Below are 55,829 nucleotides of genomic sequence, written 5' to 3' on the forward strand. Positions count from 1 at the left end.
TTCGACTAGCAAATGGTCAGGGCTTTTTCACGCTTTTCCCCGCCTGGCTGTTGGCTTCCTGCACGACTCCTGTTAAAACGTTTCTTTGCACTCTTTTATGACAAAAACGGCAGGAAATAATGAGCAGCAGCCAGACCCTGGTGGTGAAACTGGGGACCAGCGTACTGACCGGCGGATCGCGTCGGCTGAATCGGGCCCATATCGTTGAGCTGGTGCGTCAGTGCGCACAGCAACATGCGGCTGGCCACCGGATTGTTATTGTTACCTCGGGCGCGATGGCGGCCGGGCGTGAACATCTGGGCTACCCCGAACTGCCGCCCACCATCGCCTCAAAGCAGCTGCTGGCTGCGGTGGGGCAGAGTCGTCTGATCCAGCTGTGGGAACAGTTGTTTTCCATCTATGGCATCCATATTGGTCAGATGCTGCTGACGCGTGCCGACCTGGAAGATCGTGAGCGTTTTCTTAACGCCCGCGACACCATGCGCGCGCTGCTCGATAACCATATCGTCCCGGTGATTAACGAAAACGACGCGGTGGCTACCGCCGAAATCAAAGTGGGCGATAACGACAACCTGTCGGCGCTGGCGGCGATTCTGGCCGGTGCCGATAAGCTGCTGCTGCTGACCGATCAGCAGGGCCTGTTTACCGCCGATCCGCGCAATAATCCGGAAGCGGAGCTGATTAGCGACGTTCATGCGATTGATGACGCGCTGCGTGCGCTGGCCGGAGACAGCGTTTCCGGTCTGGGCACCGGCGGCATGACGACCAAACTGCAGGCGGCGGATGTGGCCTGCCGCGCGGGCATCGACACCATCATTGCCGCAGGCAGCCGTCCGGGTGTGATCGGCGATGTGATCGCCGCAACGCCGGTTGGCACGCGCTTTCATGCCTTTGCCACCCCGCTGGAGAACCGCAAGCGCTGGATCTTTGGTGCGCCGCCAGCCGGTGAGCTGGTGGTGGATGACGGTGCGCTTGCCGCCATTCTGGAGCGCGGTAGTTCGCTGCTGCCGAAGGGGATTCGCGAGATTAGCGGCAACTTCTCCCGTGGTGAAGTGATCCGCATTCGCAGCCTGCAGGGGCGCGATGTCGCCCATGGCGTGTCGCGCTATAACAGCGATGCCATGCGAATGATTGCAGGGCATCACTCCCAGCAGATTGGCGATATTTTAGGTTATGAATATGGTCCGGTTGCCGTGCACCGCGACGATATGATTGTCAGCTAAGGAATACCAATGCTTGAGCAAATGGGTAAAGCGGCCAAGGCCGCGTCATATCAGCTTTCGGTGCTGTCTACCGAACAAAAAAATCAGGTGCTGTTGACGATCGCCGACAGCCTGGAAGCACAGAGCGCGGAGATTCTGGCCGCTAACGAACTGGATCTGGCCGATGCACGTCAGAACGGCATGAGCGCCGCGCTGCTGGACCGCCTGATGCTGAATCAGGCGCGCCTGAAAGGCATTGCCGACGATGTACGCCAGGTTTGTCATTTGGCCGATCCGGTTGGCGTGGTGATTGACGGCGGCAAGCTGGACAGCGGTCTGCGCATTGAGCGCCGCCGCGTGCCGCTCGGCGTGGTGGGCGTGATTTATGAAGCGCGCCCGAACGTCACCGTTGACGTTGCCAGCCTGTGCCTGAAAACCGGTAACGCGGTGATCCTGCGCGGCGGCAAAGAAACCTATCGTACCAACGCCGCTACCGTGCGGGTGATCCAGAATGCTCTGCAGCAGCACGGCCTGCCTGCGGGCGCAGTTCAGGCGATTGAAAGCCCCGATCGCGAGCTGGTAAACCAGCTGCTGAAGCTGGATCGCTACGTGGATATGCTGATCCCTCGTGGCGGGGCCGGTTTACATAAGCTGTGCCGCGAGAATTCAACCATCCCGGTGATCACCGGCGGCATCGGCGTCTGCCATATCTATGTCGATCGCAGCATCGAGCAGGAAGCGGCGCTGAAGGTGATCGTTAACGCCAAGAAGCAGCGTCCAAGCGCGTGTAACTCGGTGGAAACGCTGCTGATTGATGCCGCCATTGCCGACAGTTTCCTGCCTGTGCTGAGCGCACGGATGGCCGAAGAGGGGATTACGCTGCACGCCGATCCGCGTTCGCTGCCGCTGTTGGAAAGCGGCCCGGCAAGCGTCAGCGCGGTGACCGATGCGCAGTACCGCGACGAGTGGCTGGCGCTGGATTTGAACGTGAAGCTGGTGGACGATCTGGATGAGGGCATCGCTCATATTCGCGAGTACGGTACCCAGCATTCCGATGCGATTCTGACGCGCACCATTCAGCATGCCGATCGTTTCGTTAACGAGGTGGATTCTTCAGCGGTCTATGTGAATGCCAGCACTCGTTTTACCGACGGAGGCCAGTTTGGTCTGGGAGCCGAGGTGGCGGTGAGCACGCAGAAGCTGCACGCGCGTGGACCGATGGGGCTGGAAGCGTTGACCACGTATAAGTGGGTGGCGTTTGGGGATGATACGATCCGCGGGTGATTGGCTGATTGCCCGGAGCCTGTGCCAGCCAGCACTTTAGCTGGCTGTTTAATGCCGTTTTGGAAACGATCGGAGTCTGCGCAGGCTGGCGGCTCCTCCGTCGGGCGGGTCCTCGCGCCGCTTTGCGGTGCCTTCTCTCCGTTCGTCAGCCGGCCGGACCGCCACAGACGCGCGTCCTGCGCGGCTGTGGCTTTCGCCCACGTCCGTGTGGGCGAATCCTGGCTTCCTCGCTGCGTTCAGCGCTGTGGATTGCCCGATCGTAGGAGCCGCCAGCCCACTCTTTGGCTATCGTGTTGCCTGACTGATTAATCCTGAACTGGTGATGGTTGAACTTTCAGCCTGTGCTTCAGCTTTGTGTTGTCTGACGGTTTGATTCCGTGTTGGCTGTGTTCGGAGCCTACGCAGGCTGGCGGCTCTTCCGTCGGGCGGGTCCTCGCGCCGCTTTGCGGTGCCTTCACTTCGCTCGTCAGCCAGCCGGACCGCCACAGACGCGCGTCCTGCGCGGCTGTGACTTTCACCCACGTCCGTGTGGGCGAATCCTGGCTTCCTCGCTGCGTTCAGCGCTGTGGATTGCCCGATCGTAGAAGCCGCCAGCCCGCTCTTTGGCTATCGTGTTGCCTGACTGTTTATTCCTGCGTTAGTGATGGTTGAAACTGCCTGCCTGAGCTTTGAGCTTTGAGCTTTGAGCTTTGAGCTTTGAGCTTTGAGCTTTGAGCTTTCGTGTTTCCTGGTAGTTTATCTCGCGTCAATGATGGTCGAAAATTGTCAGCCAGTGCTGTAGATTTTATCTGTCTGGTGTTTAAAGTTGTCCTAAAGCAGCAATGCTATAGCTTGAAGGGGATCGACCTCTGCGGCTGACGGGTAATCCGCAGCGCTGAGGTGCAGGCTGCGGGGCCGGAGATGGCCGCATGGACGCGGACATCAGGCCTGGCGCGGGCAGGACGCCCGCTCCAGGCCGATCCGTAAGGCCCGCAGCCGGAACCGAGGGTACCGCGCAGGGCGCGGCGCGAGGACCGCCCGGCAGCCGCAGAGGTCGAAACCCGATCTCCGAGCGATGCCGAGCTTGGGCCTATTTGCAGAAGGCGATCCCCGCTCCCCGGGAAATGCCGAAATCAGGCCTATTCGCAGAGGTCGAAACCTGATCTCCTGCCAATGCAGAACCCTGAACGTAGCCGATACAAGGACCCGAACTCATGATGACACTCAGCCAGATCCTGCCGTTTGCCGCCGTCTCTCTCGGCATGGTACTCACGCCCGGCCCCAACATGATCTATCTGATCTCCCGATCGCTGTGCCAGGGCCGACGGGCGGGATTCACCTCACTCACTGGCGTGGCGCTGGGCTTTATGTTTTACATGCTCTGTGCCGCGCTGGGTATCACCGCACTGGTGATGGCGGTACCGCTGGCGTATGACGCGCTGCGTTTTGCCGGGGCCGCTTATCTGCTGTGGATGGCGTGGCAGGCGATTTTTGGCGGCAAATCCCCCTTTGAGGTGCGTGAACTCCAGCCCGACAGCCCGCGAAAATTGTTTACCATGGGACTGCTGACCAACCTGCTGAATCCCAAAGCGGCGGTGCTGTACCTCACGCTGCTGCCTCAATTTATTCGCCCCGAGTCGGGCAATGTCCTCGGGCAGTCGATGACGCTGGGCTTTACCCAGATTGCGATCAGTATGCTGATCAACGGCCTGATTATTTTTGCTGCTGGCTCGATTGCCGCATTCCTCGCCCAGCGCCCAGGCTGGCAAAGAGCACAGCGCTGGCTGATGGGGATGGTGCTGGCGGGTTTAGCGGTGAGAATGGTCGTGGATAGCAAACGCTGAGTGTTTTCACGCATCAGTCCGGCATTTTTTGTTAATTTAGGAAATGGACATATCCACTATACTCCGCGGGTTTTTCGTTTGTATTTTTTCGGGAAAAATCACCTGAATTTTATTTCTCCCGGATTGTAAGATTTTTGCTCTTAGGGAATAAGAGTGTATTTAATTCAATAGAGGGATCTATGCTGTCAGTTTGTCTGCTTACCTGTAATTCAGAACGTCTGCTAAATGACGTAGTGAAATCCTTAATTCCTGTTGCCGATGAGTTTATTGTGATTGATTCCGGCAGTAACGATCGTACGCTGGAAATTCTCGAAAACTTTGGCATCACCAGCCACTATCATGTCTACACCACTCACGCACAACAGATGAATTATGCCGTCTCGCTGGCTAAAAATGACTGGGTGCTTTGCATGGACAGCGATGAAATTCTCAATGACGACACTATCGCCGACATCAGAAGGATCAAAGAAGAAGGTTTGAATAATAAAGGTGTTGCTTACTGCCTTCCTCGCTACTGGTACGTGCTGGGTCAGCCGGTGCGCACAATCTACCCGGTTTCCTCTCCTGATTTTCCCGTCCGGCTCTATCATCGGCAGCGCGTGAAGTTTAACGATCGCCCGGTTGACGATGCGGCAGAAGGGGATGTGCAGCGGCAAGTACTAGCGGGCCGCGTCAGGCACGATACATTTTATTCCCTGCATGAGGTGTTTAATAAACTGAATGTTTATACCTCTCGCGCAGTGAAATATACAACCATCAGGCCGTCATTGAGCCGGGGAGCATTAAGCGCGTTTGGTGCCATGTTTAAATGGTATTTTCTGAACGGATCGTGGAAAGACGGAAGGGTGGGACTTGTGACCGGCGTGTATGCCGTTTCTTACAGCTTTCTTAAATATTTTAAAGCCTGGTTTTATGCTGCGAAAAATAAGCAGTAAGCGCGATGACTGCTATTAGTTAAATAACGATGAAACGACAGTAGCCGGTATACCATCATTGATAAAGCTGTTTCGGCACGGGTATCGGTATTTACACGGCGCTTGTACAGGCATTTCAACCACCGATTTGACTGGAGACTAAACTGCCTGTACGGCAGTAAACTACTCAACAGCGCCGTCACTATCACAGCAACGTTTCTAAGCTGCCTGTACGGCAGTGAACTGCTCATACATCTATCCTGCCGACCGCAGTCATTTTTAAGCTACCTGTTCGGCACCCCAATCAATTTCTTTAGTCGGCCAGAAGCTAAACCAGAATCACCTTCTTACCTTTTTTCTTCAGGCTGTTAACCGTGTCTTCCGGTGCTTCGCGGTCGCTGATAACGGTATCGATTTTCTCCACCGGCAGCACGATGTTGTAGCCCTTACGGCCAAACTTCGTCGAGTCGGTCAGCACGATCACCTGCTGCGCCGCTGCAGCCATTACGCCGCTGATGGCATAGCCTTCGTTAAAGGTAGTGATGCCGTTCTCATCATCCAGTCCGTCCGCGCCGACAAACATCAGGTTGGCCGACACGTCACGCAGCGCGTATTCGGCAATATTACCGTGTAGCGAAACGGTTTTATGCCGCAGGGTGCCGCCGCAGATTACCAGGGTGATGTCTTTATTTTCAAAAAGAATATTCGCCGCGGGCAGGCTGTTGGTGATCACCGTAATGCTGCTCATCGCCACCAGTTCTTCAGCCAGCAGTTTAGTGGTGCTGCCGCTGTCGAGGATCACGGTATCTCCTTCCCGCACCAGCTTTGCTGCCTCAATGGCGATACGCCGTTTCGGATCGGCAGCCAGCTGGTAGCGATCGGTCAGGCTGATCTCGCGGGTTTCCACTGTGGTTTCGGCTGGAGCCGAACCTTCTTTGCGCGCGGCACCGCCATGAAAACGGCTGAGCAGCCCGCGTTCTTCCAGCAGTCGCAAATCGGCCCTGACGGTCACTTCCGTCACTCCCAGCCTGGCGGAGATATCGTTCACCAGCACGCTGCCGGTGCGGTTCACCATTTCGATTATTTTGTTTCTGCGTTCGAAGGTATTCATCAACACTCCTTTGAGCTGGTCGAAGAATCCTAAAACGAAAGGAATAGAAAGTAAAACAAAAATCTCAGGATTGTGAGCATGCACCGAAGCTGTAGAGGTTCGCGACAACGCCCCTGTCGCTAACTTACTGTTTTGGCGATATAAAAATCAATTCGTACATCAATTCTTCGGTATATTAACCAAAAGAAAGAAAACGAAAGATAAAGAATGGTTTCGAAAATAAATAGATCACGATCACACAACGAAAGGAAAGAGATTGTGCCGTTTGCGAAAATTAACGATTGTTTACGCATACTTTCGGAGGACGTGATGAAAACGATAATTCAGCAACATAAAGACGGTCTGGACTGCGGTATCTGCTCCGTGTGTTCTGCTCATCCCCTGGTGATTGAAGCCGCACTGCGCTTCGATCTCGACAGCCAGCGGCAGGTTTTGATCGAGGCTACCTCAAATCAGGTTAACCAGTTCGGCGGCTACACCGGCATGCGTCCGGCTGCCTTCCGCGATTACGTGCTGGCGATTGCCCGGCGCGTCGGCTTCCCTGAACAGCGGCTGATCCTCGGTGGCGATCACCTCGGACCCAACTGCTGGCAGCATGAGCCAGCGGAACAGGCGATGGAAAAATCCCGGGTGCTGATTGCGGAATACGTACAGGCCGGCTTCAGCAAGATCCATCTGGATGCCTCGATGTCCTGCGCAGAAGATCCGGTGCCATTGCTGCCGGAGACCGTCGCGCAGCGCGCCGCCGAACTCTGCCGTATTGCCGAAGAAACGGCAACGCCACAGCAAAAAGCGTTACTGACCTACGTAATCGGCACCGAAGTGCCTGTACCGGGCGGTGAAGCCTCGGCCATCCATGAGGTCCACGTTACCCGCCCGGAAGATGCGGCACACACGCTGGCGTTGCATCATCAGGCCTTCCGTGAAGCCGGTCTTGAACAGGCCATTCCGCGCATTATCGGCCTGGTGGTCCAGCCGGGCGTGGAGTTTGACCACAGCAGCGTGATCCATTACCAGCCGTCGCAGGCACGGGCGCTGAGCGAGTTTATTGACTCGACGCCAGTGGTGTATGAAGCACACTCCACCGACTATCAGACCCGCAGCGCCTATCGTGCACTGGTGAAAGATCACTTTGCCATTCTGAAAGTCGGCCCGGCGCTGACCTTCGCGCTGCGCGAAGCGATTTTTGCCCTGGCCAATATCGAAAAAGCGCTGGTTGCACCTGAGAAACAGAGCCAGATCCTTGCTGTAATCGACCAGGTGATGCTGGACGAGCCGGGCTACTGGAAAAAATACTATCGCCCGGCGTTCAGCCAGTCGCTGGTGGATATCCACTACAGCCTGTCGGATCGCATTCGCTACTACTGGCCGAATGGCCGTATCAGCGATGCGCTGAGCGCGTTGACTGAAAATCTTAACCAGCAGGCAATCCCGCTGGGGCTGCTGAGCCAGTATCTGCCCAAGCAGTTCGACCGCGTGCTGACGGGCTCCCTTGCCGCAGATCCGCACTCGCTGATTATCGACAAAATCCAGGACGTACTGCGCGACTACGCGTGGGGCTGTAACCCTGAAGTCACCCAACCAAAAGAGGTAAGCCATGCATGACTACCGTCTGATCGTCTCTTCGGCGATGAATTTTTCCAGCGCCACCGATGCCCTGCGGCATATCGGTGAGCGCATGGTGCAGGAGGGGCTGTGCCGCGCCAGCTATCCTGCCGCGCTGCTGGAACGAGAAGCCACGTATCCCACCGGGATTGCGCTTGATGGCCATGCGGTAGCGATCCCCCACTGCGATGCTTCGCACGCCATTGCACCGGCTATCTATCTGATCCGCCCGGAAAAAACGGTGGCGTTTCAGCAGGCGGATGATGACGGCAGTATCAACGCCGAGCTGATTATTGCCCTGGTGGTGACCCACCCGCAGGAGCAGCTCAAGCTACTGCGGGCGCTGTTTGGCCAGCTGCAGCAGCCGGAGTTTATCAGCAGCCTGCTTAACGCGGCGGAAGATGATGTCGCGCACTGTTTTAGCGAACGAATCCTGGCTGCTGCGGCATAACGTTATCCCTGACCCTGCAAACGGAGAATAAAAAAAATGAAACGCAAAATCATTGTTGCCTGCGGCGGTGCCGTTGCTACTTCGACGATGGCCGCTGAAGAAATTAAAGAGCTGTGCGATGAGAACCACATTGAAGCCGAGCTGGTTCAGTGTCGGGTGAACGAAATCGAAACCTACATGGACGGCGTCCACCTGATCTGTACGACGGCGCGCGTCGATCGGCAGTTTGGAGATATTCCCGTGGTACACGGCATGCCGTTTATCTCCGGCGTGGGTATCGACGCGCTGCGGGATAAAATCCTGACCATTCTGCAGGGGTGATCTCATGTTTACGGAAATAATGCGTTATATCCTCGACCTCGGACCAACGGTGATGCTGCCTTTTGTGATTATCATTTTCTCCGTCAGCCTGGGGATGAAGGTGGGGGATGCGTTTAAGTCGGGCCTGCATATTGGTATTGGCTTCGTCGGTATCGGGCTGGTGATTGGGCTGATGCTTGATTCCATTGGTCCTGCCGCCAAAGCGATGGCGGCCAACTTCGAAATCGGTCTTGAGGTGGTGGATGTCGGCTGGCCGGGGTCGTCACCGATGACCTGGGCGTCGCAGATTGCGCTGATTGCCATTCCTGTCGCCATTGGCGTCAACATCCTGATGCTGGTGACCCGCATGACGCGGGTGGTGAATGTCGATATCTGGAATATCTGGCATATGACCTTCACCGGCGCGATGGTGCACATTGCCACCGGCTCCTACTGGCTGGGCATGCTCGGCGTGGTGGTTCACGCGGCGTTTGCCTACAAGCTCGGTGACTGGTTTGCCCGCGACACGAAAAACTTCTTCGATCTCGACGGCATTGCCGTGCCGCACGGCACCTCCGCCTATATGGGGCCGATTGCGGTGCTGGTGGATACCTTGATCGATAAGGTGCCGGGTCTGCGCCGTATTCACTTCAGCGCCGACGATGTGCAAAAGCGCTTTGGCGCCTTCGGTGAGCCGGTGACGGTCGGTTTTATCATGGGGATCATTATCGGCCTGCTGGCGCATTACGATGCGAAAGACGTGCTGCAGCTGGCGGTAAAAACCGCCGCGGTGATGCTGCTGATGCCGCGAGTGATTAAGCCGATTATGGATGGCCTCAATCCGATTGCGAAGCATGCCCGCAAACGTCTACAAGCACGTTTTGGCGGCCAGGAGTTTCTTATCGGACTCGACCCTGCGCTGCTGCTGGGACAGACCTCGGTGGTTTCTGCCAGCCTGATTTTTATCCCGCTTACTATCCTGATTGCGGTGGTGCTGCCGGGGAATAAGGTCCTGCCGTTCGGTGACCTGGCGACCATCGGCTTCTTTGTGGCGATGGCAGTGGCGGTGCATCAGGGCAACCTGTTCCGCACGCTGATTTCCGGTACGGTGATCATGAGCATCACTCTGTGGATCGCCACCCAGACCATCGGGCTGCATACCCAGCTGGCGGCCAACGCCGGTGCGCTGAAGGCGGGCGGGCAGGTGGCTTCGATGGACCAGGGCGGTTCACCGATCACTTACCTTCTGATCCAGCTGCTGACCTGGCAAAACGTCACGGCGTTGGTGGTGATTAGCCTGATCTACCTTGCCGGTGTGTTGCTGACGTGGCGCCGCGCCCGCAGCTTCAGCACCCCGCCGGAACCCACGCTTTCCAGCTCTAAAACCCTGTCTGAATAAACTGCGGGGGGAGATCCCCCGCCATTCTGGAGTTCACTCATGAAATCTGTCGTGATACACGCCGGAGGCAGCGTTACGGTTGAAGAAAGACCGTTGCCTCAGATTGAAGCCGCTAATGATGTGCTGGTTGAGGTGATCAGCTCGGGGCTGTGCGGCTCCGACATCCCGCGTATTTTTCACCACGGTGCGCATTTCTATCCGATTACCCTCGGCCACGAATTTTGCGGACGAGTAAGGCAGACCGGCGGCGAGGTCGATGATTTACAGCCCGGCAATCTGGTTGCCTGCGTGCCGCTGCAGCCCTGCTTTCAGTGCGAAGAATGCCAGCGCCAGCTGTGGTCCCAGTGCCGCCACTACCGGTTTATCGGTTCCCGCAGCGACGGCGGCAATCGTGAATTTATCGTGGTGCCGCGCAGCAATCTGTTCCTGCTGCCGGAGAACACCACGCCGACCGAAGGCGCCTTCTTCGAGCCGATGACCGTCAGCCTGCATACAATGCAGCTGGCCGGCGGCTGCGAAGGCAAAGAGGTGATTATCGTTGGTGCGGGTACGATCGGCCTGCTGGCGATGCAGTGCGCGAAGGCGCTGGGCGCACGTTCGGTCACGGCGATTGATATCAACCCTGAGCGGCTGGCGCTGTCGCAGAAGCTGGGCGCGGACTACACCTTTAACAGCGCGGAAATGAGCGCCGCAGAAATCCGCACCGCGCTGGACTCACGCCGTTTCGATCAGCTGATACTGGAAACCGCCGGCAGCCCGCAAACCGTGGAGCTGAGCATTCAGATCGCCGGGCCGCAGGCGCAGATCGGCCTGATCGGTACGCTGCATCGCGATCTGCCGCTGAGCAGCGGCACCTTCGGCCTGATCCTGCGCAAGGAGCTGCGGATTCTCGGCAGCTGGATGAACTATTCGGGCCAGTGGCCCGGCGTGGAGTGGCAGCAGGCCGTGCGGCTGTTTGAGCAGGGGTCGATCGACCTCTCTTCGCTGATTGCGGTCCAGGCCGCGCCGCAGGATTACGCCGAGGCGGTCAGCGCGCTGGCGGGCAAACCGATGAGCGGAAAAATCATGCTCGATTTCTCAGTCACGGATAAGGAGCAGGCATAATGTATCTGGTTTCTAATCGTACGATGCTGCTCAACGCGCAGCGTGAGGGCTATGCCGTACCGGCATTTAACGTTCATAACCTGGAGACCGTGCAGGCGATTGCCGAAACGGCAGCGGAGCTGCGTTCGCCGGTGATTATGGCGGGCACTACCGGTACCTGGAACTACGCCGGACTGGAGTATCTGGTGGCCATCTGCCAGCAGGCGGCGAAAAAGTACGATCTGCCGATCGCGCTGCACCTCGATCATCATGAGGATCTCAACGATATCAGCCGTAAAGTGCATGCCGGAGTGCGATCGGTAATGATCGATGCCTCGCATTATCCCTTCGCGCAGAATATTGAAAAAGTCCGCGATGTGGTGCGCCTGTGCCATCGTTACGATGTCAGTGTCGAGGCCGAGCTGGGGCGCCTGGGCGGGCAGGAAGATGACGTGATCGTCGACGAAAGCGAAAGCTTTTTCACCGATCCGGCCAAAGCGCAGGAATACGTCAGCCGCACCGGGATCGACTCGCTGGCGGTGGCGATCGGATCGGCACATGGGCTGTATCAGGGGGAGCCAAAGCTGGATTTTGATCGGCTGGCGAAGATCCGCGAACAGGTGGATATTCCGCTGGTGCTGCATGGGGCGTCGGGGATCCCGGAAGCGATGCTCAGGCGATCCATTTCTCTCGGCATCTGCAAGGTGAACGTGGCCACCGAGCTGAAAATCGCCTTCTCCGGCGCGGTAAAGGCCCACTTCAACGCGCATCCCGGGGCCAGCGATCCGCGCGAATATATGGAGCCGGGCAAGCAGGCGATGAAGCAGGTAGTGGCGGAAAAAATCAGAATCTGCGGCAGCGAAGGGCGCATTTAGCCTGGCCGACCGACTACCCGCGTAACGAGCGTAAGGCAGAGTACCCTGGCTGCCTCTAATGAGTGTTACTGCCGGGAGTAAGCCGCAGCTTCCCTGAACAGCGCATCGTCGGGACGGATGCCGGTATACAGGGCAAACTGCTCCACCGCCTGGATGGCAAACACCGCCGCGCCGGTAATCACGGTTTTATCTTTCTCCCGCGCGTAGTGCACCAGCGGGGTGATTTCCGGCAGCGCCACGACTTCAAAAATGACTTTGGCCGCGTCAACCTGGCGCGGTGTGAACGACATCAGTTCTGCTTCCGCGCTGCCGCTCATGCCGGTCGGCGTGGCGTTAATCAGCAGGTCGGGCTGGAGGTCGCCCAGATCTTCACGCCATTCAAAGCCGTACAGTGCCGCCAGCTCGCGTCCGCTTTTCTCATTGCGGGCAATAATATAGCCCTGATTAAATCCGGCATCCTTCAGCGCTGCCGCCACGGCTTTGGCCATGCCACCGCTGCCGCGCAGGGCGAAGGTCAGCCCGGGATCGACCTGATGCTGCTTCAGCAGGCTGGCAATAGCGATGTAGTCGGTATTGTAAGCCTTCAGATAGCCGTTGGTGTTCACGATGGTATTCACCGAATCAATCGCCTTCGCCGACGGATCCAGCTCATCGACCAGCGCAATGACGTCCTCTTTAAACGGCATGGAAATCGCACAGCCGCGAATGCCCAGCGCCCGTACGCCGCCGATAGCAGCGGGTAGATCGGTGGTGGTGAAGGCTTTATACAGGTAGTTGAGATCCAGCGCGTCGTAGAGATAGTTATGGAAGCGGGTGCCAAAATTTCCCGGGCGGGATGCCAGCGACATGCATACCGTCGTGTCTTTGTTCAGCTGTCGGGTCATGGATGCGGTCCTGTGATCGATGAAGGAGGATTGCCGTTCGGTGCAGAATGGACTAAAAAGGTGAGATTAAAAACAGCTGGATTTTCTCGCTCAAGGTTCCTCTTTTATGTACGGTCAACGACTTGAACACCACTACCTGCGGCTGCTGACGCTGTTTCCCGCTCGCGAAGCCGTGACAACCCTGCAGGCGCTGGCAGATTCGCTGTGCTGCAGTAAGCGCCATATGCGGGCACTGCTGGTAAAAATGCAGAGTGAGGGCTGGCTGAACTGGCAGGCTGCGCCGGGGCGCGGTCGGCAGGCACAGCTGAAGCTGCTGCGCGATGAGCAGCAGCTTAAAGTGGAAAAAGCGGATCGTTTACTGGAAACGGGGAACCTTGCCGCCGCCGTTGAGCTGCTGGGCGAGGAAAAAAGCCGCCTCGCCAGCCTGCTTCGTACCCGGCTGGGCTATCGCATTGATGATGACTATCAGTCGCTGCGTATTCCTTATTACCGCGAAATGCTGAACCTCTGCCCCGGCACGCCGCTAAGGCGCTCGGAGAACCATCTGGTGCGGCAAATTTTTAGCGGACTGACGCGCATCGATCCGCAAAGCGGCGAAGTTGAAAGCGATCTGGCCCACCGCTGGCGTCGGCTGGATGCGCTGCGCTGGCGTTTTTTTCTCCGCCGCGGCGTGCGCTTTCACGATGGCCGTGAGATGACCAGTGAAGATGTGGTTGCCTCGCTCTCCCGCAGCGCGGCGCTGCCGTTATTTTCACATATTAAACGGGTGATGGCGGAGGGCACGCTGAGCGTGATCGTCGAACTGCACCACGCCGACGATCGGCTGCCGCTGCTGCTGAGCGATCCCGCCGCGCTGATCCTGCCCGCCGATCGCGAGCGGAACGATGATTTTGCCGCGCACCCGGTCGGTACCGGCCCTTACCGGGTGATCGAAAACGATCGCTGGCACCTGAAGATGCAGGCATTCGAGCACTATTTTGGCCTGCGCGGGCTGCTGGATGAAGTCGAACTCATCGTCTGGCCGGATGTCGCTCATGCGGCGGCCAGCGAACAGTTTATACCCGCTGGCCAGCCCGCCGCGTGGCTCAGTTCCAGCATCAGCGATATCGCCTATGTTTCCGGCGAGGCCGAAAAGTTTACCGGTAAGCCCTCCGAGCCGCTGGCGGAGATGTTTCTGGAGCAGGGCGGCTATTTTCTGCTGTGCGACAGCCGTTCGCGCCACTGGCAGGCCATCGAACGGCGGCGCTGGCTGCGCGAAATTCTCAGCCCGTGGCAGCTGGCATCGCAGCTGGTGGAATCTATCAGGCCGCTGTGGGTGCCAACGGGCAGCCTGCTTCCCGCCTGGTTTCACTGCATAGATGAGGGCCGCAGTGATTCCCCGTTTGCCGCCGCTGAATCGCAGCCTCACGGCGCCGTGCTGCGGCTGGCATGCCATCGGCAGCATCCTGAATACGCGATGCTGACGGCGATGATACGGAAAAACCTGGCGGCGGAAGGGATCGCGCTCGATATGGTGGAGCTGGACTACCCGCAGTGGGCGAGCGGCGAGGCCGAGGTCGATTTGTGGCTGGGTACGGTGAATTTTCCCGTGCCGGAGCAGTGGAACGTCGGTGCCTGGCTGCTGGGCATGCCGCTGCTGCAGCCGCATATCTCCGGCGGCGATCCCGAACGATTTCAGCTCTGGCAGCAGCAGTGGCGCGACGGCACGATCGACTCCCGCCAGTTGGTGCAGCAGGTGGTCGGCGCAGGCTGGCTACAGCCGCTGTTCCATCACTGGATGCGGTTGAAGGCCCCGGAGAACGCGCAGGGGATCCGTCTGAATAATCTGGGCTGGTTTGATTTTCAAAGCACCTGGATGGAGCCGGAATAGTCGCCGGGGGCGCGGTCGCCGCAGCCCGCTGTTGCAAATGCGGCAATGACTGATTATCTTGTGGTTCACAAGGTGATGGTGTTCCACCTTTCCCAACCGCCCTGCTCGCAAGGGGCTGATGACGCCTGATAACCCTGACCGTTAACACGAGGTCGGCGTGTCAGGTCATGCGTTTTCTGCCCGCTGGCACCCCGCCTCGAAAGTGCTGAGGATTGTATGCTGAAACCTTTACTGGCCGTAATGATTGGCGGCTGCGCCGGCTGTGTGATCCGCTGGCTGCTTGCCGTGCGGCTGAATTCCCTGTTTCCTAATCTGCCGCCCGGCACGCTGCTGGTTAACCTCGTGGGGGGGCTGATTATCGGAGCCGCAATGGCGTGGTTTATCCGTAATCCACAGCTGGATCCGGCATGGAAGCTGCTGATTACCACCGGCCTGTGCGGCGGCATGACCACGTTTTCCACCTTCTCGCTGGAGGTCGTTACGCTGCTGCAGGCGGGAAACTACCTCTGGGCGCTAACGTCCGTTCTGGTCCACGTCATCGGATCGTTGCTGATGACCATCGCCGGTTTCTGGCTGGTATCACTGCTGTTCTGAATAAAGCCGGTGCACTGCCTTCAGGGCAGTGCATTTGATGCGGTTCCTTCGTCGCTGTCTGAAAGTCAGTATTTGCTGTCCGAATAACGTTATTAGTAAATATTCGGACATGGAATAATGGCTGTATTCAGATTTACCTCAACGACGATAAGGAATCGGAAATGAAAGGAATGATATTGCTCACCTCTCTGTTGTTCACTGTTTCAGCTTATTCTGCCAGTGAAATATCCAGGGTGGATGATATTTCCCATCATGAAGTTAAATGCGGGGTGATATCCGTTTCCCGTATTGATGCCACATCGGATGAACTGATGAAATTACTCTCAAAGAAAAGTGATGCATTGGGATGCCGATATTTCGCTATCACCTCATTCGAATCGGAAGGAAACAGTCGTGCCACCGCCGTGGTGTATCACTGAGACCATCATTAATGCGCGATATTATTTTTTTTGGAATAGCCTTCCCCTGGATTTTAGTCGCTGCCCTGCTGGGGTGGTGCGGTTATAAAACGGCGATGTGGCTAATGACCGAAAGCGGCCTTCAACGCGGAGCGGGGCATCGGCCATGGCTAAATATGGTCTGTTACTTTCTGTGCTTTTGCGTGTGCTATCTACTGCCGGGAGGCTGGTGATGTCAGCAGCAAAAAACCGACTGCTTACGATGCTGCTGCTACCGCTGGTCTGTTTCGGTCTGTGGCAGGTGTGGAATCGCGAACAGAAGGATAACTGGACCCGTGATGGCCGCATCCGTGCCGATGTGGTTATTCCAGCCAGTGAAGTCAACGGTCGACTTAATCGACTGTGGGTAAAAGATAATCAGCAGGTGAAACGCGGCGATCTGTTATTTGAAATTGATGACGGAGATTATGCTATTGCACTGGAAAAAAGCAAAGCCTATAAAGAGTCCGCCAGAATAACCATGTTAAAGATGTCTGAAATATCACATCGCCGTGAAAGTTTGACCAATAATGTTGTGAGTAAAGAAGAAAAAGAAAATGCCAGGCTGGATTACCAGCAGGCCATCGCGAATTACCACGTAAGCGAACAGCAATACCGTCAGGCATTGCGGAATATGCATCAGACGAAAGTCTATTCTCCGGTCAACGGCTTTGTCACCAATCTGCTGGTTCAGCAGGGGGACTATATTAACGTCGCGCAGCCGGTTATGACCCTGGTAAATGCGGAGAGTTTTTATGCCTACGCCTATTTTCAGGAGGGACAAATCGCGGCCATACATCCCGGTCAGTCAGTTCGTATTACCCTCTTGGGTAGCGATATTACGCTGCACGGTACGGTAGAAAATATCGCTCGCGGTATTGTCGATCACAGCAATCAGGGAAGTGAAGGTACCCTGCATAATGTGAATCCGACCTTTGACTGGGTGCGTTTGCCGATGAGGATCCCGGTGCGCATTGCTCTCGATCTCCGCCACCTGCAGGGAACTACGCTGGTGGCCGGGATGACCTGCACGGTGGCAATACAGCCCTGAGGAGCGCATATGTCCACGTTTAACCCGGCTCATCGTCGAACTCTGCTGCGCGTACTGCAAATCACCTTCGCGATTGTCTCTATCCAGTGGCTGTCGTTTTACTTTGATATTGAGGGCGCTTCAACGGCGGTGATGAGTGCGATTGTGGTCACTCAAACCTTTGTTGGCGGGCTTTATCATAAGGCGACTAACCGCATCTACGGCACGGTTCTGGGGCTCGGCGCTGGGATGCTGTCAGCCGCGCTGTTTCCGGAAAGCCCACGGACCTGGCTGGTATTGACCTTACTGTGGTTGGGCAGCATGACGTTTATCGCCAGTATCGTTCATTCTGACCGGACGTATCTGTTTCTGTTAGCGGGCTATACCTTTGCTTTTGTTGGTTTTCCCGTGCTGGTGGATCCCGATCGGGTCTGGCAGATCTATCACGATCGCGCGGCTAACGTGCTGTTTGGCGTGGTGGTGATGGTTGTCAGCAGCGCGTTGATCTTCCCGCTTTACCAGAAGCGCCATACGGCCCGGCCGCTGGCCCGGCTTTATCATTCGTTGTTGTCTGTCAACCGCAGTCTGAAACATGGGTATAGCGTGAGTGCTAAACGCCTGAACCATTTACTGGCGAACCTCGCTTTGCCGATTGCTCACCGGCAAAGCCTTCGCCATGAATATCAGCTGAGCGGCCGTGAAGTTAAGGCGCTGGATTCTTATCTGTTTATTGCCATCAGGCTGTTTTTTTTAACTTCCCTGCTAAGAAAATGTTCACCCGGTAAAGGCCGCTTCTTCACCCGGCTTTATGCGGAGTTTCAGCAGGAGCTGGAACAGCTGACGCATTACAAAAAATACCGTCTGCATCCTCCGGCAGGATTCAGGTTCGGCGTGTTTAACTTTCAACAGCATACTGATGTACGTCAGGCAACGCGCAGAGCACTCCGTACCGTCGCCACCACGGTCCTGCTGCTGGCCATCTGGTATCAAAGTGCCTGGGCCGCCGGGCAGGTCATGTTGACCTTCGGCGTCATCTATATTGTGCTGCTTTCCTCTGCCCAGCTGCCTGAAAAAACGGGTGCAGAAGCGTTAAACGGTACGCTGCAGGGGATACTGCTGGGGTGGGTCTGGCTACAGTGTGTTTACAGTAGCGTAGCCCTGGCAAGATACCCCGATCTGTACTTTCCGGCTCAGCTGCCGGTGATTATTTACGGGGCGCAAATGCTGGCGCGTGACGCCCGTATGATGCGAGGGATTACGTTGCTGACCACCTTTTACTTTGTCGCCCCTCCGCTTAATCCCCCGCAGTTTGATTATTCTGAATTTATCAATAACGCGACCGGTTGTTTTGCCGGGATGCTTGGTTTTGCCCTGGGCATCAATCTGATCCTGCCGGAAAAGCGCACGGTGCGTCTGTCCGCGTTACTTTTTCAATCCCTGCGTGAATTGCGCTACACCCTGTCTCATCCCACGCAATGTCCGGCCGACAAACTGATTCTGCTATACGATCGCTGGGTGCGATTTTCAGGAACGGTCAACCGCAGTGAGGAACTGTTTGCCTTTATCACCAGTCTGGGATCGTTGCAGCTGCTGGTCAGTCAGTGGCAGCAGAGCTTCCCACAAACGTGGCGGGTGGCTTCAGGGCCGCTGCGGGCTCAGGTTGAGCGCTGGCTGTCCACGAAGCGCTGTGACTTTACTTGTGCGGACGAGGCGTTCTGGGATCAATGCCTCAGCGGGGTCGCTAAAAATGACGATTCGGACGGGGCTGAATTATTCCTGGCCCGGCAGCTTTGCCTGGACCTGGGACGGGCCTGGCAGGCGCTCAGCAGTGAGGAACGACGATGAGCAAAATAGTCGCGGCGGAGAAGATCTCGACGCTGCTGGATCCTGATACCGAACTGATGAAAAGTATCTCCATCCTGAGCCAGGAGATCACGGCGAATACCGAAGTGGAGCTGCACCGGCACAGCTGGGGACAGTTGAACGTCAGCGATGGCGGGGTGATGGAGATTACGATAGAGAATCAGCGGGTTTTAACCGCTCCCTGGCAGTTTGCCGTCTGGATCCCTGCCGGGGTGAGCCACTGTAGCTTTAACCGGAAAAATATCGACTATTGTTCGGTTTCCTTTCCGGCGGCCATCGCACTGAAGCTTCCGTCTCAGGCCTGCGTGCTGCCGCTGTCCGGCATTGTGCGGGAAATTATCCGCGATCTCCGCCAGCGGCAGATCAAACAGCTCACCCGGCCACAGGATCTGACCTTAGGGCAGGTGCTGGTGGATCAATTATTACAGCAAACGCCATCGGGGACGTGGTTGCCAACGACGGACGATCGTCTTATCAAGCCCGTTATTGATGGCCTCAGACAAAATCCGGGGGACACGCGATCGCTGGCTCAGTGGGGGAAACTGGTTTATGCCTCGGAAAAGACGCTATCCCGGCGTTTCGTCCAGCTGATGAATATCTCTTTTCGCGAATGGCGCGGCCGCTTGCGTTTTCTGACCTCGCTGTCCATGTTGAAAAATGCGATCAGCGTACAGGAGATTGCTTACACGCTGGGCTACAGCAATCCCTCTTCATTTATTGCCATGTTTCACAAGGCGACAGGAATGACGCCTGAAAAATATCGGAAAGAGTGCCTTTAGCGATACACCTCTCCGCAGAGAAGCACCGCCGTTGGGCGACGTTCGTGGATCCGTTCTGCCATCTGCTCACACGCCACTCGCGTGGGGAAGATATGTTCTGATACCGGTAGTGCGTCACAGGCATCATGACCGCAGGCGCTGACGAGTAATACGAAGCCAATTAGCATTGCTCACTCCTTTGGCAGATTGGGGTCACCATTAGTATAGGTGATAAGCGACACAATAGCCTTCAGGACCCGTATCCCGCCAGTGATTTCAACAGGCTACCGCACATTCCCGTCAGTGCTGCGATTCGCATTTTCATCACTGATGTGGTGGTTATCACGATTGTTCCGACTCTGGTGGGAAACGCGCGCAGATACGCTATGCTTTAAAAACAACCAACGAGGAGGAGACAATGATCGGCGAAACAGATTTACCTATCTCTAGCGAAGATGAAGTGTGCAATATCATCGGCAAGGCAGTGGTTGACCTCAGCGTTACCGGACAGCCCGTCAATAAAGCAACGCTTGGACTAAAGCTGCTCTCTATGGCCGACCAGGATAAAGATGACGAACGTATTTTACTGTACTGGATTGCCCGCAGGGCGATTAATCAGCCGCATAAATTTGCGGAGGCAGGTTACTGACACTGCCGGCAACCGGTGCGACTGCCACCGGAGTCAGCGGCCCGCCCGGCATCAACCGGGCGGCCATTGCAGCCGTAATTAAATCCTACCTTTTTTAACGCTTATCACGATCCACGACGATCTCCGCGGGGCAGTTTTCATCTGCCTTGACCTGACGATATTCCGCCTTGCCCTGATAAACATAAATACAGGCGCGTCCTGCCTCGCCGCCGTTCTGCTCCTGACTCAGCGAAACGGTGACCTGCTCCGCCTGGCTGTTAAGCGGCACAAGGCTGCATGCCAGAATGAGCAGGATCGGGGGCAGGGATAGACAGGCGCGTAAATTCGCGTGGCGGTGGCGCGGTGGCATCGGACGTCCTTCTGAAACGGAATGTAACCTGAGGTAAATCTCTATTGATGGGGCTATTTTAACGCATTGTGCCGGTTAGCACAGTTCAAACGCAGGCCTAAATAAATTTTCTGTGAGAAAGGCGACAGAGAAGAGGGCGGGGGTCGGTGCTGGGCGTTGAACGGCGAGGTAAATCACCCCGCCGGGAGAGAAATTAGTGCTGCGGATACCGCTGCTTTATGTGTTCGTAAAAAAACAATCCCTTCGACGGGGCGGCCATTAAGAAATGCCAGGCGGTCAGGGGGACGTTGTTGTAGGTCAGCGTTCCATGCTTCAGCGTTTCTACCTCAAGGACCCGTTTTTCCACGTCATAGGCTACGGTTCGAATAACGGATGAGGCGACGGACTGTCTTTTCATTCTGTACCTCTCAGCTGTCAGTGGTGGTTAAAATTTAGACTACCGAGAGAAAATTGGCATTGTTTTCGATCAATTATTTATTATTTTTAGATCCAAAAATAATCAGAGAAAGGAAAAAATTACCTCGGAAAGTGGAAATCCAACTGCACTTTCCGAGGCTATGCAAATGCATAATACGTTACGCGGTTCACTTTAATGATTTTTTTCATTCTGTACAGGTTTATTTTTATTGTACAACTTTGTTCGGCTGAGGGGAGTGAACCAACAGGGTGGGTGTTGCAGACTTTACGGCGACAAAAAGGGTAACGAAAAAAGGCTAAACTTGCTAAAGTTTGCTTTTCACTGAGTTGGGATTTTTATGTCGAACGAAATTGCACATCCATCCAGCAGCCCGAAACAGGCTGCCCTTCAGTTGGTTATAGAACTGGTCCGTGCCGGTAAACTCAGCCCGTTACAGGGTGATGCCAGTAACATGATCTCGATTTATGAGCAGTTTAAAGCTCACTTCGAAGCGGATAAGAACAAGCACTCCTCGGATTCTGCGATCTCCTGAATGGCGTGACCGTTTATCCCTGCGGGTGCGGCAGCCGCCGTACCCGCTATCACCCCGGCCCGTGTTACTCCTTCTTACTTACGCGATCGAAGTAGAGCAGGCTGACGCCAATTCCCTGATACGCGCCCTGAATCTGTTTGCCCAGTCCCACCTGTTTTTGCCCCTGTAGTGCGACCACGTACGGTGAATTCTGCTGAATATCCGTTTGCAACTGCTGATACAGCGCCGTGCGCTTCTGCACATCGCTTTCGGCTGCCGCTTCCCGCGTGCGCGCGCTCAGATCCGGAATCGTCCAGCCGACGCGCCAGGCCAGCGTTTTTGGCCCGCCGGGAACGTTATAAGCAAAGGTGCTGGCGTTACTGTTGGCGTCCACATAGTCCGCGCCCCAGTAGATAAAGATCGACTGGAAGTTACGGCCGCGCATTTTGCTCCACAGTTCGGCCTCCGCCACCGGCTGAATATCCAGCTGAATATCGGCTTTGGCAAAGCTGGCCTGCAGCGCCTGCGCCACATCGCTGTAAGGCGGCTGGTTGACGATGGTTAACGCAAAGCGGGTGCCCGGTTTTATACCGGCCTTCGCCAGAATCGATTTGGCTTTTGCCACATCGTAGTGGAACGGTTCGTTGGTCAGCGCGCCGTCAAAGCCCGCAGGCAGGAACGTCTGATGTACCTGATACTGCCCTTTCAGCAGCTGTTCGGAAATTGACTTATAGTCCACCAGCCAGCGTGCGGCCTGCCACAGCGCCGGGTTGCCCAGCGCGGGCTGCTGCTTATCCTGGGTATTGAATCCAAGATAATAAATCAGGCTGGAGGGGAAGCTGGCGACGTTAACCTTGCCCTGCTGCTTGAGAGTGGCGAACTGGTCGGCACCGAGATCGTAGGCCACGTCCGCATCACCGTTTTCCAGCAGCAGCCGCCGCGATCCGGCGTCGGTGACGCTTTTCAGGATCACGCGCTTGAGGTGCGGCGGGGTCTGCGCATACGGGTTCTGTTCCAGCACCAGCGCCTGCTGCGGCACATAATTGCGGATGCTGTAGGCGGCGCTGCCCGCAGAATGAGTATGCAGCCAGGCATTGCCCAGGTCATCGCCCTGTGCGTGCTGCTGTACCAGCTTGCTGTCCACGACCGAGGCGATTGGCGAGGTCAGCAGGCGCAGGGCAAGGTCCTGGCCAATCGGTGAGACCCAGCGGATTTCAATCTGGTTGTCGCCGTGAGGGGTGAACTGCGCATCGATGTTTTCCGCCGTCCAGCCGAATTCCGCCAGGATAAACGCCGGGGTTTTATTTAGCTTGACGGCTCGGGTCAGCGAGTAGATGACATCCTTGCTGGTCACCGGATTGCCGCTGGCGAACTTCGCGCCGGGTGCGAGGGTAAACAGCAGGCTGTGTTCGCTGCTGCCCGCCTGCCATTCGGTCGCCAGAGAAGGCGCGAGTTTGCGCGGGTCGTCGATATCCGGCTTCAGCAATGTTTGGTAGACATTAATCAGGCTACTGGTGCTAACGGTTTCGAAACTCTCAGCGGGGTCGAAGCTGATAATACCGTCGAGGGAGATGGCCACAATCAGCGTATCGGCAGGCGTTGCCGCCTGCGCCGTGTGTCCGAAAACCAGAGCGCAGGCGAGCGCCAGAGGAGCAATTTTTCGCATTACCATGTCCTGAAATAGTGGGATATATCAGGACTATAGGCGCGTGATGCGCGATCGGAAATGCCGGATCTGACTAAGGTTAGCTGATTAACATAATTGGCGGATCAACGGCTTAGCCAACGATCCGGCCTTTATCCATCTGCACCGCGCGATCGCACATATGATCGATCACATCGGGATCGTGGCTCACCAGCACCATGGTCAGATGATCCTGCTGCTTAAGCTGGTTGAGCAGATTGAGGATCTCGGCCTGCACCGACATATCCAGCGCGGAGGTCGGCTCGTCCAGCAGCAGGATCTTCGGCTGTAGCAGCAGCGCGCGTACGATAGCCACGCGCTGGCGCTGCCCGCCGGAGAGCTGGTGCGGATAGCGATCGGCCATCTCAGGATCCAGCCCGACGTGGCGAAAACCGTCGTTGATGCGATCGTTAATGTTATCCGCCTTCAGCAGCTTCAGCGGCTCGGCCAGCGTACGGCGCAGGCGATGGCGCGGATGCAGCGAAGCGTAGGGGTCCTGAAACACCATCTGCACGTCACGACGTAGCTGGCCGGTAAAGGCTTTGCCCGGCTCGGCCTGGTGGTCTGCCAGCCGCATGCTGCCCTGCCAGTGCGGATTCAGCCCGGCCATCACCCACAGCAGCGAGGATTTCCCGCAGCCGGACGGGCCGACCAGGCCAAAGCACTCACCGGCGTTGACCGACAGCGTCACATCCTCCACCACGGTACGCAGATCGTAGCCCTGGCGATGGGCCACGCTGAGCTGGTTTAACTCAATCATGTTTGCCTCCGCCGATCAGCGCGGCGCGGTCCAGCACCGGCAGCGGTTTGCCGTGAGTGGATTTATTGGGTCGACACGACCACAGCGTCCGGGTGTAGGGATGCGTGGCGTGCGGTAAGTCGGCGGCGGGCAGGGTGTCGAGAATATCGCCCTGATACATCACCATCACCCGCTCGCAGTGCTCGGATACCTGTTGTAAGTCGTGGCTGATGAGCAGCAGGCCCATGTTGCGATCTTCCACCAACTGGCGGATCAGCCCCAGCACCTGATCGCGCATCGCGTGGTCGAGCGCTGAGGTCGGCTCATCGGCAATCAGGAAACGCGGTTCGGCAATCAGCGCCATTGCCAGCATCACGCGCTGGCCCATCCCGCCGGAAAGCTGATGCGGATAGCGTTCCATTAGCTGTGCGGGCTGCGGCAATCCTACCGCTGCCAGGATGTCACAGACCTTCTCTTTAACTTCGCTGCGGCTGAAACGCCCGTGCAGTTTCAGCGGTTCCGCGACCTGCCAGCCGATGGTGCGCATCGGGTTAAGCGCATATTTCGGATCCTGCATCACCATGCCCAGCTGGCTGCCGCGCAGCTGGCTCCAGCGGCGTTCGCTCAGCGTCAGTGCGTTTTCACCGGCAATACTCAGCGTGCGCGCCTGCAGGCGCAGAGAAGGGGAGAGCAGGCCCATCAGGCTACGGGCGGTCAGCGATTTTCCGGAACCGGATTCGCCGACCAGCGCCACGCGCTCGCGGCCAAGGGTAAAGCTGATATTTTTTACCAGCGCCGCGCCGCCGGGGGCCGAAATCGTCAGGCCCTCCGCCACAATCGGCGCATCAGCATTAGTCACCATTACGGGTATCCAGTCGGTCACGCAGGCCGTCGCCTGTCAGGTTAAAGGCCAGGCTGGCAAATAAAATCGCTCCGCCGGGAACGGCAGCGACCCACCACTGGTCGAAAATGACTTTACTGCCTTCGGCCACCATCGATCCCCACTCTGCGGTCGGTGGCTGAATGCCCATGCCGAGGAAGCCCAGGCCGGCGGCTGAAAGAATAATGTCACCGAGGCTCAGCGCCGCGCGTACCACGGCGGTCGGCAGGCACAGCGGCAGAATATGGCCAAACATCAGGCGCAGGCCGTTAATGCCCTGCATCCTTGCGGCGGCCAGATAGTCGCTGCGGCGCAGCGCCAGAGTTTCCGCGCGTGCCTGGCGGGCAAACGGCGGCCAGCTGGTCAGCGCCAGCGCCAGCGCGCCGTTCATCAGTCCCGGGCCCATCATCGCCACCAGCGCCAGCGCAATCACCAGGTTCGGCAGCGAGAGGAAAATATCGGTAATACGCATCAGCACGCGCTCGCTCCAGCCGCCGAGGTAGCCGGCGCTGATGCCGATTAACATCCCCACCGGGATGGTCAGCACCAGAATCAGCGACACCAGCAGCAGCGTCGGGCGCGCGCCGTATATCACGCGGGACAGCAGATCGCGACCAAAGCCGTCGGTGCCCAGCCAGTGGCTGGCGGATGGCGGCATCAGGCGCACCGCCATTTCCTGCGCGTTCGGATCGTAAGGTGCCAGCAGCGGCGCGAACAGGGCGGCGAAAATCAGTATCCCGACCAGCGTCAGGCCAACGGTCAGGGTGATATTTCGCCGTTTTTTAAACGGCTTTACCGTTTCGGAATCAAGAGCCTGCGTCATCGTGTCCTCGGATCGGTCAGGTAGGTGAGCGCATCGGCCAGCGCATTGATGACGATAAAGCAGCCGCCAATCAGCAGGGTCGAGCCGAGAATTGCGGGCGTATCAGAGGCAAATAGCGCGGTGGTCATATAGCGCCCCACGCCCGGCCAGGCGAACACCGTTTCCGTCAGCACCGAGCCTTCCAGCAGCGTGGCGTAGGAAAGCGCCAGCACCGTAATCAGCGTTCCGCGCACGTTAGGGAAAATATGCAGCAGCAGAATCCGTCCCCGGCTGGCGCCTTTCGCCCGCGCCAGCGTCACGTACTCTTTGCTGTTCTCTTCCAGTAGCGCCGCGCGCAGCAGGCGGGTGATGGTCGCCATCGACAGCAGACCCAGCACCACTACCGGTAGCCACAGGTGAGCGATAGCGTTGCGGAACATTTCAGGATCGCCGGAGAGCAGGCTGTCGATCAGTACCAGCCCGGTTTTTGGCTCCAGGGTATAGATCCAGATATCATCCAGCCGCCCTGGCCCTGCCGACCAGTGCAGTACCGCATAGAACAGCAGCAGGCCCAGCAGACCCAGCCAGAAGACCGGGACCGAATAGCCCAGCAGTGAAATCAGACGCGCGACGTTATCCAGCAGGCTGCCCGGCTTCCATGCCGCCAGCAGCGCCAGAGTAATGCCGAAAACGGCGCCGAAGATCATTGCACAGGTGGCCAGCTCAATCGTTGCCGGAAAAGTGCGCAGCAGATCGCTGGCCACCGGCTGATTGGTAATGCTGGAGATGCCGAGATCGCCGCGCACCAGGTGTTCCAGATAGTGCCAGAACTGCATCGGCAATGGCTGATCGAGGCCAAGATCACGCCGCACCTGCGCATAAGTCGATTCGCTGGCGTGATCGCCCGCGATCTGCAGCACCGGATCGACCGGGGAGAGATGGGATAAGCCGAAGGTAAACACCAGCAGCCCGAGCAGCGTCACCACCAGCGAAATCACCACGCTGAGGGCACCGCTGCTGCGGCGCCAGAACAGCCCGGTACCGCGCTGACGCGGTACCGGTTCTTTGGCAGCAGGTTCCGCCATTATTTACTGACCTGGCTGTAGTAAACCATGTCCGGGTTAATTCCCTGCACGTAGCCTTTCAGGTTGTCACGCAGGGCAACCAGGTTACGCGCCTGCAGGCCGACCACGTACGGGGAGTTCTGCTGAATTTCACGCTGCATTTTGTGGTACAGCTCCACGCGCTTCGCCGGATCGCTTTCGGCGGTGGCCGCCAGCGTTTGCTTGCTCAGCTCAGGGATGTGCCAGTTGGAGCGCCATGCCAGCGTTTTACTGCCGTCTTCCGGGTTATAGGCGAAGGCGGCGGCGTTGGTGTTCGGATCGAAGTAGTCCGCGCCCCAGGCGTTCAACGTGGCTTCATACTGATGTGCTTTCACTCGGGTGGCGACCTCGGAGCTGATGCCCGGCAGGACCTCGACCTTCACACCGCCTTTAGCAAAGCTGGCCTGCAGGGCCTGGGCAATATCCAGGTACGGCGGCTGGTTGCTGACCGACAGCTTAAAGCTGACGTTTTTCAGCCCGGCTTTCGCCAGAATCGCTTTGGCTTTTTCAGGATCGTAGGTGAACGGATTATCGTTCAGCGAGCCAAGGAAACCTTCCGGCAGGAACGACTGATGAACCTGGAACTGGCCTTTCAGCAGATCGTTGGCGATGCCTTTATAGTCGAACAGATAGCGTGAGGCTTCCCACAGGGCCGGGTTTTTCAGCACCGGATTGGCATCGATATTGAACTGCACGTAGTACAGCGAGGCCATCGGTACCGCGAGGGTTTTCACGCCCGCTTTGTCCTTGAGTGAGGCGATCTGATCGGCCCCCAGGTTACGCGCGATATCCGCGTCGCCCTGTTCCAGCAGCAGGCGGCGCGCGGCCGGTTCCGGCACGTTTTTGATCAGCACATTTTTCAGCTTGGGCGCACCGGCCGGAGAGCTCGGGTTAGCGCTCAGCAGCACCACTTCATGCGGAATATATTTGCGGATTTGATAAGGGCCGCTGCCCGCGGAGTGCTGGGCCAGCCACTTATTGCCGAAGTCGCCGTTCTTCTCGTTGGCCGACACGGTTTTCTCATCCACGATGGAGGATACCGGGGCGGCCAGCAGGCTCAGCACGTAGGTCGGGCTGACATCCGCCGTCCAGCTCAGCTGAACGTGCTTGTCATCGATCTTTTTAAGATGCGAGTCGACGTTATCTTTGGTCCATCCCAGCTGCGCCAGAATGAATGACGGGTCAAGGTTCAGCTTAATCACGCGGGAGAGGGAGAAAATCACGTCTTCCGGGCGCAAAGGGTTGCCGGACGAGAAGGTGGCTCCGTCGCGCAGGGTAAAGGTCATGCTGCGATTATCGCTACCGGGCTGCCATTCGGTGGCCAGCGTCGGCTTCAGATCGGTCGGGTTCTGTGGATCGGATTGAACCAGACGCTGATAGAGGTTGGTAAATGCCTGCACGGAGGTCAGTTCGAAGCCGTCTGCCGGATCGAAACTGTTCGCATCATCAATCGACTGCGCAATGACCAATGTATCAGGAGGGGTCGCCGCGGTTGCGGCAAAGGATGCCGCCAGCGCCAGTGCAATAACTGAAGGGACTGTAAATTTCATGACGTTTCCTTGCCTTACATTTTTTCGCGAGTGTAAGTGAACAACAGATAAGAGCAATAGTAGATTATTCGCTATCGATATGCGCGAACGTTATAAGGGGAGTCGAAAGGTTATAACCTTTGCCTTAGTGCAACCAATGACGCTAGCGGCTGAAGGTCAGCCACAGCCAGGGCGCAACGCCGAGCAGGTTATTAAGCATATGCAGGAAAATAGGTAACTTCAAACCGCCCGAAACCAGCCGTGCGGCGCAGAGCAGCAGCGACAGCGCAAGCAGCGCGATCAGGGTTTGCAGATGAGCATACTGGGTATGGATGGCGGCGAAGGCCAGCGAGGTCAGCAGCGAACAGGCAACCCGCTGGCGCGGCGCCCACAGTAAAAATCCCTGCATTAAATAGCCGCGAAACAGGATCTCTTCGTACACCGGGGCCAGCAGTACCACGGCCAGCGCGAACAGGATCGAGCTCGTTGCATTGCCGCTAAACTGCCCCCCCGTCCAGCTCTCTCGCTGCATATAAAAGGCCTGGCTTACCAGCAGCATAATCAGCAGCACGCTGAATACCATGACCTGACGCGGGAAGAGTTTACCGATGTGGATGTCACCGTAGTGACGCATGTACCAGCGGAAAAGCGGGATCAGCACGGCAAATTCCAGCGTGCAGAGCACCGGCATCAGCAGGCCGCTGCTGACCAGCATGGCGTGGTTGGGCAGATATCTCACCAGCAGGGTAACGGCATACCAGATAATCAACATCCCGGCACAGAGCAGGGTTTGGGACACTCTGTCGGGAGCGGTATTCATGGCAACAACCTGTCCTGGAAGGTTTTTTCCGATGTTAACAACTGTTGCGAACACTGTCGAGTTTGGGGTACATCGTGGGAAAAAAGGTGAAGGTGCAGCGGGAAAAAGTGAATGATGGAGGAGGCGCTCGTGTGCGCAAATGCCCCGGAGAAAATCACCGGGGCCGGGAGGACGTTAGCGGACTCGCACCGCGACCAGCGTCATGATGACGGCAAAGGTAACAAAGATAGCCAGTTCCATAAGAATCTCCTCTTTGGGAAAACTCCTAAAATTATAGCTGAAATCTGGCTGTTTTCTGAGCGATGCGTGCGCAGAGGAGCTAATCGTGCGGGTCAGACAAATGCGCTTTTACCTGCGCATTCGGGCGTTAATCTGTTAATCTTTAACTCAATTTGCCGATTATTTACGCGAAAGAGGAGCAGGAACAGTGAAACATTATGGAAAAATAGCGTTCGTTGCGGCGTTGATGGCGCTGGCGGGCTGCCAGTCGTCCGGCCAGAAAAATGCGGCGAATCACCCGGTGGATCCGGAAATGGATCGCTGCGGCGCATCGGAATTACAGCAGTACGTTGGCAAACCGCTCAGCGCGCTGGAAACGCTGCGTTTCGAAAAGCCGGTACGCGCGATCCCCTACAATTCTGCCGTAACCATGGACTTTAATCTGAATCGCATTAACTTCTCGGGCGATCAGCAGGGCAACATAACCCGGGTTTACTGCGGCTGACCGACACTGGCTGGCCGGAAAGGCCAGTCAGTACTGCCATTTTCTGACCCACCACAGACGCAGCAGCACGCCGGTGTTGCTGGTCCAGCCACTGCTGGTGCTGACCACTTCTCCTTTTGCCACAAAAATCAGCGTAGGTTTGCTGGTCACCTGCCAGTGGGCCGCAAGGCTGCCGTTACTGTCGTTGACCACCGGTAGCGTGATGTGATGCCCATCCAGGTAGCGCACAATGCTGATGTCGTTTCCCGACTGACTGGCAACGGTCAGCACGTTGGTTCGTTTACCGTTGAGCCGGACCATCAGTGGAATGGTGTCGTGGCAGGCCGCGCACCAGCGGTCCCAGAACAACACCAGTAGCGGCTTTTTTTCGCTAAGTTCCGCGAGGGTCAAATCTCGTCCGTCGATGGTATGCAGTGACCGGCTGGCAAAATCAGCGGGCAGGTCGGGCGCGCGAATGCCATCGACCAGGCGGATAATCAGAATAAGGCAAAGAAGAGGCAATAGCAGGTAAAGGCCGACCTTTTTAAAGCGGTTAATAAGTACGATATACCAGTTGTTCATCTGCCATCTCCAGCCTGCTTTCGGCGCCTATCTTAATGACGCTATGCCGAATAACAATCGTTTGCCGTGTAAACATTCGTATAGGGAATATTCCCCCTACGGGCAGGCGGGTTTGTGCTGTCATCATCCTGCAACGCGCGGTTGGCAGTATCTGGCTGCACACAACGTGACTTCCTCGTCACTCCAGATATGCAATGCTCGTCTTTAACCCGCCCTGTGCGGGTTTTTTTTCGCGATAAACGTGGTGGTGCAGAGGGGGATTCTGGCGCGTGGTGCGCTTATTTGCCGCCGTTAAAAATCTGCGTCAGCAGATTGCGGTATCCCTGAAGCAGAGCTTCATCGGCTTCCCCTTCAAGGCGGGCGATCACGCTGGCAATGATGGCCTCGTTGCTGGGCGGTTTTCCGTTTTGCATCAGCTCGATCATGATTGCTTCAAGCAGTTCACTTTCCTTCGGTGCCTGGAAAGCCGGGCTGTTAAAGTAGTCGGTAATTGCGCGGCCTGCGCCCTGTACGTGATAAGCCATGATAAACCTCCACAGACGCGTCCACTAAAGGGCGAAGCGCCTTCAGTGAATTCATAACCGTTAATGTGAATACGAGAGGGGTGGGCAAGAATCGTCCGCTCCCGCTACCTGAAAAAAATGACCGGAGATTCTGTAAACTGTAGAAGTGCAGTGGCGGAATGCCAGTAACACCAGGAAATATTTTTAAGTACTCTGAAAAGTTTCCAGGCCGACTGAAGTGGCCCGGAACAGGGGACGTTTATCCGGCGTGATAGGTGGTAATCACCTCAAGCGTGCCGTTAATCATAAACTGCACGCCCATGCAGACCAGCAGGAAGCCCATCAGGCGTGAGATGGCTTCAATTCCGCCTTTGCCCACCAGACGCATAATCGCCCCGGAGCTGCGCAGGCAGCCCCACAGGATCAGACTGACGGCAAGAAAGGTCAGCACGGGGGCGACGGTAATCACCCAGGGAGAGAAGGCGGTGCCGCTGTGGATCGTCGACGCGGTGGAGATAATCATCGCAATCGTACCCGGCCCGGCGGTGCTGGGCATCGCCAACGGAACGAAGGCGATATTGACGCTATTACGCTCGCTCATCTCATCCAGTTTGTGCTCGGCCTCCATCGAGTGCCCCGCCTGCTGCTGTGGGAACAGCATGCGAAAACCGATAAACGCCACGATCAGGCCTCCGGCGATACGCAGGCCGGGAATCGAGATACCAAACGTGTCCATCACCACATTACCGGCATAGTAGGCGACGGCCATGATGATAAACACGTAGATCGATGCCTGCCGCGACTGTCGATTGCGTTCCTGGTAGTTCATATCGCCCGCCAGCCCTAAGAACAGGGCTACGGTCGTCAGTGGATTGGCCAGCGGCAACAGCACGACCAGACCCAGACCCACGGCCTTAAACAGTTCAAACATTCCGTATTATCCTCGGTGGAACAACGATTTAGTCAATGATAGTACATAATTATCTGTCGACAGGTGAAGGCTGGCGTAAACCCGTCAGCGCTTGTCGATAATCTATTACCTGACAGTATTGAAAGCAGTAACACTGTGTATTTAAAAAACAGGTCGTAGAAGATGAAAATATATTTTCATAATAATCAGTGAGTTAATCATTGTGGCGGCTTTTTATTTTTTTCCTGCTTGTACTGCGCGCGGGGTTATGAGTAAATGCATGCGTTGGTTTTGATACAGACCCACGTATGCGAGCAATTTTAGTAAAGCAGTCTGCAGTTAAAGCGTTACATAGCTTATTCCTGACTTCCTTCTTGAGTGCCTCATAGTAATCCCCTGTTGAAAAACCTTGTGCCCACTGTGGCTTACTACATAATTGAAGGAAAGACTCATGTCTAACAAAATGACTGGTTTGGTAAAATGGTTCAACGCTGAGAAAGGTTTCGGCTTCATCTCCCCAACCGACGGCAGCAAAGACGTTTTCGTACACTTCTCTGCAATTCAGAACGGCGGCTTCAAGACGCTGGAAGAAGGCCAGAAAGTAGAGTTCACTATCGAAAACGGCCAGAAAGGCCCAGCAGCTGCTAACGTAACTGCGCTGTAAGATAGTCACTCTTTTCATTCGCTCGGCGTTTAACGTCTGAGATGATGAAAGTTAAAAAACCCGCTTCGGCGGGTTTTTTGCTTTTTCAGAGCGGAAGCACTGCCGCTGTTAGTAGATAATTCTGAAGTGGTGTTGATTACCTTATTTGCCCGCACGCCGCCGCTGACAGTTGGTACACTTGTCGCCCGTTATATCTTATAAGGCCGCTGCACAGTCCGATGGAATCCTGGAAGGTTAATTTAATCTCTGTCTGGTTTGGGTGCCTGTTTACCGGGCTGGCGATCAGTCAGATTATCCCGTTTCTTCCCCTCTATGTTGAACAGCTTGGCGTGACCGACTCCGCATCACTGACGCTCTGGTCCGGGCTGATTTTCAGTATCACCTTCCTGGTTTCAGCGATTGTTTCCCCGATGTGGGGCAGCCTTGCCGATCGTAAAGGGCGCAAGCTGATGCTGCTGCGCGCTTCGCTCGGTATGGGCGTGGTGATCCTGCTGCAGGCCTTTGTCACCAACGTCTGGCAGCTGCTGGCGCTGCGTGCGCTGATGGGGCTGACCTCTGGCTACATTCCTAACGCGATGGCGCTGGTGGCGGCCCAGGTTCCGCGCGAGCGCAGCGGCTGGGCGATGAGCATGGTGTCCACGGCGCAAATTTGCGGGGTGATTATGGGGCCGCTGATGGGCGGGCTGCTGGCTGACTGGATTGGTCTGCGCGCGGTATTTATCATCACCTCCGGGCTACTGTTGATAAGCTTTCTGATTACGCTGTTCCTGATTAAAGAGAGCGGCGTGATACGCGTTAAAAAAGAAGACAATCTCAGCGGCAGCATGGTGTTCCGAACCCTGCCGTGGCCAACGCTGACCATCAGCCTGTTTTTTACCACGCTGGTCATCCAGCTATGCAACGGCTCGATCAGCCCGATTCTGACGCTGTTCGTGCGCGAACTTGAACCAAACGTGCAGAACATTGCTTTTCTTAGCGGCGTGGTGGCGGCGATCCCCGGGGTGTCTGCGCTGCTGTCCGCACCGTCGTTGGGTAAGCTTGGCGACCGCATTGGCGCGCAGTACATCCTGTTTGCATCGCTGATTTTTTCGATACTGCTGTTTGTCGGCATGTCGTGGGCCAGCAGCGCCCTTGAGCTGGGCATTCTGCGCTTCCTGCTGGGATTTGCCGAAGGGGCGATGATGCCCGCCGTGCAAACTCTTTTGCTGCGCTACTGCAGCGATCGGGTAACCGGCAGGATTTTTGGCTATAACCAGTCGTTTATGTATCTTGGCAACGTGGTTGGGCCGCTGATGGGATCGGCGGTTTCAGCCGCCGGGGGCTTCCGCTGGGTATTTGGCGCCACCGCCGTGGTGGTGCTGGTGAATACCGTGCAGCTGATCTGGATTTACCGCCGCCCGCGCGGAAACCGCGCGGGGGAGGCCACATCAGGTAAGTGACAGCGTGAGCTGATAGCGATACTGCCGGGCAGACAGCAGGAAGTCCGGGTTAACGCTCGGGCTCCACGAGTCGTCACCGCCCACGCCCATATGATAACCGTCAAGGATCAGCCAGCATCCCGGCTCATCGTGCAGCAGGTGGCGATGTGACGTATCGCGAAGCTGTTCAATGCTGTGGCGGTTCAGCGAGAAGTGGAAATCCCCCTCCGCCTTCAGTCCGGCATACTCCAGAACGCGGGTGCCGCCCCGCAGCCCGTTTTCACCCGGGAAGACATAGTCGGTGCGGAGTTCGGCCAGCGGCAGTTGCCAGCGGGAGAACTCGGCGGCCAGCCGCCGATCCGGATAGTTTTCATGCGGTCCCAGACCTAGCCAGCTGGCGTGTTCCGCTACTTCCGCCAGCTGACAGCGCAGGCCAATTCGTGCGGGTTCCGGCTGCCCGGGGGTAATATCCACCTCAACGTCGAGGGTGAGTTTACCCTCGCCGTCAAACAGATAGCGCTTGCGGCTGATAAAGCGTGTATCCCCCGCACTCTGCCAGGCGTGGACGCTGCTAATCTGCACGCCGTGACTCAGTTCATCCGCCTGCAGGCTAATCAACAGCGGTTCGAGCTGATTGTAGCCCGCACGTCGCCAGCGCTCGACCCAGGCGTGAGGATCGACGCGGGTCACCTCGCTGATGCCAATATCGTTATCCAGCGGCGCGCGTACAAACAGATCGGAGAGCGGGGAGAGCAGCTGCGGTTGCTCGCCACGCAGCCACTGCGTCAGCTCGCCGCTGCTGCGGCTGAACTGCCAACGCTGCTCGCCGTGCTGCACGTCGAACTGCTGTCCGGTCGTGGTGAGTCGTGGACGGTCGCGACTCTGCTGCGGCTGCGGCAGTGCGAGCGCGGCAGGCAGACGCCAGCCGTCCCAGGCCACGCGGTGCCCGGCGGGCGACCATGCGGTGGCGGCAGGCTGTGTTACCTCTACCCGCAGCCACAGTTCTCCGGCCAGCGCGGGCACGTCACCGAGTACCACGCTGATGCTCTGTTCGGCGGCCAGCGCCAGTGTTTGCTCGCCTCCGCCGACATGCTGTCCTTCGTGCTCAATGCGCCAGCGCACGATTTCGTTATCGCTGCTGCGGAACAGGTATTCGCTGGTAATACGCAGTGTCAGCGGGGCATAGCTCTCGACGGCAAACTGGAAGAACTGCTGGGCGCGCTGCGCCTCAAACAGGGAGGGGTGCGGGGTGCGATCGGCAAAGACCAGGCCATTCATGCAGAACTGGCGATCGTTAGGCGTATCGCCAAAGTCGCCGCCGTAGGCTTGCCAGCGGCTGCCGTCCGCTTCATGACGGGTCAGGCTTTGATCGACCCAGTCCCAGACGAATCCGCCCTGAAGGCGAGGGAACTGGCGGAACGCCGCCCAGTAGCGGTCGAAGCCGCCGAGGCTGTTGCCCATCGCGTGGGCATATTCACACAGGATCAGCGGGCGCTGCTCATCCGGCAGACCGATCCACTTCTTCAGCGACCATTTTGGTACGGCTTCGAACGGCTGATCCTGATCCACTCTGGCATACATCGGGCAGATAATATCGGTGGCGGCGGTGTTGGCTCCTCCGCCTTCATACTGTACCGGGCGGCTGGGATCGTGGCTTTTCACCCAGCTATAAAGCGCATCGTGCGTGCTGCCGTGGCCGGATTCGTTGCCGAGTGACCAGATGATAATGCAGGCGTGGTTGCGATCGCGCTGCACCATGCGCGTGACGCGCTCGCTGAAGGCATTAAACCACTGCGGATCGTCCGACAGGCGGTTCATCGGCTGCATGCCGTGGGTTTCGATATTCGCCTCATCAACCACATACAGCCCGAAACGATCGCACAGGCGATACCACAGGGCGTGATTGGGGTAGTGCGAGCAGCGCACGGCATTAAAATTGTGCTGCTTCATCAGCATGATGTCGCGGATCATCGTCTCTTCATCCATCACCTGGCCGCGATCGGGATGATGTTCGTGACGATTGGTACCGCGGATCAGCAGCGGCCTGCCGTTGAGCTTCAGCAGCCCGCCTTCCACCGCGATATGACGGAAACCGACGTCATACGCTTCGCTCTCCAGCGGCGTTCCGCTGGCATCAAGCAGCGTCACCACCGCCCGGTAAAGGTGCGGGGTTTCCGCACTCCACAGCCGCGGCTGCGGCACATTGATGCTGAGCAACGTGCGGTCGCTGTAGCGGCCACGTTCATCAATGACCGCGCTGCCGAGCGGCTGGTTTTGTTCGGCAATCCGGTTTTCCCCCTCCCACAGCGTCACGTTAATCTGATGGTCGCGGGCATCCTGTTCGGAGCAGACCGCCAGTACGCGCAGGTCGGCGCTGTGAAATTCCGCGCTCAGGCGGGTTTCAATCTGCACATCCTGCAGGCGCACCGCGGGCTTATGCAGCAGGCTGACGTCGCGGAAAATACCGCTCATCCGCCACATATCCTGATCTTCCAGATAGCTGCCGTCACACCAACGCAGCACCATCACCGCAATACGGTTTGTACCGCTTTGCAGCACGGCGCTGAGATCGAACTCCGCCGGTAACCGACTGTCCTGCGAATAGCCGATAAACGTGCCGTTGCACCACAGATAGAAGGCCGAGTTCACGCCGTCGAAGATGATCCGCGTCTGCCCGCTTTGCAGCCAGTCGGTCGCGCAGTTAAATGTGAGCGAGTAACAGCCGGTTGGGTTCTCGGCAGGAACGCGCGGCGGATCGACCGGAATCGGATACTGCACATTGGTGTAAATCGGTGCGTCATAGCCGGAAAGCTGCCAGTTTGACGGCACGGTGACGCGATCGGCCGAACTCAGGTCCGCGGTGATCCAGCTATCAGGCACGGCTTCCGGTCGATTGAAGTAGCTGAATCTCCACTCACCGCTGAGGGGGTGGAGCGACGGGCTGGGAAGATCCCTGCGCGCTTCGTCACTGTTACGCCAGCTGGCGAAGGGAGGGTGGCTGGGTAAGCGGTTGAGCTGAGTAACGGCAGGGTTCTCCCAGTAACGGAGAGACACCAGCTGTTGCAGGGAAAGCGGAGCGCGATCGGTCATGGTTAAAACCTCATCAATGTTATGCGCTCACATTGGCGTGAATTAGCGTGGTTGTAAAGTGGAAATCCTGTGTAATGCGAGGCGGATCGCGGCAATTTCACGTGAAGAACGCGGATGACTTCCGCTGCCAGAGCAGGGTTGTGCGAGGAAATTAACAGTAAATCGTTAAGCGCGGTTACGGCGAGTAAAAAGCGCCGCTAACCGGATTATTCTGCATTGTGAGCGGCCCAGGCCGCGCTTACTATCGCGGGAGAAATGAGGAGGGCATCCTCATATTGTGACCCGTGAGGTTTTAACATGATTCGTATTCTTAAGGCGGCGAGCATCGTCGCGTTAGTGGCAGTGCTCAGTGGATGCCTGTTCCCTCCTCCGGGCGGTGGCGGCGGCGGCGGCGGTTGGGGAGGCGGTGGTGGCGGCTGGGGCGGCGGCGGTCCTCGCGGTGGATTTATGGGGCCGGGCCGTTAATCACCAGGATCCCGGAAGTCGTCCGTACTTTCGGGGTCTGTTCTGCACCTTTCCTTCCCCCGTTATATTGTATTTATATGACAGCGAAACGTTTCGAAATCTAAAAACCGTCGTTTGCGCTTTTTCAGTGCATAAGTCGCGAAAATATAAAGCGATTACTGTTTTCTTTTATTTAAACCAGTGTTACCGTCTTACTTTACCTTGCTGAGACAGTCGCATGAAGAATCTCATTGCAGAATTACTGATCAGGCTTGCCGAAAAAGAAACGGAATCCAAAGAGCTGGTTGCCCAGGTTGAAGCATTAGAGATTGTCGTAACCGCGCTGTTACGTAAAACCGATGCAGAACAACTGCGGCAGATAAATGAAAGTATTGATTCAGCAATCCAGACGGCTTCCGTTGGGGAACAACAGCACCCGGAAGATCTCTCGCTGCTGCAAAGCTATATTCAACGCCTACTGAATCATCCCCGCCAGTAATCTATTCCTGAGCACGACAGGTCGTAACCGCCAGCGACGGCGGTGCTTTCGCCTGCCGCTGTGATGCCCGATACAAATCTCTGCACTTTTTCTCGCCTAACGGCAAAGCCGTGCCAAACTTTACCCGTACTGAAAACAATAAGGGATGGGAAGGATATGAAGATGAAAATGACGATCGCGGTTTTACTGCTCTCGGCTGTCGCAGCAGGTTATGCGGGTGCCGCGGAGCAAACCGCGCAGCAGCAAAAAATGACGCTCTGCAATAAGCAGGCCGGCGAAAAGGCGCTGAAGGGCGATGATCGTAAGGCGTTCATGAGCAACTGCCTGAAAAAAGATGCGAAAGTAGAGGGAATGACGCCGCAGCAGATGAAAATGAAAACCTGTAATGCGGATGCCGGCCAAAAAGAACTGAAGGGCGAAGCGCGTAAAACCTTTATGAGCAGCTGCCTGAAGAAAAGCTAACGTTCGGCCCGCCAGAATACAGGGCCATATTTAATTAAGCGGTCATATTGGCCGCTTATCTCCAGTCCTGTTAATTCGGTCACCGCTGGTGTTTTTCTATCGTTTTTTTGGTACGGGTGGATAATGATACCTGCCTTCTTTTATTCAAACCTCCGGCCAATCTTCTCTTTTACAATACTTAATCAGCAATTTCTCGGGGAAGTTATTCGATGATTTCTGGAAACTTGTTTGTCAGAGTTAATTACGGGTGGCGATTGGCTGAATATTCTCTGTGAATGAAAGGAAAGAGGAATTGAGCGGTTTGCCACTGGGCGGCGGCGGTGGCTTAACCTTATTGGCAGGATTGGCAGGATTGGCAGGATTGGCAGGATTGGCAGGATTGGCAGGATTGGCAGGATTGGCAGGATTGGCAGGATTGGCAGGATTAGCTGACGGCGGATAGCCTGTCACTTATCCGCCGCGCTAATCGCATGAGAAGGGATTACGCTTTACTCATCCGCTCCGACTTTGCCATGCACTGCTGCATCGCTTCGATAACGGCGGCGCGGAAGCCTTTCTCTTCCAGCACTTTTACCGCTTCAATGGTGGTGCCGCCCGGCGAGCACACCATATCCTTCAACTCGCCTGGATGCTTACCGGTTTCCAGCACCATCTGCGCGGAGCCTTTCACCGCCTGCGCGGCAAAGCGGTAGGCCTGCGCACGCGGCATGCCGCCCAGCACTGCCGCATCCGCCATCGCCTCAATAAACATAAACACATAGGCCGGTGCGGAGCCGCTTACGCCGACGACGGAATGGATCAGATACTCCGGCACCAGCTCCGCTTTGCCAAAGCCGTTGAAGATCTCAACGACTTCATTCGCTTCTTCGTGGGAAACCAGAACGTTTGGCGTTACCGACGTCATGCCTTCATTGACCAGCGACGGGGTGTTCGGCATTACGCGGATAATTTTGCGATCGTGGCCCAGCACGCTGGCCAGCGAATCGAGCGTTACGCCTGCGGCGATAGACACCACCACGCTCTCTTTATTCAGGCTGTTGGCGACGTCCTTCAGCACGTTGAGGATCACATTGGGCTTCACCGCACCAAACAGGATATCGGCCTCGCGGGCAACTTCTTCCGCGCTTTCCGCCGGGGTAATGCCGTACTGCTCCTGCATCATTTTATTGGTTGCCGGCTTACGGTCGTAAACCCAGATATTTCCTGGCGTAACCTGCCCGGCAGCGACCAGACCAGCAATGATAGCCTTCGACATATTGCCGCAGCCAATAAAACCGATTTTCTTGTCCACCGTATTCTCCCTGCGAGTTCTGTAAAAAAGTGAGTACTGATGCTGCCCTTCACCTTAGCGCAGCTTTGAGCAGGCTGAAACCGAAAGGTTTTAACCGGACGCAGTAAACGCTAAATTGACCGGCCGCGGCAGATTAAGTTTGCCATTCGGCAAAAGAATGGGAAGATCGCCCTTATTATCAATTTTCAATCGAAGGAAGTGGTGATGCCAATCTGGGTAGATGCCGATGCGTGTCCGAAAGTGATCAAAGAAGTGCTGTACCGCGCCGCGGATCGTGAGCAGGTGATGGTGACGCTGGTGGCAAACCAGTCGCTCAGCGTGCCGCCGTCGCGTTTTTTACGCACCCTGCGGGTCGCCGCGGGTTTTGACGTCGCCGATAATGAAATTGTCCAGCGCGCTGAAGCGGGCGACCTGGTGATTACCGCCGATATCCCACTGGCGGCGGAAGTGATGGAAAAAGGGGCGGTGGCGCTGAATCCGCGCGGCGAGCGCTACAGCGAAGCGACGATTCGTGAGCGCCTGACGATGCGCGATTTCATGGATACCATGCGGGCCAGCGGCGTGCAGACCGGCGGGCCTCCAACATTAAACCAGCGCGATCGCCAGGCCTTCGCTAACGAGCTGGATAAATGGTTACAGCAGCAAAAACGGGCGAAATAAGTACGCTGTAACTTATTTTTTACACATAAATATTCATCTAAAACAGCTAGTTGATTGAATGTTGTGCCCGGCTGGCTGTAAATAAAACGTTACTAGTGGTCCCGGCAGAAAATGTCCGGTATCATGCCCGTCATCGTTCATTATTCCGCTTTGTTAGGAAATTCCTGCTATGTCATTACCCATTTATCTCATCGGCGCTCGCGGCTGCGGGAAAACTACCGTTGGCCAGGCTTTGGCTTCGGCACTGGGTTATGACTTTTGCGATACCGATTATTATCTGCAGCAGATTAGCGGTAAAACCGTGGCGGAAATTGTGGCGGAAGAGGGCTGGCCGGGTTTCCGCAACCGTGAGTCCGGCGCGCTGATCGCCGTGACCGGCCCCGGTAAAGTGATTGCCACCGGTGGCGGCATGATTCTGGCCGCCGAGAATCGTCAGTTTATGCAGGATAACGGACAGGTTATTTATCTTAACGCGCCGTCTGAAGTGCTGGCCTCGCGGCTGGAAGCCTATCCTGACAATGCGCAGCGCCCGACGCTGACCGGCCGCCCGATAGCCGAGGAGATGGCCGAGGTGCTTGCGGCCCGCGACCTGCTTTACCGCCAGGCGGCACACCATATTGTGGATGCGATGCAGTCTCCGGAAGACGTTGTACAGCAGATCGTTAGCGTACTCTCCCTGGCCCGCGCCAGCTGAACCTGTCTTCGGCCGACCTGCGGATAATTCTGTATCTCCCGCCTCAATGCGATAAGTGGCTGATAATGTCTATAATTAAGTCAGGTCCGAAGCCGGATCTGATTTACAGAGATATTAACTGAGTCGCTAACCGCAGGAGGGAATGTGTTATGCCAGGCAAACCACCTTATCCACGACATGCCTCGATTGTGCCGGTGAACAAGGGCGCACCCGACAACACCGTGATTTGGTACGAACTGCGTGCCGATCATCCCAAGCCCGATTCCCTGATCAGCGAGCACGAAACCGAGCAGGAAGCGCTGGATGCCAAAGCGCGATATGAAGATCGGTCAAAAGAGTAAGCGCTGGGCAGGGACGCCGCATTACCATTTCTTCATCTTCCTTTTTCGAGCGGGGAGTATTTTCTACTTACCTGTGCTGGTTGCAGCATAATACTCTAACGTTTACGTCTGTTTTGCGGCAATATTTCCTCTCTACGATGCTTTCCAGGACAAAAACTCCTCCGCCACACGGCTAAGCCGCAGCCCGCATTTTTGCCATTCCGGCGATGAAATTTATAATTCTTGACCGCCGATCCCGCCGACCGTAGTGTGAATTAACAAAACAGGAACACGAGTTCCTGAAAATGGAACTCACCGAATGACAACGTTAGAAAATGCCACGGCGGTACTCAAATTATTTCATCAGCCGGGTCTGGTTCAGGGGCAGCAGGGGCTGTCGTTTACCGAGGTGGTCACGGCGCTTCAACTGCCGAAAAGCACCGTCTCGCGGCTGCTGGCGACCATGGAAAGTCAGGGGCTGCTGGAGCGAAATCCCGATACGCGCTGTTTCCACCTGGGGCAGATGCTGCTGTCACTGGCCAGCCACTATCTCTCCACGCCGCTGGTCGATGGTGCGTCATCGATGATGGCGAGACTGGCCGCTGAATCCAGCTGTACTGGCTATATCTCGGTGCTGGAAGGGCGTGACGTGATGGTGATGCGTATGTTCCAGGGGCGAATGTACGTTCAGGCCGTCACCCCGCCGGGGAGCCGCTTCCCGGCGGCTGAAACCTCGGTGGGCCGTGCGATTTTATCCCGCTACAGCGATGACTATGTGCGCAATCTGTACGCCGGTGCCTGGCGGGTCAACTCGGCGAATTCGCCGCAAACCTTGCAGCAGCTGTTGGCCGAGCTGGAGCGCATTCGTGAGTGCGGCTGGTCGCTGGCACGCAACGAAGCCCTGCCGGGCATCAGTGCAATCGCCACCACGCTTAGCAATAAACATCGTGGAGAAACCGTGGCGCTCAGCCTCTCTTTTCCAACGCAAAACCAGGATCAGCTTTTTTCACCCACTGCGCTGGATGCGCTGCAGATGGTTACCCGCCAGCTGGCTGGCAAGTACGGGGACCGTGCCGTTTTTACATCGCGGAGCAGTAATCTATGAATAATACCCTGGTCACGCTGACGCCCGGACAGTCAACGAATAGTGACATTGTTCCGCTGCTGCTGGAGCACCTGCCCGCCGATCGCATTGTGCACAGCGGGCTGCTGGACGGCCTGACGCTGGCGCAGATTGAGCAGCTGTACGGGGCCGTGGCCGCCGAAAATGTGATGGCCATTAGACTGAACGATGGCAGCCAGCTGCTGCTCTCGGCGGCCTGCATTGAGCGCGGCCTGCAGCAGCGGATCGATCGGCTGGAGGAGGCGGGCTATGAAATTATTCTGCTGCTCAGCAGCGAAAAATTCAGCGGGCTGACGACCCGGCACGCGACGCTGCTGGAGCCGGACCGCATCGTGCCGCCGCTGGTTGAAGCTATCGTCGAAGGTCATCAGGTGGGAATTATGCTGCCGCAGGACGGCCTGAAAGACCGGCTGGCGGGCAAATGGAAAAATCTCTCCCACCCGCCCTGTTTTGCCGTTGCCAGCCCGGAGCACTCGGATGAGGACCTGCTGATCGATGCGGCGCTGTCGCTGCAGGAGCAGGGGGCCGATGTGGTGGTGTTGGACAGCATTGGCTATCAGCAGCGCCATCGTGATTTTTTGCAGAAGCTGTTGGGGATACCGGTGCTGCTGCCGAACGTGCTGGTCGCCAGGCTGGCGGCAGAATTGCTGCTGTAAAGGTCACGCAGGCGGCTGAAAAAGCGTGACAGCCCGGTGAAAATGCCTCTATATTGCCTGCTTACCTTTGTCTCTGATTTTAAGGAATTTATATGCTCAACGTTAGTGAGTATTTTGACGGTAAAGTGAAGTCTATTGGTTTTGACAGCGCGAGCACCGGCCGTGCCAGCGTGGGCGTGATGGCGGAAGGCGAATACACCTTTGGCACCGCACAGGCGGAAGAAATGACCGTAGTGAGCGGCTCACTGAAAGTGCTGCTTCCGGGCGAAGCAGAGTGGAAATACTATCAGCCGGGCGATGTGTTCAACGTTCCAGGCCACAGCGAATTCCATCTTCAGGTTGCCGAGCCTTCTGCTTATCTGTGCCGCTATCTGAAAGATTAATCTGCGAAATCCAGCAAAAGGGCGGGCCACGGGTCCGCCCTTTTGCTATCCGCTTAGCGCTGGGCCTCGCCGCCTAACGCTTCAACGGTGTTGCTAATCAGCGCAGCCAGTTCACCGGTCATCAGAATAAAATCGGCGTCAAAGCGCCCGGAAACGTCTTCCCGATCGATATCGTCATTCTGCTCGCGCAGCGTATCGGCAAACTTCAGACGTTTCAGTGAACCGTCATCCGACAGCACAAACTGAACGCGCTCCTGCCAGTCCAGCGCCAGTTTGGTCACCAGTTTGCCGGCTTCAATGTGGTTAGCGATTTCATCGCAGACCAGATCCTGTTTTTTACAGCGGATCACGCCGCCGTCTTCCAGAATCGCTTTCAGCTCGGCTTCATCCATTAGCGCAAACCCGGCAGGCAGATCGCCGGAACGCACCCATTCGGTCATCGTCAGCTCAATCGGGCTTTCCAGCGTTAGCGGTACTACCGGCAGCGAACCGAGGCTTTTACGCAGCAGGGCTAACGTGTCTTCGGCTTTTTTCGCACTTGCACAGTCAACCATAATCAGGTTGTTCACCGTGTCGATCCACAGCCAGGTCTGGCTGAAGCGGCTGAAGGCGCGCGGCAGCAGGCTGTGCAGGACTTCATCCTTCAGCGAGTCTTTTTCGGTCTTTTTCAGCTTGCGCGACTGTTCGTGTTCCAGCTTGCTGATTTTGGCTTCCAGCGCTTGCTTAATCACTGGAGAAGGCAGGATTTTCTCTTCTTTGCGGGCGCAGATCAGGATCTGACCGTTGGTGACGTGGGTCAGCGCGTCGCTGCGCGGGCCGATCGGGGAAACCCAGCCGGTTTTCGACATATCCTGGCTGCCGCAGGGGGTGAAAGAGAAGGCATCGAGCTGTTTTTCCATCTCGTCTGCCGCCAGTGGGATCTCGCGATTAAGACGATAAACCATTAAATTTTTAAACCACAGCATGGTGCATTCCCTCTCAGGGCGCGTAAATGGCGCGCAAGTTCAAAGTCAGCGCGCATGATAGCGAATCGGCGGCGGGGTTTCATTGCCTTTCAGCCTTTCGCCTTCTAAGGTAATGATCTGAACGTTAAATGATAAGGAATAAGCGGTGCGTATCGGTATCGATTTGGGTGGCACGAAAACAGAAGTGATTGCGCTCTCGGACCAGGGAGAGGAGCTGTATCGCTACCGCGTGCCGACGCCGCGTAACGACTATGCGCAGACGCTGGCGGCTATCGCCGATCTGGTGAAGCGTGCTGAAGCAGCCACGGGGCAGCAGGGGACGGTGGGAATGGGGATCCCCGGCACGCTGTCGCCGGTGACCGGTCTGGTAAAAAACGCCAACTCCACCTGGCTGAACGGCATGCCGCTGGATAAAGATTTACGGCAGCTGCTGGGGCGTGAGGTGCGCATCGCCAATGATGCGAACTGCCTGGCCGTTTCCGAAGCGGTAGATGGGGCTGCGGCCGGCATGCAAACGGTCTTCGCGGTGATTATCGGCACTGGCTGCGGAGCCGGCGTGGCGCTAAACGGCCAGGCGCACGGCGGCGGCAACGGCAACGCCGGGGAGTGGGGGCATAATCCGCTGCCTTGGATGGACGAAGACGAACTGAACTACCGCCGCGAAGTGCCCTGCTACTGCGGTAAAGCGGGCTGCATCGAAACCTTCATTTCCGGCACCGGCTTTGCCACCGACTATCAGCGGCTCAGCGGCATCGACCGTAAAGGCGCGGAGATTATTCAGCAGATCGAGCAGCAGGATCCCGTGGCGGAGCTGGTGATGGGCCGCTACGAGCTGCGGCTGGCTAAATCGCTGGCGCACGTGGTGAACATTCTCGACCCGGATATGATCGTGCTGGGCGGCGGCATGAGTAACGTCGACAGGCTGTATCAGACGGTGCCGCAGCTGGTGAAAAACTGGGTATTCGGTGGTGAGTTTGCCACGCCGATTCGCAAGGCGGTGCACGGTGATTCCAGCGGCGTGCGCGGTGCCGCGTGGCTGTGGCCGCTGTAAGCTCCGACGTCGCCCTGTTTTGTCCTGAGTGGTAGAGAACAACGGGCACGGTCATCGCGATGATGGCCGTGCCCGGATGTCTGCGTTCTGCCTGGGCGGAACCTTTGATTTAAGAGCTATTCGCCCTGCAGCATTGCATCGTGCGGAGCGTTGTCGCGCAGGCTTTTGGTCATCAGGAACCAGATGTAGGCCACCGCCATCAGCCCAACGAAGACAGCACCGATCAGCGGGTTAAACCACAGCATCGCTATCAGGCACACCACCGCCAGCACCAGCGCAATGCCCGGAACAATCGGGTAGCCCGGCGCAAGGAAGCTGCGGTCCAGCTCTGGTGCAGTACGGCGCAGGCGGAACAGGCTAAGCATACTCATTAGATACATCACAATGGCACCGAACACGGCCATGGTGATCATCGCGGCGGTCAGCGTCATGCCCTGCAGGTTAATCCAGCTGTCGCTGAAAATGGCCGCAATACCAATCACGCCACCGGCGATAATGGCCCGGTGCGGCGTCTGAAAGCGCGACAGTTTAGCCAGACCGGCGGGCAGATATCCGGCGCGGGAGAGGGCGAAGAACTGACGCGAATAGCCGAGAATAATGCCGTGGAAGCTGGCAATCAGGCCGAACAGACCAATCCACACCAGCATATGCATCCAGTTCGAGTTGCTGCCGACGATCATCTTCATCGCCTGCGGCAGTGGATCGTTGATATTCGACAGCGTACGCCAGTCTCCGGCACCGCCCGCCATCAGCATCACGCCAATCGCCAGCACCACCAGGGTCAGAATCCCGGCGATATAGGCGCGGGGAATGGTTCGCTTCGGATCCTTCGCTTCTTCTGCCGCCATCGCTGCGCCCTCGATAGCGAGGAAGAACCAGATGGCAAACGGAATCGCCGCAAAGATGCCGGACACCGCAGGCAGGCCAAAGTGTTCACCGCCCGCCCAGCCGTTGGCGGCAAAGTTCGCGATGCTGAACCCCGGGGCAACCACGCCCATAAACACCAGCAGTTCGAACACCGCCAGCACCGTGACCACCAGTTCAAACATCGCCGCCAGCTTCACGCCAAGGATGTTCAGCGTCATAAACACCACATAGGCCCCGACGGCGGCATATTTCGGGTTCAGCTCCGGATACTGCACGTTCAGATACGCACCGATGGCCATGGCGATGGCCGGTGGCGCAAAGACAAACTCGATCAGCGTGGCCATACCGGCAATCAGGCCACCGGTTTCACCAAACGCGCGGCGGCTGTAGGCAAACGGGCCGCCGGCATGGGGGATCGCCGTGGTCAGTTCGGTAAAGCTGAAGATAAAACAGCTGTACATCGTCGCGACCATTAACGTCGTCAGCAGGAAGCCCAGCGTTCCCGCCACGCCCCAGCCGTAGCTCCAGCCAAAATATTCCCCTGAAATCACCAGCCCTACCGCAATGCCCCACAGATGTATCGTCCCTAATGCGGGCTTCAAAGTGTTGTTCATAGCGTATTCCCCGTCGTTGATGTTGTCGTGACCCGATAATGCCGCCGCTGCCTGGGGGGAAACTTGACGGCGGCAATGAGATTTGTCGCCTGCGGTCAACTTACTCACGCGGAAAATGCCGCCTGTACGCTGCGGTCAAAACTGGGTCGTTTAAGGTCAAGCTGGAAAGAGTCGGGTGCAGGATGCTGATAGCACGGAAGTACAGACTAACGCTGACTATGGAGCCGGATGATGACCGCCAAACAATATGACACCTTGAGTAATGAGGCGCTGCTGCGCCTGGCCGAATGCGCGTTGAGCCGTTACGCACCTGCGCTGCAGGGAAAGCTGAACCTGCTGTGTCGTTCAGAAAACTCGACGTATTTGCTACAGGCTGCGGGAAAACGCTACGCCCTGCGGCTGCACCGCGCCGACTATCATCAGCGGGCGGATATTGAAAGTGAACTGCAGTGGCTGGATGCACTGCGCCAGACCGGCATTGAAGTGCCGGAGGCGGTGAGCGATGTTGAAGGGCAGCGAGTGCAGACCCTGACCATGGCGGACGGCTCGGTTCGTCACGCCGTGCTGTTCAACTGGATAGAAGGGGAGATGCCGGGCACCGACGTTGATCCGCGCGCCTTCCAGCAGCTGGGGAATATCACCGCCCGCCTGCACCAGCACAGCCGCAGCTGGCAGCGCCCGGCGGGCTTCCAGCGGATCGTCTGGGATCACCACACCATGGTCAGTCCGCAAAGCCACTGGGGTGACTGGCGCGATGCGCCGAATCTCCGTTCAGCCGATCATCGGATCGTCGAGGAAGCCATTGCGCGGGTTGGCGATGAGATGGCCGACTTTGGTAAGGATCCGCAGCGCTACGGGCTGATTCACGCCGATCTGCGGCTGACCAACCTGCTGCTGGATAACGGCCAGACGCGGGTGATCGATTTTGACGACTGCGGTTTCGGCTGGTATCTGCACGATCTGGCGGCGGCGATCAGTTTTGTTGAGCATCATCCTCGTGCCGGCGAGTGGGTGGATCACTGGCTGCGCGGCTATGAGCAGGTGGCGCACATCAACGATGCCGACATGGAGAAAGTGCCGACGCTGCTGATCCAGCGCCGCATTCAGCTGCTCGCCTGGGCGGGATCGCATGCGGAAACGGAAATGGCCCAAAGCCTGGGATCGCAATGGGCGGATCATTCGGTACGTCTGTGCCGTTCCTATCTGGCGCGCGACGGGCTGCCGATCGGCGCATGATCCTGCACCGCCAGGGCGCAGCACTGCTCGCTGGCGGTGCCCGATACACCGTCGGGTGACGTTAACATGTTGATTTTCACTCCGGTTGCAGTTGGTACGATATTTGCTGTTTATCAGGTTATCGACGGCGGCACTAAGGTGATGATGATCATGCAAACTTTACTGAACAGACATCCCGATCTCAGCCATGTTCTGCACGGTGGGAGCGTCAGCAATCGCGGCGTTCTGGCGGCAGCAGCCAGCGGATTAAGTGGTTTCATCAGTGAACGGGGCGGGGACGTGGACCGCATTTTCGGCATCAGCGGCATTGATGCCGAGCTGCTGGCACAGCCGACGCTGAGCCTGGGGTTGATTAACTACTGTCGGGTGATGGAAGAATCGGCGCGATATTCGGACTGTGATAACTTCGGTTTACACTACGGCAGGCAGTTTAAACCGCAGTCATTAGGGCTGATTGGCTATATCGGGCTGTGCAGCGCAACGCTGGAACAGGCGCTGCACAATGTGGTGCACGCGTTTCCCTGGCATCAGCGCGATACCTTAACCCGCCTGGTAGACAAAGGGGACAGCTGGCGGCTGGATTATCAGGTGCGCCACGGCGCTATTCTTTGCCGTCGTCAGGATGCCGAACTGACGCTGGGCATGTTTCTCAATCTTATCCGCCACGCTGCCGGAAAAAACTGGGCCCCGCGTGAGGTGCATTTTGAGCATCCGCGCCCCGAGCAGTGGCACGAGCACTGTAAGGTGTTTGATGCGCCGGTTTACTTCGATCAGCCGTTTAACTCGCTGGTGATCATGAAGCGCGATCTGGCGCGCGCGATGCCGGACAGCGATCCGCTGTTGCTGGGCGTGATGCAGGATGCTATCCAGCGGCTTAACGCTAGTGCCAGCCAGCAGAATCTTGTCGATCGGGCTCGTTCGCAGGTGAATATGGCGCTGCTGCAGGGAGAGCCGACGCTGGAAGAGGTGGCGGAAAATATGGGGATGTCGAGCTGGTCTTTACAGCGCCGGCTGCGGGAGGAAGGAGTGAGTTTTACCGCGCTGGTGGATAAGGTGCGCTGTGAGATGGCGACCCACTATTTGCAGCAGCGGCAGCTGCCTATTTCGGAGATGGCGCTGCTGCTGGGGTATTCCGAGGTGAGTGCGTTTTCCCGCGCTTTCCGCCGCTGGTTTGGCGTGAGTCCTCGCCAGTGGCGGCAGGAGGAGCAGGCGAGTTAACGTTTGAATCGTATCGTGCAGCCGCAGCTTGATTCATGTGATCGGTAGATCAACGGCTAAATGAGATGGTTACGGGTGTAGTCTGCCCCACCGGCGCTCTGCGCTGACCGGCTGGTGCCCCGGGCTGGCGGTCCTCGCGTCGCGCAAGGCGCGATTCCTTCGCTCCGTTTGTCGGTTTTCCGGACCGGCACGGACGGGACCTCCCTGTCCCGGCCGCACCTTGCGCCCGCGTCCTGCGGGCTTATCCGAACCTTCTCACTGCGCTCAGCGCTGCGGATTGCCACTCCGGGGCACCAGCCGGTCTTCGCGTTGATGCCGGAGCGGTCTTTACTACGCAGCGAGCAAAATGAAAAAAGGGGAACGGCCTCTGCCGGGGCTGCCGGGACATCCGCAGCGCTGAGGGGAGGGCAGCTGGCCAGGAGCCGCCAACAGGGATGTTGGCGGCAGGCGAAGTCGGGTCAGGGATGACACGTCTTCACCGGTCCGTGCGGCCGGATGCGTGAGCCGAAGGGACCGCAGCGCGGCGCGAGGACCCGCCCGGCAGCCCCGGCAGAGGCCGGGCACCCAGCAACTCTGTTCCAGCGACATAACCCGCCATCGATCAGTCACCGATCGCCTGTGCTACAGCCCACCGGTGATACTTATCCCGTCGGCGTCTCCAGCCGACTGTAGCCAAGACCGTTGATCTTACGCACCCGAATCTGCACCGGTATGCGCTCCTTCATCGCCTCAACGTGGCTGATCACCCCGATGGTTTTACCGCTGGCGTTTAACGCATCCAGCGCATCCAGCGCGCTGTCCAGCGTCTCGGCATCCAGCGTGCCGAAGCCTTCATCGAGGAACAGCGACTCGATGCGCGTCTTGTGGCTGACCAGATCGGAGAGCGCCAGCGCCAGCGCCAGACTGACCAGGAAGCTCTCGCCGCCGGACAGCGTGCGCGTGTCGCGGCGGGCATCCGCCTGCCAGGTGTCCACCACCTCCAGCTCCAGCACCTCCTGGGTTTTGCGCTGCAGCAGATAGCGGCCGTGCAGGCGATTGAGCTGATTATTCGCCAGCCAGACCAGGTGATCGAGCGTCAGCCCCTGGGCAAAGCGGCGGAATTTATCGCCATCGCGTGAGCCGATCAGCTGGTTCAGATACGCCCAGTCCTCCACCCGCTGTTCGTTATCGGCGATCTGTGCCAGCAGGGACTGGAGCTGCTGGCGGCGCGAGGCGTCGTAGCTCAGCTGCTGGCGAAGCTGTCCCTGTAAACCGGCATTCTCACGCAGCTGACGGCCCAGTTCCGCCACGCTGGCGGCCAGCGTGTCACGCACCGTGCCGCTATCCTGGCCATTTTCCGGGCTGCCTTCCTGCTGATGGCTGACCTTTTCTTCGCTCTCTTTCAGTCGCGCCGCCAGCACCAGCAGCTGCGCATCCAGCGACTGAAGCTGGCCGAGCAGGGTGTTTGCCTGGTCCTGCTGCTGCTGCCAGAGCTGCTGATAGCGGCGGGAGGCGGTAGCATACTCGGCGGCCTGCTCGCGCAGCTGCTGCTGAACATGAGCGATGATGCGATCGCCAAACAGCTGCTGACGCTGCTGCTGGCAGTGAGCCAGTGCCTGCTGCTGCTCGCCGATGCGCTGGTTTTGTGCCTCCAGCTGTGCCTGCTGCTGCGCCAGCTCCTCGTCCAGCGCCTGCTGACGGCTGCTCAGGGTTGCCAGCTCCGGTATCAGCTGCGTCAGCGCGGTGGCGTTCTGCTGCCACTGCTGCCAGTGCTGTTCACGCAGCTGCAGCCAGCCGTGATAGTCGCCGTTCTCCGGCAGCGCCAGCTCCAGCGGCAGCAGGCTTTCGGCCAGTGCGCTGCGCTGTTGAGCAGCCTGCTGCTCTTCCTGCGTCAGCTGCTGGCGCTGCTCGTCCAGCAGGCGGCTGGCGGTATCAAACTGCTGCTGCTGAAGCTGCGTTTGCTGTTGCAGCGTCTGCACCGCCTGCTGCTGCTGGTAGAGATGTTCTTTCTGCTGCTGAAAGATGCGCTCCGCCTGCTCGAGGGCGTTAAGCTGCTGCTGCTGATTTTGCTCCAGCTGCTCCTGCTCTTGCAGCCAGGCCGTCACCCGCTCGCCGTCATCGGGACTGAAGGTCAGCGCCAGCGCCTGCACCGCGTTTTGCCAGTGCTGTTCAAGCTGAGCGGCCTGCTCGTCGGCCTCCAGGCGATCCTGCTTCAGGCGCTCTTCCTGTCGCTGCCACTGTTTCAGCTGCGCGCTACAGGCGCTGCCGCGCTCTTTTAATTCCTGCTCCTGCCGTTCTAGTTCCGCCAGTCGCTGCTGCGTTTCCGAAAGCTGTAATGCCTGATACTCCGCGACGGCAGGGTGATCGGTCGAGCCGCACAGCGGACAGGGGTGGCCCGATTCCAGGCGGGCGCGATGTTCTTCCAGGCTGGCGATACGCTGTTCAAGGTCGCGGCGCGCTTTAACATCCTGCAAATGCTGGTTTTTCTCTTTCCAGCTGGTGCGTAGTGTAAGTAACTGCTCACTAGTTTGCGCTATTTCCCGCGCCAGCTGCTGCTCATCCTGCTGCAGGCGGCTTCGCCGGGCGGTTAACAGCTGCCACTGCGGTTGCAGCGTAGCCAACTGCTGGCGCTGTGGACGCTGGTGGGCAAACTGTTGCAGCCCGACGCGCAGGGATTCGGCAGAGTGCTGCTGTTGCAGGGGGTGCAGGACCTGAGCGGCCTTTTCCAGCGCCTGCTGCGCTTCGGTGAGCTGCTGCTGGAGTGGAACGGCCTGCTGAATGAGCTGCTGACGGGTGCGATCCAGCTGCTGCAGTTCCTGCTGCTGGGCCTCAACGCGCAGGCGCAGGGCAGAGAGTGACTGCTCACTTTTTTGCTGCTGGCTGAATCGTTCACGCCACAGCGGCAGAGATTCGCCATAATGCGCGAAGCGGGGATGCGCATCCCGCCACTGCTGCAGCTGCTGCTGCGCCGACAGTTTATCCTGCTGAATCTGCTGGTTTTTTATACGTTCCTGCTGGCGGGACTGGAGTGACAGTTGGTGCTGACTTCGCTCCTGCTCCAGCTGTTTCAGCCGATCGCCCAGCGAAGACAGCTGATGGTCAAGCGGGATCACCTGCTCGGCAATCAGCGTTTCCTGCACCAGCCGCTGCGCCTGATGCTGCTCCTCCGCCTGTTGTGCCTGCTCCCGCTGCTGTGCGGCATTGCCCAGTGCGTCCTGCGCCTGCCTGAGCTGTTCCGTCAGCCTCTGCTGCTGCTGGACGAGGTTTTTCTGGTCCTGCTGAAGCTGCTCCAACTGCTGCCACTCCTGCAGCTGTTGCTGCTGCTGTTGCAGCTGCGAAGTGAGTACCTGCTCATCGGCAACCTGTTGCGTCAGGCGGTCGCTGAACTCCTGCTGTTGCTCATCACTCAGCAGATCCATCCCCGATGCCTGGGTACGCAGGCCGTCGAGTTCGGTTTTTGCCAGCTTGTGGCGCTCAAAGACCTGCGCCGACAGCCGACCGTAGATTTCGGTACCGGTCAGCTCTTCCAGCAGCTCGGCACGCTTGTTGGCATCGGCGTTAAGGAACGCCGCGAACTGACCCTGTGACAGCATCATCGATTTGGTAAAGCGCTCAAAGTCCAGGCCGGTAAGGCTGGCAATCATCTCCAGCTTATCTTTGACCTTATCGGCGACGATTTGATTGTCTTCGCAGCGCGCCAGCTCCACGCGAGGCGCCTGAAGATTGCCGTCGGCGGCCCCGCGCGCGCGGTTCTGGCTCCAGAAGGCACGCCAGGCAACGCCTTTTACCTCGAACTCGACTTCCGCCAGGCATTCTGCGGTGTCGCGGGTCATCAGGTCGTTTTGCGACTGGGTGATGCTCTTCAGGCGCGGGGTTTCGTGATACAGCGCCAGGCAGATGGCGTCGAGAAGGGTGGTTTTCCCGGCTCCGGTCGGGCCGGTAATCGCAAACAGCCCGTTGCTGGCAAAAGGCTCGGCGCTGAAGTCGATTTTCCATTCGCCCTTCAGCGAGTTCAGATTCTTAAAGCGTAAGGTTAAAATTTTCACGGTTGCTCCTCGTTGCGTACCGCTTCCAGCGTCTGTGCGAACAGGGCTTCAGCGCGCGCCAGCCGTTCCGGCTCGCCTTCCTCCAGCGCCAGGCGGCGGGCAAATACTTCTTCCACGCTCAGTTCGCTGAGGGTTTCATTATTCTGCCGGGCGATGACCCGCTCTCGCTGCTCGCGGCTGCGGCGAAGCAGCACCACCTCCACCGGCAGCGTTTCGGTGAGCTGCTGGATGCGGCGCTGAAGCTCGCTGAGCCAGTCATCGGTCACAATTTCGATATCCAGCCAGATTAATTTTCCCTGCGGATCCGGCTCCAGCGCGGCCAGCTGTTCTTCAATCTCTTCCAGCGAGCCTTTAATCATCTGCATCGGCTGAAACAGCGGGATCGCCAGCGGGGTAACCTTGCTTAGCGCGCCGTCGGCAAAATCCACCACGAAAACGCTTTTCTCTTTGCCCAACTCATCAAAGCTCAGCGGGATCGGCGAGCCGCTGTAGCGAATGTGCTCGCTGTTAGCCACGCGCTGGGCGCGGTGGATATGGCCGAGCGCAATATAGTCAGCGGGCGGGAAGGCATCGGCTGGGAAGGCGTCCAGCGTGCCGATGTAAATATCGCGCACCGCGTCGCTTTTGGTCACCCCCATGGTAGTCAGATGCCCGGTGGCGATCACCGGCAGCGTCAGATTAAGGGCGGCCCGCTGCGCCAGCGCCTCCTGCCAGCAGCGTTGATAGTGGTCGGTGATGGCCTCCAGCAGGGTTTGCTGCTTGTCGCGCCCCGACTGGCCGCTCTGGCTGCGCATAATATCGCGCGGGCGAAGGAACGGAATGGCGCACAGCATCGCTCCCGGCTGGCCGTCGCGGGTGTTGAGCACCAGCACCTGGTCGCAGATATCGTCGCTGGCGGCGGCGATCACCCGGGTATTCAGGCAGGCCAGCAGCTCACGCGATTCATTCAGCGTCGCCACCGAATCGTGATTGCCGCCCAGCACCACCAGCTGGCAGCCGGTCTGCTGTAAATTCACCACAAAGCGGTTATACAGCTCGCGGGCGTAACTCGGCGGCGATCCGGTATCAAAAATATCACCGGCGACTATAATCGCATCAGCCTGCTCCGCTTCCGCCTGCGTCAGCAGCCAGTCGAGAAAGGCCTGATGTTCAGCCGCCCGGCTTTTGGTATAGAAAAACTGTCCGAGATGCCAGTCGGCGGTATGAATGATGCGCATGTCACTCCCTGCATAGCCTGATGATGTTGCGGGGGATTATAAACGCTGTTGCTGTGAACGGGGCAAGTGATTGCCGGCGGTCAGGATGAAATCATCCGCGCTGCTTTTTCTCTATGCTCCCGATTCCAGGGGTGTTTTTTTCATAAAATTGTCATAAAACTGACGCATAATGACGCCGCATATCCCCCGTGACAGCCTGTCACATTAGCAGGAGCAATAATGGCTAAGCGTATTTTGGTAGTTGAAGATGAAGCCCCAATCCGCGAGATGTTGTGTTTCGTTCTTGAACAAAACGACTATCAACCTATTGAAGCTGAGGATTACGACAGCGCGGTCAGCCTGCTGATTGAACCCTGGCCGGATTTGATTCTGCTGGACTGGATGCTGCCGGGCGGCTCCGGCATTCAGTTTATTAAGCATCTGAAGCGTGAAGCGATGACCCGTGATATTCCGGTGATGATGCTCACGGCCCGCGGCGAAGAGGAAGACCGCGTGCGTGGCCTGGAAGTGGGTGCCGACGACTACATTACCAAACCGTTCTCGCCGAAGGAGCTGATGGCGCGAATCAAAGCCGTGATGCGCCGTATTTCGCCGATGGCGGTGGAAGAGGTGATTGAGATGCAGGGGCTGAGCCTCGACCCGTCCTCTCACCGCGTGATGTCGGATACCCAGCCGCTGGAAATGGGGCCAACAGAGTATAAGCTGCTGCACTTCTTTATGACGCACCCGGAGCGGGTTTACAGCCGCGAACAGTTGCTAAACCACGTCTGGGGGACTAACGTTTACGTCGAAGACCGTACCGTTGACGTGCATATTCGTCGCCTGCGTAAAGCCTTAGAGCTGACCGGGCACGATCGCATGGTACAAACCGTTCGTGGAACAGGTTACCGTTTCTCTGCACGCTACTGATCGTTCGCACTGGAGTCTGAACCGTGTTGGAACGCCTCTCCTGGAAGAGATTATTTCTGGAGCTGCTGCTCGCCAGCCTGCCCGCGCTACTGCTCGGGCTACTGGTCGGGTATCTGCCCTGGCTGCTGTTAGTCTCAGTGCTCTGCGTGCTGGGTTTCCACTTCAATAACTTACTTCGCCTTTCCCACTGGCTGTGGGTTGACCGCAGCATGACCCCGCCAAGCGGACGGGGCAGCTGGGAGCCGCTGTTTTATGGACTTTATCAGATGCAGGCGAGGAATCGCCGTCGCCGCCGAGAGCTGGGGCATCTGATTAAGCGTTTTCGCAGCGGAGCAGAATCACTGCCCGATGCGGTGAT

The 55,829-nt window shown here is 57.5% G+C and carries 58 protein-coding genes and 1 riboswitch (1 of these 59 only partly in view); of the genes, 36 read left to right on the forward strand and 22 right to left on the reverse strand.

The genetic code is table 11. The annotated features are described in order from the left end of the window. Positions 1-119 precede the first annotated feature (119 nt). The 4 genes from proB (at position 120) to EC836_RS17700 (ending at position 5,244) form a co-directional block, all read left to right on the forward strand. Entirely contained in the window at positions 120-1,223 is a 1,104-nt protein-coding gene (proB, locus tag EC836_RS17685; protein WP_123335538.1) for a glutamate 5-kinase, read from the forward strand. Between the two features lie 9 nt (positions 1,224-1,232). Continuing rightward, complete coding sequence (gene proA, locus EC836_RS17690; RefSeq protein ID WP_123335540.1) at positions 1,233-2,486, forward strand: glutamate-5-semialdehyde dehydrogenase; 1,254 nt, start codon at positions 1,233-1,235, stop codon at positions 2,484-2,486. A gap of 1,193 nt (positions 2,487-3,679) precedes the next feature. Next, entirely contained in the window at positions 3,680-4,309 is a 630-nt protein-coding gene (locus EC836_RS17695; RefSeq protein WP_123335542.1) for a LysE family translocator, read from the forward strand. A gap of 179 nt (positions 4,310-4,488) precedes the next feature. Continuing rightward, complete coding sequence (locus tag EC836_RS17700; RefSeq protein ID WP_123335544.1) at positions 4,489-5,244, forward strand: glycosyltransferase family 2 protein; 756 nt, start codon at positions 4,489-4,491, stop codon at positions 5,242-5,244. A 307-nt stretch (positions 5,245-5,551) separates the two neighbouring features. Here EC836_RS17700 and EC836_RS17705 read toward each other — a convergent pair whose 3' ends face one another. After that, a complete protein-coding gene (locus EC836_RS17705) occupies positions 5,552-6,334 on the reverse strand; it encodes a DeoR/GlpR family DNA-binding transcription regulator (RefSeq protein WP_123335546.1) in 783 nt (260 codons plus the stop codon). A gap of 309 nt (positions 6,335-6,643) precedes the next feature. On the opposite strand from EC836_RS17705, the gene gatZ reads away from it, so the two are divergent. Genes gatZ through EC836_RS17735 form a run of 6 tightly spaced genes read left to right on the forward strand, consistent with a single transcriptional unit; the run spans position 6,644 to position 12,047 of the window. Further along, positions 6,644-7,939, forward strand: coding sequence for a tagatose-bisphosphate aldolase subunit GatZ (gene gatZ / locus EC836_RS17710; protein ID WP_123335965.1), 1,296 nt, complete (start codon positions 6,644-6,646; stop codon positions 7,937-7,939). Continuing rightward, positions 7,932-8,390 (forward strand): PTS galactitol transporter subunit IIA, encoded by a 459-nt coding sequence (gene gatA / locus EC836_RS17715; RefSeq protein WP_123335548.1) that lies wholly within the window; start codon positions 7,932-7,934, stop codon positions 8,388-8,390. Before gatZ ends, gatA begins: the two co-directional genes overlap by 8 nt. Positions 8,391-8,426: 36 nt before the next feature. Continuing rightward, a complete protein-coding gene (gatB, locus tag EC836_RS17720) occupies positions 8,427-8,711 on the forward strand; it encodes a PTS galactitol transporter subunit IIB (protein ID WP_105590718.1) in 285 nt (94 codons plus the stop codon). A 4-nt stretch (positions 8,712-8,715) separates the two neighbouring features. Next, entirely contained in the window at positions 8,716-10,089 is a 1,374-nt protein-coding gene (locus EC836_RS17725; protein WP_123335550.1) for a PTS galactitol transporter subunit IIC, read from the forward strand. 39 nt (positions 10,090-10,128) lie between these two features. After that, positions 10,129-11,193: a galactitol-1-phosphate 5-dehydrogenase gene (gene gatD, locus EC836_RS17730; protein ID WP_123335552.1), complete on the forward strand. Its 1,065-nt coding sequence runs from the start codon at positions 10,129-10,131 to the stop codon at positions 11,191-11,193. Continuing rightward, positions 11,193-12,047 carry a tagatose bisphosphate family class II aldolase gene (locus EC836_RS17735; protein ID WP_123335554.1) on the forward strand — a complete coding sequence of 285 codons (855 nt, stop codon included), beginning with the start codon at positions 11,193-11,195 and terminating at the stop codon, positions 12,045-12,047. Before gatD ends, EC836_RS17735 begins: the two co-directional genes overlap by 1 nt. A gap of 65 nt (positions 12,048-12,112) precedes the next feature. Here the strand turns inward: EC836_RS17735 and EC836_RS17740 are convergent, their stop codons facing one another. Then, positions 12,113-12,931, reverse strand: coding sequence for a shikimate 5-dehydrogenase (locus EC836_RS17740; RefSeq protein WP_123335556.1), 819 nt, complete (start codon positions 12,929-12,931; stop codon positions 12,113-12,115). Between the two features lie 106 nt (positions 12,932-13,037). On the opposite strand from EC836_RS17740, the gene EC836_RS17745 reads away from it, so the two are divergent. From EC836_RS17745 to EC836_RS17775, 7 genes are all read left to right on the forward strand, one after another. Continuing rightward, positions 13,038-14,801, forward strand: coding sequence for an SgrR family transcriptional regulator (locus EC836_RS17745; RefSeq protein WP_123335558.1), 1,764 nt, complete (start codon positions 13,038-13,040; stop codon positions 14,799-14,801). Between the two features lie 62 nt (positions 14,802-14,863). After that, positions 14,864-14,936, forward strand: a riboswitch (Fluoride riboswitch). A gap of 81 nt (positions 14,937-15,017) precedes the next feature. After that, complete coding sequence (crcB, locus tag EC836_RS17750) at positions 15,018-15,395, forward strand: fluoride efflux transporter CrcB (protein ID WP_123335560.1); 378 nt, start codon at positions 15,018-15,020, stop codon at positions 15,393-15,395. Positions 15,396-15,556: 161 nt separating this feature from the next. Continuing rightward, positions 15,557-15,814: a DUF1471 domain-containing protein gene (locus tag EC836_RS17755; protein WP_123335562.1), complete on the forward strand. Its 258-nt coding sequence runs from the start codon at positions 15,557-15,559 to the stop codon at positions 15,812-15,814. Positions 15,815-15,825: 11 nt separating this feature from the next. Beyond that, positions 15,826-16,026: a DUF1656 domain-containing protein gene (locus tag EC836_RS25145; RefSeq protein ID WP_158612800.1), complete on the forward strand. Its 201-nt coding sequence runs from the start codon at positions 15,826-15,828 to the stop codon at positions 16,024-16,026. Next, positions 16,026-16,883 carry an HlyD family secretion protein gene (locus tag EC836_RS17765; protein WP_158612801.1) on the forward strand — a complete coding sequence of 286 codons (858 nt, stop codon included), beginning with the start codon at positions 16,026-16,028 and terminating at the stop codon, positions 16,881-16,883. The genes EC836_RS25145 and EC836_RS17765 overlap by 1 nt, the downstream gene beginning before the upstream one ends. 9 nt (positions 16,884-16,892) lie before the next feature. Beyond that, the gene (locus EC836_RS17770; protein ID WP_123335568.1) at positions 16,893-18,707 is read left to right on the forward strand and encodes an FUSC family protein; all 1,815 of its coding nucleotides are present in this window, start codon (positions 16,893-16,895) and stop codon (positions 18,705-18,707) included. Continuing rightward, positions 18,704-19,504 carry a helix-turn-helix domain-containing protein gene (locus tag EC836_RS17775; RefSeq protein ID WP_123335570.1) on the forward strand — a complete coding sequence of 267 codons (801 nt, stop codon included), beginning with the start codon at positions 18,704-18,706 and terminating at the stop codon, positions 19,502-19,504. The genes EC836_RS17770 and EC836_RS17775 overlap by 4 nt, the downstream gene beginning before the upstream one ends. On the opposite strand, the gene EC836_RS24870 is transcribed toward EC836_RS17775, so the two are convergent. After that, positions 19,501-19,671, reverse strand: coding sequence for a hypothetical protein (locus EC836_RS24870; RefSeq protein ID WP_199735228.1), 171 nt, complete (start codon positions 19,669-19,671; stop codon positions 19,501-19,503). The genes EC836_RS17775 and EC836_RS24870 overlap by 4 nt on opposite strands. 230 nt (positions 19,672-19,901) lie before the next feature. On the opposite strand from EC836_RS24870, the gene EC836_RS17780 reads away from it, so the two are divergent. Continuing rightward, positions 19,902-20,132 carry a hypothetical protein gene (locus EC836_RS17780; protein WP_123335572.1) on the forward strand — a complete coding sequence of 77 codons (231 nt, stop codon included), beginning with the start codon at positions 19,902-19,904 and terminating at the stop codon, positions 20,130-20,132. Positions 20,133-20,226: 94 nt separating this feature from the next. Here the strand turns inward: EC836_RS17780 and EC836_RS17785 are convergent, their stop codons facing one another. Then, entirely contained in the window at positions 20,227-20,481 is a 255-nt protein-coding gene (locus EC836_RS17785) for a hypothetical protein (RefSeq protein WP_123335574.1), read from the reverse strand. A gap of 193 nt (positions 20,482-20,674) precedes the next feature. Further along, positions 20,675-20,878 (reverse strand): KTSC domain-containing protein, encoded by a 204-nt coding sequence (locus EC836_RS17790; protein WP_123335576.1) that lies wholly within the window; start codon positions 20,876-20,878, stop codon positions 20,675-20,677. 358 nt (positions 20,879-21,236) lie between these two features. On the opposite strand from EC836_RS17790, the gene EC836_RS17795 reads away from it, so the two are divergent. Next, positions 21,237-21,431, forward strand: coding sequence for a hypothetical protein (locus tag EC836_RS17795; protein WP_123335578.1), 195 nt, complete (start codon positions 21,237-21,239; stop codon positions 21,429-21,431). Positions 21,432-21,495: 64 nt separating this feature from the next. Here EC836_RS17795 and EC836_RS17800 read toward each other — a convergent pair whose 3' ends face one another. The 7 genes from EC836_RS17800 to EC836_RS17830 form a co-directional block, all read right to left on the reverse strand. Next, positions 21,496-23,076, reverse strand: coding sequence for an ABC transporter substrate-binding protein (locus EC836_RS17800; protein WP_123335580.1), 1,581 nt, complete (start codon positions 23,074-23,076; stop codon positions 21,496-21,498). A 112-nt stretch (positions 23,077-23,188) separates the two neighbouring features. After that, the gene (locus EC836_RS17805) at positions 23,189-23,854 is read right to left on the reverse strand and encodes an ABC transporter ATP-binding protein (RefSeq protein WP_123335582.1); all 666 of its coding nucleotides are present in this window, start codon (positions 23,852-23,854) and stop codon (positions 23,189-23,191) included. Beyond that, positions 23,847-24,695, reverse strand: coding sequence for an ABC transporter ATP-binding protein (locus EC836_RS17810; RefSeq protein ID WP_123335584.1), 849 nt, complete (start codon positions 24,693-24,695; stop codon positions 23,847-23,849). Before EC836_RS17810 ends, EC836_RS17805 begins: the two co-directional genes overlap by 8 nt. After that, positions 24,685-25,536 (reverse strand): ABC transporter permease, encoded by an 852-nt coding sequence (locus EC836_RS17815; protein ID WP_123335586.1) that lies wholly within the window; start codon positions 25,534-25,536, stop codon positions 24,685-24,687. The genes EC836_RS17810 and EC836_RS17815 overlap by 11 nt, the downstream gene beginning before the upstream one ends. Beyond that, on the reverse strand, positions 25,533-26,600 hold the full coding sequence (locus tag EC836_RS17820) for an ABC transporter permease (protein ID WP_123335589.1): 1,068 nt from the start codon (positions 26,598-26,600) through the stop codon (positions 25,533-25,535). Before EC836_RS17820 ends, EC836_RS17815 begins: the two co-directional genes overlap by 4 nt. Next, the gene (locus EC836_RS17825; RefSeq protein ID WP_123335590.1) at positions 26,600-28,168 is read right to left on the reverse strand and encodes an ABC transporter substrate-binding protein; all 1,569 of its coding nucleotides are present in this window, start codon (positions 28,166-28,168) and stop codon (positions 26,600-26,602) included. The genes EC836_RS17820 and EC836_RS17825 overlap by 1 nt, the downstream gene beginning before the upstream one ends. Before the next feature lie 142 nt (positions 28,169-28,310). Beyond that, a complete protein-coding gene (locus EC836_RS17830; RefSeq protein ID WP_123335592.1) occupies positions 28,311-28,967 on the reverse strand; it encodes a CPBP family intramembrane glutamic endopeptidase in 657 nt (218 codons plus the stop codon). Positions 28,968-29,394: 427 nt separating this feature from the next. Between EC836_RS17830 and EC836_RS17835 the strand changes: the two genes are divergently transcribed. After that, positions 29,395-29,691, forward strand: a complete 297-nt coding sequence (locus EC836_RS17835; RefSeq protein WP_123335594.1) for an I78 family peptidase inhibitor — start codon at positions 29,395-29,397, stop codon at positions 29,689-29,691. A gap of 27 nt (positions 29,692-29,718) precedes the next feature. Here EC836_RS17835 and EC836_RS17840 read toward each other — a convergent pair whose 3' ends face one another. From EC836_RS17840 to EC836_RS17850, 3 genes are all read right to left on the reverse strand, one after another. Continuing rightward, positions 29,719-30,252, reverse strand: a complete 534-nt coding sequence (locus tag EC836_RS17840; protein ID WP_233599357.1) for a redoxin domain-containing protein — start codon at positions 30,250-30,252, stop codon at positions 29,719-29,721. A 278-nt stretch (positions 30,253-30,530) separates the two neighbouring features. Further along, a complete protein-coding gene (locus EC836_RS17845; protein WP_123335596.1) occupies positions 30,531-30,776 on the reverse strand; it encodes a biofilm development regulator YmgB/AriR family protein in 246 nt (81 codons plus the stop codon). Positions 30,777-31,014: 238 nt separating this feature from the next. Further along, entirely contained in the window at positions 31,015-31,686 is a 672-nt protein-coding gene (locus EC836_RS17850) for a MarC family NAAT transporter (RefSeq protein ID WP_123335598.1), read from the reverse strand. A 430-nt stretch (positions 31,687-32,116) separates the two neighbouring features. Between EC836_RS17850 and cspA the strand changes: the two genes are divergently transcribed. Together cspA and EC836_RS17860 are read left to right on the forward strand one after the other, a co-directional pair. Then, entirely contained in the window at positions 32,117-32,329 is a 213-nt protein-coding gene (gene cspA / locus EC836_RS17855; RefSeq protein ID WP_012442280.1) for an RNA chaperone/antiterminator CspA, read from the forward strand. A gap of 218 nt (positions 32,330-32,547) precedes the next feature. Next, positions 32,548-33,768: a multidrug efflux MFS transporter gene (locus EC836_RS17860; protein ID WP_123335601.1), complete on the forward strand. Its 1,221-nt coding sequence runs from the start codon at positions 32,548-32,550 to the stop codon at positions 33,766-33,768. On the opposite strand, the gene EC836_RS17865 is transcribed toward EC836_RS17860, so the two are convergent. Then, entirely contained in the window at positions 33,757-36,837 is a 3,081-nt protein-coding gene (locus tag EC836_RS17865) for a beta-galactosidase (RefSeq protein ID WP_123335603.1), read from the reverse strand. The two genes, EC836_RS17860 and EC836_RS17865, sit on opposite strands and share 12 nt — an antisense overlap. 297 nt (positions 36,838-37,134) lie before the next feature. Between EC836_RS17865 and EC836_RS24740 the strand changes: the two genes are divergently transcribed. The 3 genes from EC836_RS24740 (at position 37,135) to EC836_RS17875 (ending at position 38,242) form a co-directional block, all read left to right on the forward strand. After that, positions 37,135-37,302, forward strand: a complete 168-nt coding sequence (locus tag EC836_RS24740; RefSeq protein ID WP_158612802.1) for a hypothetical protein — start codon at positions 37,135-37,137, stop codon at positions 37,300-37,302. Positions 37,303-37,519: 217 nt separating this feature from the next. Further along, positions 37,520-37,780, forward strand: coding sequence for an anti-adapter protein IraP (iraP, locus tag EC836_RS17870; protein WP_123335605.1), 261 nt, complete (start codon positions 37,520-37,522; stop codon positions 37,778-37,780). 156 nt (positions 37,781-37,936) lie between these two features. Further along, the gene (locus EC836_RS17875) at positions 37,937-38,242 is read left to right on the forward strand and encodes a PsiF family protein (RefSeq protein ID WP_123335607.1); all 306 of its coding nucleotides are present in this window, start codon (positions 37,937-37,939) and stop codon (positions 38,240-38,242) included. A 237-nt stretch (positions 38,243-38,479) separates the two neighbouring features. On the opposite strand, the gene EC836_RS17880 is transcribed toward EC836_RS17875, so the two are convergent. After that, entirely contained in the window at positions 38,480-38,692 is a 213-nt protein-coding gene (locus tag EC836_RS17880) for a hypothetical protein (protein ID WP_123335609.1), read from the reverse strand. Between the two features lie 31 nt (positions 38,693-38,723). Next, positions 38,724-39,533 (reverse strand): pyrroline-5-carboxylate reductase, encoded by an 810-nt coding sequence (gene proC / locus EC836_RS17885; protein WP_123335611.1) that lies wholly within the window; start codon positions 39,531-39,533, stop codon positions 38,724-38,726. A gap of 204 nt (positions 39,534-39,737) precedes the next feature. On the opposite strand from proC, the gene EC836_RS17890 reads away from it, so the two are divergent. The 6 genes from EC836_RS17890 to ppnP all read left to right on the forward strand — a co-directional run bounded on the left by EC836_RS17890 (position 39,738) and on the right by ppnP (position 43,369). After that, a complete protein-coding gene (locus tag EC836_RS17890) occupies positions 39,738-40,193 on the forward strand; it encodes a YaiI/YqxD family protein (protein WP_123335613.1) in 456 nt (151 codons plus the stop codon). 169 nt (positions 40,194-40,362) lie between these two features. Then, complete coding sequence (gene aroL, locus EC836_RS17895) at positions 40,363-40,887, forward strand: shikimate kinase AroL (RefSeq protein ID WP_123335615.1); 525 nt, start codon at positions 40,363-40,365, stop codon at positions 40,885-40,887. Positions 40,888-41,036: 149 nt separating this feature from the next. Continuing rightward, positions 41,037-41,228, forward strand: coding sequence for a YaiA family protein (locus EC836_RS17900; protein ID WP_123335617.1), 192 nt, complete (start codon positions 41,037-41,039; stop codon positions 41,226-41,228). A 298-nt stretch (positions 41,229-41,526) separates the two neighbouring features. Beyond that, a complete protein-coding gene (locus tag EC836_RS17905) occupies positions 41,527-42,312 on the forward strand; it encodes an IclR family transcriptional regulator (protein WP_123335619.1) in 786 nt (261 codons plus the stop codon). Further along, the gene (locus tag EC836_RS17910; protein ID WP_123335621.1) at positions 42,309-42,986 is read left to right on the forward strand and encodes an AroM family protein; all 678 of its coding nucleotides are present in this window, start codon (positions 42,309-42,311) and stop codon (positions 42,984-42,986) included. Before EC836_RS17905 ends, EC836_RS17910 begins: the two co-directional genes overlap by 4 nt. Positions 42,987-43,078: 92 nt before the next feature. After that, on the forward strand, positions 43,079-43,369 hold the full coding sequence (gene ppnP / locus EC836_RS17915; protein ID WP_105590753.1) for a pyrimidine/purine nucleoside phosphorylase: 291 nt from the start codon (positions 43,079-43,081) through the stop codon (positions 43,367-43,369). A gap of 53 nt (positions 43,370-43,422) precedes the next feature. Here ppnP and rdgC read toward each other — a convergent pair whose 3' ends face one another. Beyond that, positions 43,423-44,334, reverse strand: coding sequence for a recombination-associated protein RdgC (gene rdgC / locus EC836_RS17920; RefSeq protein WP_123335623.1), 912 nt, complete (start codon positions 44,332-44,334; stop codon positions 43,423-43,425). Between the two features lie 145 nt (positions 44,335-44,479). Here rdgC and mak point away from each other — a divergent pair, with 145 nt between their 5' ends. Next, the gene (gene mak / locus EC836_RS17925) at positions 44,480-45,385 is read left to right on the forward strand and encodes a fructokinase (protein WP_123335625.1); all 906 of its coding nucleotides are present in this window, start codon (positions 44,480-44,482) and stop codon (positions 45,383-45,385) included. Positions 45,386-45,501: 116 nt separating this feature from the next. On the opposite strand, the gene eat is transcribed toward mak, so the two are convergent. After that, positions 45,502-46,866 (reverse strand): ethanolamine permease, encoded by a 1,365-nt coding sequence (gene eat, locus EC836_RS17930; protein WP_123335627.1) that lies wholly within the window; start codon positions 46,864-46,866, stop codon positions 45,502-45,504. 231 nt (positions 46,867-47,097) lie between these two features. Between eat and EC836_RS17935 the strand changes: the two genes are divergently transcribed. Both EC836_RS17935 and EC836_RS17940 read left to right on the forward strand, forming a co-directional pair. Beyond that, positions 47,098-48,102 (forward strand): phosphotransferase enzyme family protein, encoded by a 1,005-nt coding sequence (locus EC836_RS17935; protein ID WP_123335629.1) that lies wholly within the window; start codon positions 47,098-47,100, stop codon positions 48,100-48,102. Between the two features lie 150 nt (positions 48,103-48,252). Beyond that, positions 48,253-49,320 (forward strand): AraC family transcriptional regulator, encoded by a 1,068-nt coding sequence (locus EC836_RS17940; RefSeq protein ID WP_370348169.1) that lies wholly within the window; start codon positions 48,253-48,255, stop codon positions 49,318-49,320. 641 nt (positions 49,321-49,961) lie between these two features. Here the strand turns inward: EC836_RS17940 and EC836_RS17945 are convergent. Together EC836_RS17945 and sbcD are read right to left on the reverse strand one after the other, a co-directional pair. Continuing rightward, positions 49,962-53,345: an AAA family ATPase gene (locus EC836_RS17945; RefSeq protein ID WP_123335631.1), complete on the reverse strand. Its 3,384-nt coding sequence runs from the start codon at positions 53,343-53,345 to the stop codon at positions 49,962-49,964. After that, the gene (gene sbcD, locus EC836_RS17950) at positions 53,342-54,562 is read right to left on the reverse strand and encodes an exonuclease subunit SbcD (protein WP_123335633.1); all 1,221 of its coding nucleotides are present in this window, start codon (positions 54,560-54,562) and stop codon (positions 53,342-53,344) included. Before sbcD ends, EC836_RS17945 begins: the two co-directional genes overlap by 4 nt. Positions 54,563-54,781: 219 nt before the next feature. On the opposite strand from sbcD, the gene phoB reads away from it, so the two are divergent. Together phoB and phoR are read left to right on the forward strand one after the other, a co-directional pair. Continuing rightward, entirely contained in the window at positions 54,782-55,471 is a 690-nt protein-coding gene (phoB, locus tag EC836_RS17955; RefSeq protein WP_105590763.1) for a phosphate response regulator transcription factor PhoB, read from the forward strand. 23 nt (positions 55,472-55,494) lie between these two features. Then, positions 55,495-55,829, forward strand: the 5' portion of a protein-coding gene (gene phoR / locus EC836_RS17960) for a phosphate regulon sensor histidine kinase PhoR (protein ID WP_123335635.1). It continues 979 nt past the right edge of the window; 335 of the gene's 1,314 nt are visible here — the first part of the coding sequence; its start codon is at positions 55,495-55,497; the stop codon falls past the right edge of the window.

Source organism: Erwinia sp. JUb26 (assembly GCF_003751505.1).
Lineage (GTDB): Bacteria > Pseudomonadota > Gammaproteobacteria > Enterobacterales > Enterobacteriaceae > Erwinia.

Bases quoted from the DNA above. Each gene is read 5' to 3' on its own strand.
- proB (WP_123335538.1), top strand. From the start codon at position 120: ATGAGCAGCAGCCAGACCCTGGTGGTGAAACTGGGGACCAGCGTACTG.
- proA (WP_123335540.1), top strand. From the start codon at position 1,233: ATGCTTGAGCAAATGGGTAAAGCGGCCAAGGCCGCGTCATATCAGCTT.
- EC836_RS17695 (WP_123335542.1), top strand. From the start codon at position 3,680: ATGATGACACTCAGCCAGATCCTGCCGTTTGCCGCCGTCTCTCTCGGC.
- EC836_RS17700 (WP_123335544.1), top strand. From the start codon at position 4,489: ATGCTGTCAGTTTGTCTGCTTACCTGTAATTCAGAACGTCTGCTAAAT.
- EC836_RS17705 (WP_123335546.1), bottom strand. From the start codon at position 6,334: ATGAATACCTTCGAACGCAGAAACAAAATAATCGAAATGGTGAACCGC.
- gatZ (WP_123335965.1), top strand. From the start codon at position 6,644: ATGAAAACGATAATTCAGCAACATAAAGACGGTCTGGACTGCGGTATC.
- gatA (WP_123335548.1), top strand. From the start codon at position 7,932: ATGCATGACTACCGTCTGATCGTCTCTTCGGCGATGAATTTTTCCAGC.
- gatB (WP_105590718.1), top strand. From the start codon at position 8,427: ATGAAACGCAAAATCATTGTTGCCTGCGGCGGTGCCGTTGCTACTTCG.
- EC836_RS17725 (WP_123335550.1), top strand. From the start codon at position 8,716: ATGTTTACGGAAATAATGCGTTATATCCTCGACCTCGGACCAACGGTG.
- gatD (WP_123335552.1), top strand. From the start codon at position 10,129: ATGAAATCTGTCGTGATACACGCCGGAGGCAGCGTTACGGTTGAAGAA.
- EC836_RS17735 (WP_123335554.1), top strand. From the start codon at position 11,193: ATGTATCTGGTTTCTAATCGTACGATGCTGCTCAACGCGCAGCGTGAG.
- EC836_RS17740 (WP_123335556.1), bottom strand. From the start codon at position 12,931: ATGACCCGACAGCTGAACAAAGACACGACGGTATGCATGTCGCTGGCA.
- EC836_RS17745 (WP_123335558.1), top strand. From the start codon at position 13,038: ATGTACGGTCAACGACTTGAACACCACTACCTGCGGCTGCTGACGCTG.
- crcB (WP_123335560.1), top strand. From the start codon at position 15,018: ATGCTGAAACCTTTACTGGCCGTAATGATTGGCGGCTGCGCCGGCTGT.
- EC836_RS17755 (WP_123335562.1), top strand. From the start codon at position 15,557: ATGAAAGGAATGATATTGCTCACCTCTCTGTTGTTCACTGTTTCAGCT.
- EC836_RS25145 (WP_158612800.1), top strand. From the start codon at position 15,826: ATGCGCGATATTATTTTTTTTGGAATAGCCTTCCCCTGGATTTTAGTC.
- EC836_RS17765 (WP_158612801.1), top strand. From the start codon at position 16,026: ATGTCAGCAGCAAAAAACCGACTGCTTACGATGCTGCTGCTACCGCTG.
- EC836_RS17770 (WP_123335568.1), top strand. From the start codon at position 16,893: ATGTCCACGTTTAACCCGGCTCATCGTCGAACTCTGCTGCGCGTACTG.
- EC836_RS17775 (WP_123335570.1), top strand. From the start codon at position 18,704: ATGAGCAAAATAGTCGCGGCGGAGAAGATCTCGACGCTGCTGGATCCT.
- EC836_RS24870 (WP_199735228.1), bottom strand. From the start codon at position 19,671: ATGCTAATTGGCTTCGTATTACTCGTCAGCGCCTGCGGTCATGATGCC.
- EC836_RS17780 (WP_123335572.1), top strand. From the start codon at position 19,902: ATGATCGGCGAAACAGATTTACCTATCTCTAGCGAAGATGAAGTGTGC.
- EC836_RS17785 (WP_123335574.1), bottom strand. From the start codon at position 20,481: ATGCCACCGCGCCACCGCCACGCGAATTTACGCGCCTGTCTATCCCTG.
- EC836_RS17790 (WP_123335576.1), bottom strand. From the start codon at position 20,878: ATGAAAAGACAGTCCGTCGCCTCATCCGTTATTCGAACCGTAGCCTAT.
- EC836_RS17795 (WP_123335578.1), top strand. From the start codon at position 21,237: ATGTCGAACGAAATTGCACATCCATCCAGCAGCCCGAAACAGGCTGCC.
- EC836_RS17800 (WP_123335580.1), bottom strand. From the start codon at position 23,076: ATGCGAAAAATTGCTCCTCTGGCGCTCGCCTGCGCTCTGGTTTTCGGA.
- EC836_RS17805 (WP_123335582.1), bottom strand. From the start codon at position 23,854: ATGATTGAGTTAAACCAGCTCAGCGTGGCCCATCGCCAGGGCTACGAT.
- EC836_RS17810 (WP_123335584.1), bottom strand. From the start codon at position 24,695: ATGGTGACTAATGCTGATGCGCCGATTGTGGCGGAGGGCCTGACGATT.
- EC836_RS17815 (WP_123335586.1), bottom strand. From the start codon at position 25,536: ATGACGCAGGCTCTTGATTCCGAAACGGTAAAGCCGTTTAAAAAACGG.
- EC836_RS17820 (WP_123335589.1), bottom strand. From the start codon at position 26,600: ATGGCGGAACCTGCTGCCAAAGAACCGGTACCGCGTCAGCGCGGTACC.
- EC836_RS17825 (WP_123335590.1), bottom strand. From the start codon at position 28,168: ATGAAATTTACAGTCCCTTCAGTTATTGCACTGGCGCTGGCGGCATCC.
- EC836_RS17830 (WP_123335592.1), bottom strand. From the start codon at position 28,967: ATGAATACCGCTCCCGACAGAGTGTCCCAAACCCTGCTCTGTGCCGGG.
- EC836_RS17840 (WP_233599357.1), bottom strand. From the start codon at position 30,252: ATGAACAACTGGTATATCGTACTTATTAACCGCTTTAAAAAGGTCGGC.
- EC836_RS17845 (WP_123335596.1), bottom strand. From the start codon at position 30,776: ATGGCTTATCACGTACAGGGCGCAGGCCGCGCAATTACCGACTACTTT.
- EC836_RS17850 (WP_123335598.1), bottom strand. From the start codon at position 31,686: ATGTTTGAACTGTTTAAGGCCGTGGGTCTGGGTCTGGTCGTGCTGTTG.
- cspA (WP_012442280.1), top strand. From the start codon at position 32,117: ATGTCTAACAAAATGACTGGTTTGGTAAAATGGTTCAACGCTGAGAAA.
- EC836_RS17860 (WP_123335601.1), top strand. From the start codon at position 32,548: ATGGAATCCTGGAAGGTTAATTTAATCTCTGTCTGGTTTGGGTGCCTG.
- EC836_RS17865 (WP_123335603.1), bottom strand. From the start codon at position 36,837: ATGACCGATCGCGCTCCGCTTTCCCTGCAACAGCTGGTGTCTCTCCGT.
- EC836_RS24740 (WP_158612802.1), top strand. From the start codon at position 37,135: ATGATTCGTATTCTTAAGGCGGCGAGCATCGTCGCGTTAGTGGCAGTG.
- iraP (WP_123335605.1), top strand. From the start codon at position 37,520: ATGAAGAATCTCATTGCAGAATTACTGATCAGGCTTGCCGAAAAAGAA.
- EC836_RS17875 (WP_123335607.1), top strand. From the start codon at position 37,937: ATGAAGATGAAAATGACGATCGCGGTTTTACTGCTCTCGGCTGTCGCA.
- EC836_RS17890 (WP_123335613.1), top strand. From the start codon at position 39,738: ATGCCAATCTGGGTAGATGCCGATGCGTGTCCGAAAGTGATCAAAGAA.
- aroL (WP_123335615.1), top strand. From the start codon at position 40,363: ATGTCATTACCCATTTATCTCATCGGCGCTCGCGGCTGCGGGAAAACT.
- EC836_RS17900 (WP_123335617.1), top strand. From the start codon at position 41,037: ATGCCAGGCAAACCACCTTATCCACGACATGCCTCGATTGTGCCGGTG.
- EC836_RS17905 (WP_123335619.1), top strand. From the start codon at position 41,527: ATGACAACGTTAGAAAATGCCACGGCGGTACTCAAATTATTTCATCAG.
- EC836_RS17910 (WP_123335621.1), top strand. From the start codon at position 42,309: ATGAATAATACCCTGGTCACGCTGACGCCCGGACAGTCAACGAATAGT.
- ppnP (WP_105590753.1), top strand. From the start codon at position 43,079: ATGCTCAACGTTAGTGAGTATTTTGACGGTAAAGTGAAGTCTATTGGT.
- rdgC (WP_123335623.1), bottom strand. From the start codon at position 44,334: ATGCTGTGGTTTAAAAATTTAATGGTTTATCGTCTTAATCGCGAGATC.
- eat (WP_123335627.1), bottom strand. From the start codon at position 46,866: ATGAACAACACTTTGAAGCCCGCATTAGGGACGATACATCTGTGGGGC.
- EC836_RS17935 (WP_123335629.1), top strand. From the start codon at position 47,098: ATGACCGCCAAACAATATGACACCTTGAGTAATGAGGCGCTGCTGCGC.
- EC836_RS17940 (WP_370348169.1), top strand. From the start codon at position 48,253: ATGCAAACTTTACTGAACAGACATCCCGATCTCAGCCATGTTCTGCAC.
- sbcD (WP_123335633.1), bottom strand. From the start codon at position 54,562: ATGCGCATCATTCATACCGCCGACTGGCATCTCGGACAGTTTTTCTAT.
- phoB (WP_105590763.1), top strand. From the start codon at position 54,782: ATGGCTAAGCGTATTTTGGTAGTTGAAGATGAAGCCCCAATCCGCGAG.